Source organism: Thalassovita gelatinovora, from assembly GCF_001458355.1.
Taxonomy (GTDB): Bacteria; Pseudomonadota; Alphaproteobacteria; order Rhodobacterales; family Rhodobacteraceae; genus Thalassobius; species Thalassobius gelatinovorus.
On record NZ_CYSA01000025.1, the window covers coordinates 113,814 to 170,172 of the forward strand.

Sequence of the window (56,359 nt, forward strand, 5' to 3'; positions counted from 1 at the left end):
ATCTGACGTATAAGGAAAAAACGGCAGGATATGCACCCCGGCAATCACGCCTTTAAGATGCCGGTGAAGAAAATCATACAGCAAATCCAGCGGCTTGTGCTGTCCGTCGACAAAACTGTTACCGTAGGTGATCAACAAGCTGTCACGTTCGCTCCATTGCCCGTTTCCGGGGGCCCTACCGCGTTTACGCCGGTGAGTACCTTCGGGGAAAAACGTGTCGATGACCTGCGACGCCATGATACTGGCATCAATCTCGGGATAAATTTCACCGATCAGAGCGGCCAACTTCAGGCTAAAGGATTGATTATTGTCTCGGGTCATTCTTGGTACTGCCTTGCGTTCTTTCTTTTGTCCGCCAGCCAAGCCAGGGCGGCAACCCCGGGGCTAAAAATGAGCGATGCCAACGGCGCTTTATTGGACCTTTGATGAAGCTTTATGCAGTTCACCACAATCCCGGTTTCACAGGCAAAGCCCATCCGGTTCAATCAGATCGGGACCGTCATCGGCAATGCCGAAACGGCGCACCGTATGGGCGCGGAAATTCCACCCGGTTCCAAAGCTATCGCGCACGTCTTCGTCGGAGGCTTCGGCTTTCAACCACGGTATCACCTGATCATCGCGCAACATCACCGGCATTCGGTCATGGATATGGGCGATTTCGGCATCGGCCGGGCGGGTCAACAAGGTGCAGCTGCGCAACTCGTTGGACAGTTTCGACATCAGGCCGGCAAAGAAAAACGCCGGTTCATTGCTCAGCGGTGCGATAAACCAAGGCTGCTTCTGCCCCTTTGGCCCGGTCCATTCGTAGTATCCCTGCGCCGGGATCAGGCACCGCCCGTGCCGCCAAGCGTCGCGGAAGGTCGGTTTTTCCGCTGCCGTTTCGATCTTGGCATTAAAGGTGGTGGCCTTCCAGTCGCGGGCATCGCCCCTATGCCAATAGGGCACAAACCACCAATGCGCCGAAGACGCCACCAGATCGGCACCATCGGCAAAGGCAATCGCAACTTGTTGGGTTGGTTTGACGTTATACCCCTGTGTGGGATCGGGCGCGTCTTCGGTCCGCACCTGCCCGCCCGCATCAAGGAAACCACGTTGGATCGCAAAAAGCTGCGCCCAAGTCATTCCTTCTGCCGCTACGAATCTTCCGCACATAGAATGAGGGTAGCAGTTTGAGCAAGGCCGATGCCAGAATTCGCAACAATCGCGATCAACGCATAACCTGACAAGAGCACAATTCCCGGAACCACAGCACAAAAAGAAAAAGGCGCTCAACCCAAACGGGGAGCGCCTTTTCCAGTAAGCGGCAGTCAACCAAACTTACTAAAAATGGTGGGTGATAAGGGATTTGAACCCCTGACATCTTCGATGTGAACGAAGCGCTCTACCACTGAGCTAATCACCCGGTAGCGCGCCTTTTAAACTCACTCCGCAGCTTCTGCAAGAGGATCATTTTCTTCATTTTTCGTGCGCAAAACCTGACGGACTTTGCAGTTGATCACCCGCGCGTTGGACAGATGTTTCATCCGATTTATCTTGATCTTGCCCAGCGAGTGAAGGTTCATTTCCCGGCCATCGGCCAAGGCTTCACCAAGGATTTCAAGCGCCGCTTCGATCACCGGCTTGGCAAAGCGTTTTTTGACTTCGCTGCGCTCCACCACCATTTCGATCAGTTCGGCTTTGCGCAGCTCCAATTCGTCGGAGACCGGCACGGTTTCGTTGACGACGACGGGATCAGGTGCGGTCTGCGCTGCGGCGACGGGCGCCCGGCGCACCGGTGGTTTGGTGGCGGTTTTCGGTGTTGCTGTACGGCTGCTCGGTTTGGCAGCTACGGTTTTGGTCGGTGTCCGTGCCATGCTAAATATATGCCTCTTTTATTTTTATTATGCTCGATATTGTAGTTGAGTATAGTTTGAAAACCCTGAAAAATCTACCCTGTCGCCAAAAACGTAATGAACCCGTCAAATTTCGGCGCAAAAAAAGGCGCTTTCCCGTGGGAAAGCGCCATTGAATTTTCAGATCGAATGTTACCGGTTCAGTGGGCGACAGCCCCTTCCCCAGTGTTCGTTTTCAGGGCAGCAGCAGCGGCTTCTTCCGCCTCTTCATCCCATTCGATCGGTTCGGGCGTGCCGACCAAGGCCAGCTTAAGAACGTCGCTGACATGGCTGACCGGAATAATTTCCAGCCCTTCCTTCACATTATCAGGAATATCGGCCAGATCTTTTTCGTTCTCTTCCGGGATCAGAACGGTTTTCACCCCGCCCCGAAGAGCTGCCAGAAGCTTTTCCTTCAATCCGCCGATGGCGGTGGCATTGCCGCGCAGGGTGACTTCGCCGGTCATGGCGATATCTTTGCGCACCGGAATGCCCGTCAGGACCGAAACGATGGCCGTCACCATGGCCAAACCGGCGCTTGGACCGTCTTTCGGCGTAGCCCCATCGGGAACGTGAACGTGGATATCCCACTTGTCAAACTTGGTCGGTTTGACCCCGATTTGCGGCGCGATGGACCGGACATAGCTCGACGCGGCGTCGATTGATTCCTTCATCACGTCTCCCAAGGTCCCGGTGGTTTTCATCCGTCCCTTGCCGGGCAGGCGCAACGCTTCGATCGACAACAGATCACCGCCGACGCTGGTATAGGCCAACCCGGTCACAACACCGACCTGATCTTCCTGTTCAGCCAACCCATAGCGGAATTTCTTCACGCCGAGGAATTGGTCGATATTGTCGGCGGTCACATGAACGTCTTCGGCTTCGCCCTTGACGATCTTGGTGATCGCCTTGCGCGCCAATTTGCCGATTTCACGTTCCAAGTTTCGCACCCCGGCTTCGCGGGTGTAACGGCGCACTATTTCGGTCAGTGCATCATCGCTGACGTCAAATTCATCCGCTTTCAGACCGTGGTTCTTAATCTGCTTGGGCAACAGGTGCTGCTTGGCGATTTCGACCTTTTCGTCCTCAGTATAACCAGCCAGCGGAATGATTTCCATCCGGTCCATCAGCGGACCCGGCATGTTGTAGGAATTCGCCGTGGTCAGGAACATCACGTTCGACAGGTCATATTCGACCTCCAGATAGTGATCGACAAAGGTCGAATTCTGTTCAGGATCCAACACTTCCAACATCGCCGACGCCGGATCACCGCGGAAGTCCTGCCCCATCTTGTCGATTTCATCGAGCAAGATCAGCGGATTGGTGGTTTTCGCCTTTTTCAGCGCCTGAATGATCTTGCCGGGCATCGACCCGATATAGGTCCGGCGGTGGCCGCGAATTTCGCTTTCGTCGCGCACGCCGCCCAGTGAAATGCGAATGAATTCGCGCCCCGTGGCGCGAGCCACGGATTTACCCAAGGACGTTTTACCCACACCCGGCGGGCCGACAAGGCACATGATCGGGCCCTTCAGCTTGGCCGACCGTTGCTGCACGGCCAGATATTCGACGATCCGTTCCTTGACCTTTTCCAAGCCATAGTGATCGACGTCCAGCACGCCCTGCGCACGGTTCAAATCCTTTTTTACGCGGGATTTGACACCCCACGGGATCGACAGCATCCAATCGAGATAATTGCGCACGACGGTCGCCTCGGCGCTCATCGGGCTCATCGATTTGAGTTTCTTCAACTCGCCTTCGGCCTTTTCCTTGGCTTCTTTGCTGAGCTTGGTCTTGGCTATCTTTTCTTCAAGCTCGGCAATTTCATTGCCACCCTCTTCGCCGTCACCCAATTCCTTCTGAATGGCCTTCATCTGCTCATTCAGATAGTATTCGCGCTGGGTGCGCTCCATCTGGGATTTGACCCGGGTCTTGATCTTCTTTTCGACCTGCAAAACGCTCATTTCGCCCTGCATCAGGCCATAAACCTTTTCCAGCCGTTCGCTAACGGAAAGGGTTTCCAGCAAATCCTGCTTCTGTTCCACTTCGATGCCCAAATGTCCCGACACCAAGTCGGCCAGCTTGGCTGGCTCAGATGTTTCCGACACCGTCACCAGCGCCTCTTCGGGGATGTTCTTTTTCACCTTGGCATAGCGTTCGAATTCGGCCCCCACAGTGCGCAGCAACGCTTCGATCGTGGCGGCGTCGCCGGGAATTTCACTCAGATATTCTGCGCGCGCTTCGAAGAAATCGTCGTTTTCCAGATAATCGGTGATTTTCACCCGGGCCTGACCTTCAACCAGCACCTTCACGGTACCGTCGGGCAGTTTCAGCAACTGCAGCACATTGGCCAACACGCCGGCGTTGTAAATCCCGTCATTCGAAGGATCATCTTCGGCCGGGTCGATCTGGCTCGACAGCAAAATCTGCTTGTCGTCCTGCATCACCTCTTCCAGCGCACGGACCGATTTTTCGCGTCCGACAAACAACGGCACGATCATGTGGGGGAAAACCACAATATCGCGCAGCGGCAGGACTGGATAGGATGCGTTGAGTGGCTCTTGCATGCGTTTTCCTTGTTCTTGGCAAAAAGGCACCGGTCCCAATGTGGCAACCCCGGCCTTTTCCGTTTCCTGAGGCTTTATCTGGGGTCTGGACCACCAATTTCAACCACGTCCGGCATACCCGGGTGGGCAGAATGCCGCGCCTGCATGCAATGAGCAAGGCGCGATTTCCGAAGATCGCCGTAAAAAGCCCTGTGTCGGGAAAGAGCTGCCCTGTGCTGACACTAATCGGGATGTTCCACCGAATGCAGGATGGTTGCGACGTAGAGTTTGATTTTTTCCAGATGAGCTTCGATTTCATCATGGAACTGATCCAGCCGTGACACGATCGTTTCCAACCCTTTGGCGTGATCGCGCAGCATACCGGCTTCGACTCGGCAGGCGATCCGAACAGTAGACAGCCCAAGGACCATGCGCTGCAGGAAATCTGTCCGCCGCTGGATTGCCATCGCTGATTGCAAACCAAATTCGATGGCCTTTTCCGACTTCAAATCATAGCTACGCCGCAGTTGGTCCAGAAGATGCTTTTCCGCCTCCCAGTCGACACCTTCGGAATGGTGCTTTTCAGAATCAAAAAATTCGCACATTTCCGTCACCAGATGCGACGCGCAAATCATGAAATAGGCACTCAATTCCTTGGGAGCGTCCCATAATCCCCTGTCTACTGGAGGTACGGCCAAGGTTTTCAGATGGTTCTGAATGTCTTTCAGCATCAGATCGTAATTTTTGGCGATCTCGTTGATGGTCGCCCGGCCCACGACCAGCTTGGCAGCGAATATCTTCATGTTGGCGGTCAGGATTTCCGCGTTCTGGAATTCAGCCGTCAGATTGTTCAACTCCTGACGCAGCTTTTCCGACGTCACGGCAAGGGTTTCACTTTGGGTCAAATCCGGAAACGGCGGCAGACCAATGGCAATGCGGCGGGCTTCGAATTCCTGATGCAAGGCATGGGCCTGAAACGCGCCATAAGTCGGGAAGCCCAGATCGGCCAAGCGTTGCGCTATTACCTTGGCGCTTTCTTCTGGTGACAGGTTCTGTTCTTGTTCAAGCTTGCAGATATCTTTGTAAAGCTCTTCTACCAATTTCAACTGTGGACTGGTCGGCTTGATCCGCAACGACAGATAACCGCCGTCTTCAAGCGGTGTGACCAATGCGAACACCCAGTAATAGTGACCATCCTTGCTTTTATTCTTGACGTAGGCCCCCACCGATTGGCCGTGTTGCAACCCGTTCCACAGAACCCAGAACACACCTTTGGGCATGTGACTGTGACGAATGATTTTATGCGGCGCCCCCTTCAACTCCGAGGCCGAGCAACCAGACACCCGAACAAAGACTGAATTATAAGCTTCAATCACACCACGCGTGTCGGTCCGTGAAAAAAATATCTCTTCGACATTGAAGGGTTCTTCCACGTTGACTTCGGACACTGTGCGCGATCGCGCATAATCCTGCACGGGATTTTTGGCGGCTTCGAAGTCATTCACCGTCATTGTGTTCATCGGCTGCTCCAGTCAGACTCTTGTTACTCATTACATGCGTCACCCACAGCCATGCAGCGGATCGCAAATGATCCGCAGCGCTTCAGGCCCATTGGCGTAAGCCGCGATTGATGGTGTCAATCACATCAAGGACAACGACCCCAGAAATTCGAATTTTAGAGAAAGGTAATCTAGCGCATGGCAACCCGATCCGTATTCGAACGGTACAGCCCCTTGCTGGCGAAAGCCCCGGTTTTGTCCGGGCAACCGTAGTTTTTTTTCGCACTGTGCGAAACCAATATGATCGCAGTCAGCCCCGGCTTTCATTCGTCAGCGCCGCGATTTGGCCGCGATGACAGCACCTAATGCTCCGACTTTCCGATACATTGCAAGATGTTGGTGACAAGGTCTTGAATCTTGACCATGCGCGCTTCAATCGTATCGTGAAAACTGTCGAGTCGCCCAATGATCGTGTCCAGCCCTTGGGCGCTTTTGGAAAGGGAACCGGCTTCGACGCGGCAGGCGATGCGGATCGTCGACAACCCCAGCACCATTCGCAGCAGAAAATCGATCCGCCGCCGGACGGTCAGCGCGGATTTCACGCAGTCGTCAACGGCGCTATCCGACTGCGCCTTGTATCCCGAACGCAGCATATCGATTTGGTGCAATTCTTCTGCACCGTGCTGTGCGTTTTCACGTATATAGCCCTGCACCACTTCGTCCAGCAGATGGTAGCCGCATAGCATGAAATTCGCCTTCTTCTCTTCCGGTGACGCCCAAATTCCGCTTGCGCGGGGTGGTGTAAGAAGTGTTTTAAGGTGGTATTGAATGTCGCGTAGCATCAGATCGTAGTTTTTCGCGATTTCATTTATTGTTGCACGTCCTTGATCCAGCTTGGCGGCAAATATTTTCATGTTCGCGGTCAGAATTTCCGCGCTGTCGAATTCCACTGCAAGCGCGTTTAGTTCATGTTGCAAATCAGAAGTCAGCTGCGAAACCTTTTGGGTGTTCACCACGTCTGGCATCGTCGGCAACTTCATCGCGTTCTGCCGGGCTTCGAATTCGGTGCAAAAGGCCGTTGATTGAAACCAGCTATAATTTGGAAAACCCATTTCCGCCAGCCGAAGCAGTAGTCGCCGTGCGCTTTCTTCTGCGGTCAGGTTTTCCGACAACTCCGCAGTTCGGATTTCTTTGTACAGTTCGACGACCTGTAAATACAAATCACTGCTCGGCTTGATCCGAACTGAAAAATAACCGTTTTCAACCGGAGCTGCGAGAGCGAAAACCCAGTAGAACTTGCCATTTTTGGTCTTGTTCTTGACATAGGCACCAACCGGATGGCCGTTTTGCAACCCGTTCCACAACAGCCAAAACACAGCCTGGGGCATATCATGATGGCGCAGAATTTTATGTGGCGCACCGTGCAGTTCTTCTGCACCGAAACCGGAAACACGCAGAAAAACAGAATTGAATGCGTCGATCACACCGCGTTTATCGGTTTTAGAAAAGAACATTTCATCGATACCAAATGGCATTTCCGAATTTGCGCTGGCAACAGATAAAGGTATTTTCGAAGTTGAGCTAAATTCCTCCAATGGCTGCATATTCATCGGGGTTCTCCTGGGTGATATGGTTTGCGTCAAATTACATCTCACCGCACAAAGGCGTGGCGGAAAGATACATCGCTTCGCAAGGCCAAACGAGACCTTGTGACGACCAAACGGTCTTATGAATAGATTTTTTATGAAGTATTTTTGACTGCTGCTAAAATAACGACGACACAGCCAATAGTTTTATAAATTCGATGGAAATAGAACTATAGCCTTAAAGCGGCTCAATATCGCCTTGCGCCCGCTGCGCGTGGAAATCGCTTTGGAATTGATCGAATGTCCCCCCCGCGATTGCGCCGCGCATCCCCTGCATGAGATCCTGATAGTACTGAAGGTTATGCCAGGTCAAAAGCATTCCACTAATCATTTCCTGGGCCCGGAACACGTGATGCAGATAGGCACGGCTGTAATTGCGGCAGGCCGGGCAGGAACAGGATTCGTCGACAGGACGCGGGTCGTCCTGATGGCGGGCATTCTTGATGTTCAAGACCCCGTGGCGGGTAAAGACCTGACCGGTTCGCCCCGACCGAGTTGGCAACACGCAATCCATCATGTCGATGCCACGTGCCACCGCGCCGACGATATCGTCGGGCTTGCCCACCCCCATCAGGTAACGCGGCTTGTCTTCGGGCAGCATGTCGGGGGCATAATCCAGAACCTCGAACATCGTGTCCTGACCTTCCCCCACGGCGAGACCACCCACGGCATAGCCTTCGAATTCGATCGCTTTCAGCAATTCGGCGCTACGTTCGCGCTGATCGCGGTAAATGCTGCCCTGCTGGATGCCGAACAGCGCGTGGCCTGGTCGGTCGCCAAAGGCTTCGCGTGACCGCTGTGCCCAACGCATCGACAGGCGCATAGATTCCATCGACACCTTCGGATCGGCCGGAAACGGCGTACATTCGTCGAAACACATCACGATATCGCTGCCCAGAAGCCGCTGAATTTCCATGCTGCGTTCCGGGGTCAGCGTATGGCGCGACCCGTCGATATGGGATTTGAAGGTGACCCCTTCTTCGCTCATCTTGCGCAGATTTGACAGGCTCATCACCTGAAATCCACCGCTGTCGGTCAGGATCGGTTTGTCCCAGTTCATGAATTTGTGCAAACCACCAAGCCGGTCGATGCGTTCCGCCGTTGGTCGCAACATCAGATGATAGGTATTGCCCAGCAAAATATCCGCGCCGGTCGAAGCCACGCTTTCCGGCATCATCGCCTTGACCGTACCTGCAGTTCCCACCGGCATGAAGGCAGGGGTACGTATCTCGCCGCGCGGCGACCGGATCACCCCCAGTCGCGCTTTTCCATCCTGGCCCAGTTTTTCGAATTCGAAACGGCGTGTCATCCGGCACCTTTTGCTTTTGACGACCTTTAATCCCGAAATCTCTGGAAGTCCAAGACCCCAAAGTTTATCTGAAATCGGTATATTGCAACTGGGAATAAGATTATGGACCAATTTCTTGCAGAAATTCAGCCCGGCACAGTGATCTGGCTGCTTGTCGCAGTCTTTGTCATCTCGATCATTTTTCGCGGCGTCCGCATTGTTCCGCAATCAGACAAACATGTGGTTGAACGGTTTGGGCGCCTGCATTCGGTCTTGGGGCCGGGGATCAATTTCGTGGTGCCTTTTCTGGACAAGGTGAAACACCAGATTTCGATTTTGGAACGGCAGTTACCCACCGCCAGCCAGGACGCCATCACCAAGGATAACGTTCTGGTGCAAGTCGATACGTCGGTTTTCTATCGCATAATCGAGCCGGAAAAGACCGTTTATCGTATCCGAGATGTCGATGCCGCTATCGCCACCACCGTTGCCGGGATTGTGCGTGCGGAAATCGGCAAAATGGATCTGGACGATGTGCAGGCCAACCGGTCCCAGTTGATCGATACAATTAAGGGATCGGTCGAAGACGCGGTCGACGATTGGGGGATCGAAGTCACCCGGGCCGAAATCCTCGACGTCAATCTGGATCAGGCGACCCGCGAAGCGATGCTGCAACAACTAAATGCCGAACGCGCCCGCCGAGCCCAGGTAACCGAAGCCGAAGGACAGAAACGCGCGGTGGAATTGCAGGCCGATGCGCAGCTTTATTCGGCCGAACAAATCGCCAAAGCCCGCCGGATTCAGGCCGAGGCCGAAGCCTATGCCACCGCCGTCGTCGCCAAGGCGATCACCGAACACGGCATCGAGGCGGCGCAATATCAGGTCGCGTTGAAACAGGTCGAGGCCTTGAATACCTTGGGCGCAGGCAGTGGCAGTCAGACCATCGTGGTCCCCGCCAGCGCTTTGGAAGCCTTTGGCGATGCCTTCAAGATGCTGAAAGGAAACAAGTAATGACTGGCATTTTGGAAATCTGGTGGGTCTGGCTGGCCTTGGCGCTGGTATTGGCGGTGGCGGAAATCTTCGCCCCGGGTTTCATCTTCCTTGGATTTGCGGTTGGCGCGGCCCTGACCGCGCTGGTGGTGGCATTCTCGACATTTGGCTTTCCGGTTTTGTGTGCCCTTTTTGCCATTTTGTCGCTTGTGTCCTGGTTGGTCATGCGACGGCTATTCAAACTGCCAAATGAAAAACGCAAAGTTTTCGACACCGATATCAACGATAACTGACCCCTCGTTGACAACCATACCCGCCCGGGCCCGTGCCAAACAGGGAATGAATGGTTGATTTGTCTGCGGAAACTTTGTCATTGGCCGTGAGATCCCGCCACGACTTGTGCGATTCCCTTTCCCGGTTCAGGAACCACGGCCATGACGACAACACCTTCTCCACAACAATTGCAATTCGGTTGGGAAGAATGGCTTTCCCTGCCTGATCTGGGTCTTCCTGCGATCAAGGCCAAAGTGGATACAGGCGCGCGTACGTCGGCGCTGCATGCCACCGATATCGAAAGTTTCGGATCGTCAGATGCACCTCAGGTTCGCTTCATGGTGCATCCGATTCCCGGACGCGAAGATCTGGTGATCCCCTGCTCGGCACCGATTATCGATCGCCGCGAAGTGACGTCGTCCAATGGCGAGGCCGAAATGCGCTTTGTCATCGCCACCACCATGGCGGTGAACGGTCAAAGCTGGCCGGTCGAACTGACCCTGACTGACCGTCGTGGCATGGCATCGCATATGCTTTTGGGCCGGCAGGCTTTGCTGGATCACATCACCATCATGGCCACCGACCGTTTTTTGCAACCACAGCTCAGCTATGATGTTTATCACAGCAAAGCGATGCGCGAAGCCGCCCCCAAGCGCGCACTCAGAATCGCGGTGCTGAGTCGGGAAAACAACTATTCCACCCGACGTCTGGTCGAAGAAGGCGAAGCCCGCGGCCATACCGTTGAAGTGATCGACACAACCCGCTGTTATATTGCCATCAATGCGCTGATGCCCGAAGTGCATTACGATGGCAAACGCCTGCCACGCTATGATGCGGTGATCCCGCGTATCGGCGCATCGATTACGCAATATGGTGCTGCCGTGGTACGGCAATTCGAAACCATTGGCACGTTTTGCGTCAATGGCAGCAGCGGCATCATCGCCAGCCGCGACAAACTGCATGCGCATCAGGTTCTGGCGCGACACAAGATCGGCATGCCGGCGACCGCCTTCGCGTCATCGCCCAAGGATACCGGCAACCTGATTCAATTGGTCGGCAACGCGCCTTTGATCGTGAAACTGTTGGAAAGCACCCAAGGCAAGGGCGTGGTTCTGGCCGAAACCCGTAAAGCGGCAGAATCGGTGATTTCCGCCTTTCGCGGACTCAAGGCCAATTTCCTGGTGCAGCATTTCGTCAAGGAGGCCGCCGGTGAAGATATCCGCTGCCTGGTGATCGGGTCGAAAGTGGTGGCCGCGATGAAGCGTAGCGGAGCCGATGGCGATTTCCGCTCCAACCTGCATCAGGGCGGTTCTGCTTCCAAGGTTAGGATTTCAAAAGAAGAACGCGAAACCGCCCAGCGTGCCGCCAAGGCGCTTGGGCTGAACATGGCGGGTGTGGATCTGCTGCGTTCAGAAAACGGCCCCAAGGTGCTGGAGGTCAATTCGTCGCCGGGCTTTGAAGGGATCGAAACGATTTCAGGCAAGAATATCGCAGAGTTGCTTTATCAAGAAATCGAACGCCGCGCCCGCCCCGCCCCGGTCCGTCGCCGCAGGACCGCGAAATCCGAATCCGATAGTTAAGCCCCTGCATTCGGGAATTTGAATTCTCTGCCTGTGCTGCCATAGTCAGCCCGGGAGGAAAAATCATGAATAAAATCGACACGACCCTGATTGCGACGCGGGATGAACACAAGGTGCGGGTTCTCAGCTTGGGTGCGGCACCGGCACATCCGCTGTCCCGGACAATGATCTGTGCCTTGCATGAACAGATTCAACTGGCCACTGAAGATAGTAAAATCAACGTTATCGTCCTTGAAGGCCCCGGCCATATTTTCTGTGCCGGCCATGATCTTAAGGAAATCGGACGCCACCGCGCCGATTCCGATCTTGGTCGAAACTATCTGCAACAGTTGTTCACCGAATGCAGCGCCTTGATGCAGGACATCACGCTGTCGCCGAAACCGACCATCGCCATGGTCGATGGAATTGCCACCGCAGGCGGCCTGCAATTGGCTGCAGCCTGCGATCTGATCTTTGCCTCGACACGGGCCACATTCTGCCTTCCGGGGGTGAAGAATGGCGGTTTCTGCACTACGCCCGCCGTCGCGGTGTCGCGCAACCTGTCGCGCAAACATATGATGGAATTGGCCCTGTCCGGCGACGCGTTCGACGTAGAGTGGGCATTGGCCGCCGGTCTGATCAATCGGGTTTTCCCCTCCGACCAACTGACGGCCGCCACGATGGAATTCGCCCAGCAGATTGCCGGATACCATCCCACCGCTATCGCCGATGGCAAACGCATGCTGCACGCCCAATTGGAAATGCCGCTGGACCGGGCCTATGCCGAAGCAACCGAGGTGATGATTGGTCATTTCATGGATCCGGTGCGGATCGCAGAGGAAAAGAACCGCTGAACGGTCGATTTTGCCAACCCACTGGACCTTTCCCGACCTAAACCCTATATCTTCGGTCAGGAAATAACGGACTGGCCACATGAACGAAAATGCTGAACCGCTCGAAGGGGAACCGCTGATCGCACCCTCCAGCATCGACCATCCCTTGTATGAACAGGTGGTCGAAGCGTGCCGGACGGTCTATGATCCCGAAATCCCTGTTAATATCTACGATCTTGGCCTGATCTATACGGTCAAGATTACCCCCGAAAACAAGGTCAGCATCATCATGACCCTGACCGCACCGGGGTGCCCGGTCGCGGGTGATATGCCCGGCTGGGTGGTCGACGCGGTCGAACCGCTGGACGGCGTCCAGCATGTCGAAGTCGATCTGACTTGGGATCCGCCCTGGGGCATGGAAATGATGAGCGACGAAGCGCGGTTGGAACTGGGCTTCATGTAATACGGCATTGAAACGCACCCTATTTAAGGTGCGTTTCTTTTTTCGCACCCCCAAAAGGGTGCCACTTGCTTAATGCACCCTATTTTAATTGCAAAACACAAATCGCAACCTATAATGGATGCGCATGACATCTACTGTATCACATATCGTCGTTTTGACGGGCGACCTTGTCGGGTCAACGGCAATGACACCGGCGCAGGTCGCGCGGGCCATTGATGCATTGTCTGATTGCGCCGCGATGCAGTCCGACTGGCACGGTGCGCCGCTGCATTTCACCCGACATCGGGGGGATGGATGGCAGGCTGTGCTGGCCCGCCCGGCGCTTGCGCTGCGTTCCGCGCTTGCTTTCCGCGCAGCCCTGCGCAGCGAAGGCAGTGAATTCGACAGTTATATGTCACTCGCCGAAGGACCAGTAACCGGTTCGGTCGGTCCAGACCTCAACGCAGAAACGGCCGACGTCTTCGTGGCATCGGGGGACGGGCTCGACATGTTAAAACTGCTAAGCCTTTCGGAACGCATGGTTTATAGCAGATCCGGCAAAGGGGGCGCGCTCAACGCGGTCACCGTGCTGGCCGATCATATCTCACAGCACTGGACCCCCGCCCAGGCCGCTGCGATTCAGCCGTTTCTCGCCCCCGGCGATGATCCCTCCTATACCGAGGTCGCGCGCACCTTGGGAAAATCCCGCCAGGCGGTAACCAAGGCGCTGGATGCCGCCGCTTACCCGGCGCTGAAAATCGCGCTTCAAAGCATCGAGGAGACCGCCAATGGTTGAGACCCTCATCGCCCTTCTTTTCGCCCATACGGTGGCCGATTTCGTACTGCAACCCAATTGGATGGTCACCCGCAAACGACACCCCGGCGTCCTGCTGCTACACGGCTCGCTGGTATTGCTGACCGCACAGATCACCACCGGCCAATTCGCCGCTCTTCCGCTGCTAACCCTCGCCCTGCTGCATCTGATGATCGATAGCGTGAAGACCTATGGCGGGTTCACCGGGCTGACGGGTTTCCTGATCGATCAGGCAACGCATTTGGTCGTGTTGGCTGGAGTCGCCCTTTGGTCCCCGTCGCTTTGGGACACCGGGCTGTGGACGGCGCGCCTGCCTGACCCTATGGGGGCCGCCCTGCCCCATCTGTTCACCGTCGGCGCGGGCGCAATCCTGGCGATCCGCGCCGGAGGTTTTGCCATTCAGTTGCTGATGCAGGGTCACGCCTTGTCGGACAAACCCGAAGACAACGGCCTGCCTGGCGGCGGTGCGACAATCGGCCATTTGGAACGGGCGTTGATCTTTCTGTTGGTCTTGGCCGGACAGATCGCCGGAATCGGGTTTCTGGTGGCTGCAAAATCTATCCTTCGCTTCGGCACCATATCGGGTGATCGCAAGGCAACGGAATATGTCATCATCGGCACTTTGTTCAGCTTCGGCTGGGCTTTGCTGATCGCGCTGGGCACGCAATCCTTGCTGGCTACCCTGCCACCGCTTGAGATTACCGCCCAGTGGCCCTAGATTAGATACGAACAGCAGACAGGACACCCCATGTTCGGTATTCCCGGCAAACAGGCGGTCACTATGACCGCGCGCGCAGCAACGCAGATTTCCAAGCTCATGACCCAGAAGGGCCATAAGGGGCTCAGGATCGGTGTGAAGAAAGGCGGCTGCGCCGGCATGGAATACACCATGGACTATGCCGACGACATCGATCCGCATGACGAAATGGTCGAACAGGACGGTGCCCGGGTGATGATCGCACCAATGGCACAGATGTTCCTGTTCGGGACCGAGATCGATTACGAAGTTTCGCTGCTGGAATCGGGGTTCAAGTTCAACAATCCAAACGTGACCGAAGCCTGCGGCTGCGGCGAATCGATCAAGTTCAAGGATGTCGAGGAATTGAGCGCCGAACAGACCGCAAACGGCGCGCCCAAGCTCATCTGATCCCCCTCCATAATACCGATGGCAGCCGCCCCCTTGACCTGAGGGCGCTTCTGGCAATGATGCGGCAACGAAAAAACAACTGGCAAGGAATGAATGATGCGTCGCAAGCTGGCAGCGGGAAACTGGAAGATGAATGGCCTGAAGGCCGAACTGGACCAGATCGACGCGCTGACAGAAAGACATGCCGATAGCCCTATCGACCTGCTAATCTGCCCGCCTGCGACCCTGATCGCTGCAGCGGTGTCACGGGTGGCCAACGATGCGATGATGATCGGCGGTCAGGATTGCCACAGCGAAGTCAGCGGCGCGTTTACCGGCGACATCTCGGCCGCGATGCTGGCCGATGCCGGGGCCGGGGCGGTGATCTTGGGGCATTCGGAACGGCGCGAGTTGCATCAGGAAAGCGACGAGTTGATCCGTGCCAAGGCCGTCATGGCGCATCAATCCGGCCTGATCACGGTGGTCTGCGTCGGCGAATCTCTGGCGCAGCGCGAAGCGGCCAGCACGCTCGACATCATCGCCGCTCAACTGGCGGCCTCGGTACCGGACGGCGCGACCGGGGAAAACATGGTGATCGCCTATGAACCGATCTGGGCCATCGGCACTGGCAAGGTGCCGACGCTGAACCAGATCGGAGAAGTGCATGATTTCATCCGCGCCCGGCTGGAACAGCGCTTCGGCACGGCTGCGGGGCAATCGATCCGGTTGCTCTATGGCGGTTCGGTCAAACCCGACAACGCCGCCGGTATCTTCACCGTCCCAAATGTTGATGGTGCTCTTGTCGGTGGCGCTAGCCTGACAGCCGCAGATTTTTCTCCGATCATCGAAGCGTTGAAAGCCGCCGTCAGCTGACCGCGTTTCATCTTGGTCAAAAACACCCGCGCCAGAGGCCAGAGAAATTATAAACTTTCCCGCCCCGGCATATCGCTAACCATGAAAAACGGCACCCTATGGGTGCCGTTTTCCTAACTTTAACCGGATCACTTGGTGATGATTTCGGGCCCCATGATCGCGGTCGGTAAATAGGTGCTGATCCAGGGTATATAGGTCACCATGATCAGGAAAACGAACAATACCGCCAGAAACGGCAACGCTGCCTTCACCACCCGCATCATCGGCATCCCCGCCACACCCGAGGTGACGAACAGGTTCAGCCCGACCGGCGGGGTGATCATGCCGATTTCCATATTGACCACCATGATGATCCCCAGATGAATCGGGTCGATACCCAGCTCGATGGCGATGGGAAAAACCAACGGTGCCACGATCACGATCAACCCCGAAGGTTCCATGAACTGTCCGCCGATCAGCAAGATCACGTTGACGATTATCAGAAACACGATCGCGCCGAAACCTGCGTCCAGCATCGCCCCTGCGATCCGTTGCGGGATCTGTTCGTCGGTCAGCACATGTTTGAGGATCAACGCATTGGCAATGATGAACATCAGCGTCACCGTCAACTTGCCCGCCTCGAACAGCGTGTCGCGGGTATCGCGGTGGAAGAACGCGGTGATCAGCGCCAGCGGCTTGTCCAGCAGTGTCAGGTTACGTTCGCCCTCGGGGCGGTTCAACGGCCCCATGTCGCGATAAACGAAGCTGGCGATCAAGAACGCATAAACCGCTGCCACCGCCGCCGCTTCGGTCGGGGTAAAGATGCCGCCATAAATACCGCCGAGGATGATCACGATCAGGAACAGGCCCCAACCGGCATCGCGTCCAGCTGCGAACACTTCGCCCCAACCCAACCATTCGCCCTTGGGCAGGTTGCGCATCCGCGCGATGATATAGATCGTGGTCATCAGCATCGTGCCCGCCATCAACCCCGGAATAACACCCGCAAGAAACATCCGCCCAACCGACACATCGGTCGCGCTGGCATAGACCACCATCACGATCGAGGGTGGGATCAGAATACCCAGCGTGCCCGCATTTGCGATCACGCCAGCGGCGAAATCCTTGGTATATCCGACCTGGCGCATCCCGGCGATCACGATTGATCCGATAGCGACAACGGTGGCCGGGCTTGAACCCGACAACGCGGCGAACATCATGCAGGCAAACACGCCCGCAATCGCCAACCCGCCATGGAAATGGCCCACAATGGCAATGGAAAACCGGATGATCCGCCGTGCCACCCCGCCGGTGGACATGAAGGATGAAGCCAAGATGAAAAACGGGATCGCCAGCAGCGTATAATGGCCTGCCATCGCCTGAAAGAAGCTTTGCGCCACCGAGGCGAGCGAAGTGTCGCTGAGCACCAGCAGAAACAGGATCGAAGACAGGCCGAGGCTCACCGCGATCGGCACGCCAAGCAACATCAAGCCGACGACCATAGCAAAGAGAGTTGCAACTTCCATCCGCTTACTCCTCGGCGTTCAAACTGCGGACGTCCTCGACGGCATCCTCGGCTTCGTGGCTGACGATCAAACCTTCAGAGGCCCCCGTCAGGATGCGAAAGGTCGCCTGCAGGAACCGGAATAGAAGCAACCCGGCCCCAATAGGCAACATCGCATAGGGAATGAATCGCGGGATCTTTTCATAGGCTTCGCCTTCGTTGATCAGCGGTTCGATCCAGCCCAACCACCCCGGAAACGGGATATCGATCACCTCGTACCAAGACCGGTAAGAAGACCGTTTCATTTCTTCGAAACCAAGTGGAAACCAGCGCCCTTCTGTCTGCGGCAGGTTGGCGAAATTCGCCCAGTAATCCCAGGCCCCTTTGAAAAGCAGGAACGCATAGACCACGCATAAAAGCCCTGCGATCACGGCCAACACCCGACGCACAGGTTTATCAAACAGGCTGATCACCGCGTCCACGCCCAGATGCGCGGTGACCTTGACGGCATAGCTGACCCCGAACAGTACCAACCATGCAAACAGGAAGGAGGTCATTTCAAGCCCCCAGATCAACCCGGTATTGAAGCCATAGCGCAGTACGACATTGATGAAGGTAATCACGGTCATCAGCCCAAGGATAAGCGCGATCGCGGTTTCCTCGAATTCGTTGACCACACGGCCCAAGGCCGATTTAGGTTCATAACGATGAGACATGCAGGTCCCCTTCCCCGCAAGAGGATATGAAAATCCCGGCCCCCTAACATGAGGGCCGGGATCTTTGGCCAGTCAGCCGGTTCAGTGTTTGGCGTTAATCGCCTGAGCGGCAGCGATGTTGCCTTCGCCAACGTCGCCCTTGAACTCTTCCCAGACCGGTTTCATCGTAGCAACCCATGCCTCACGCTGTTCCGGGCTCAGCTGGCGCACAACACCGCCCGCATCAATGACCGCTTGTTTGGCTTCCTGGTTCACCTTGAAGGATTCCGAATTTCGCGCGGTGGTGACTTCGTCGATGATCGTGGCCAACTGGTCGCGCACGTCATCGGGCAGGCTGTCCCAAAAATCGGTCGAGGTGACCAGAAGATAGTCGATGATGCCGTGGTTGGTTTCGGTGACGCCATCCTGCACTTCGAAGAATTTCTGGCCATAGATATTGGACCAGGTATTTTCCTGTCCGTCGACAACGCCGGTCTGCAGCGCACCATAGACTTCCGAAAACGCCATCGGTTGCGGGCTGCCGCCCAGTGCCGCCATCTGCGCCTTCAACACGTCGGAGCTTTGAACCCGGAACTTCAGCCCGTTTGCGTCAGTCGGTGCATTCAGCGCCTTGTTGGCCGACATCTGCTTCATACCGTTGTGCCAGAAGGCCAGGCCCAGCAGACCGCGGCGGGTCATCGATTCCTTCATCGCTTGGCCGGTTTCGGAGTTCTGGAACTCATCGACCGCGTCGATGTTCTTGAACATGAAGGGCAGGTCGAAAATGCGGAACTGCTTGGTGAACTGTTCAAACTTAGACAGCGACGGCGCGGCCAGCTGCACGTCGCCCTGCAGCATCGCTTCCAGCACCTGGTTGTCGTTATACAGCGTCGAGTTCGGGAAAACCTCCATGCAGACCTTGCCGTCCATTTCCTCGTTCACGCGCTTTTCCAGCAGCGTGGCGGCGATCCCTTTGGGATGTTTGTCGGTGTTGGTCACATGCGCGAATTTGATGACGATTTCACCATCGTCACAAGCGCCAGCGGCCAGAACGGCCGAAGCCGAAACACTCAGCGCCAGCGCGGCAGCGGCTGTGGTTAGGAATTTCATGTCTGTCTCCTCCCGAGAGATCTGTTGACGTTTCCTTGCGCCCTCCCCGGGGCGCGGCACCCAGACCTTTCCCAATTCACGCCGGGTGCTCAAGAAAAACTGATCACTTTGTGATAAATCAAGAAATATATATATATTTCATAATACTAGATGACTGTTTCAATATTGAACGACATGCTGCAAGACAGCATTGTGCGATAAGCCGCACAATCGAACGCTGGAACTGTGCGAAAAACCGCACATCCTTGTTTTAACGACGGTTGGCTCGGCTTACCCGAACTGGGTTTTACACAACCGAAATCCGGCACGAATTTCGGGCATTTAGCCTTAGCGGAATTCTTCGGGTCTGATGCCACAGCGCGCAAGCTTGTCATAAAATGTTTTGCGCGGAAGCTTCAGCGCCTTGGCCGCCACGCTGGCCCGGCCTTCGGCCTTGCGCAACGCGGAGATCAGCAAGCTGCGTTCGACCTGCGCCAACTGTTCGGCAAGCCCCAGTTCCTGCGCCGCGACATCGGTATCGCTCAACCTCAGAACAAAGCGCATCGCCGCGCTCATCAGGGCGCGGGCATTGCCGGGCCAATCCTGCGCCATCAGACGCGAAACCACTTCCGGTCTCACTTCGGGCGCGTCCAGCCCTGCCTGTTCAGCCGCTTGCGCCACATAGTGCCGAAACAGAACCGGGATGTCTTCGGGCCGTTCAGACAGTGAAGGGATGCGTACCATCATCACCTCGACCCGGTAATAGAGATCAGCCTGCAAACGGCCCTCTTCCACTGCTCGCGACAGGTCCTGGGTGGTGCCCGCAATCAACCGGAATCCACCCTCTTCCAGCGCGTCGATCAGCGCCATCTGTGCATCCGCCGACAATCCTCCGATATCGTCGATAAACAGTGTCCCGCCCTGCGCCGCCGCAACCACTTCGACCATTTCAGCCCTGCCCAACGCGGGAGCCGCGCGTTTGACGAAGGGCCCTTTTGCATTCGGGGAACACAAATGCACCACCTCTGCCACCTTGTAGATGCCCGATCCCGGTGCGCCGATGATCAGAACATCGGTCCCCGCTCGCGCTGCCGCGCGGACCCGATCGCGCAGCGCCTCGGCCAACTTCGACTGACCAAACAACATCCGCGCCGCCGGATCGCCGGTTTCCAGTTGCGCCTTCAGCCGACGATTTTCCAGCACCATGGAACGGGTTTTTATGGCCCGTTCGATCACCGCCAAAAGATCCCCTGGCGGACAGGGTTTTTCCAGAAATCCGAATGCCCCCTGCCCCATCGCCTTGACCGCCATCGGAATGTCACCTTCACCTGTCAGTAACACCACCGGCAATTCGACATCCACGGTCTGGGTATGATCAAGCAGATGAAACCCGTCCCGTCCGGGCATTCGGATATCGGACAGAATGACGCCTTCGAAATTTTCGGAAATGTGATCCTTGGCTTCGATGAAAGATCCCACCGCAATCGGATGGTGGTCGGCCAATTCCAAGGTCTGGGCCAGCGCCTCGCGCACCGCCACATCGTCATCGACCAGCAAAACTTTCCCGATCATACGGTGTCGTCCTCTTTCCAGTATTCCAGTTCTACCGTGAACTTCGCTCCGGTCGCGGCATTGGTTCCGCGGATATTGCCGCCAAAGCTTTGCACCAGACCATAGGAAATTGACAAACCCAGCCCCATCCCTTCGGAACTGCCCACTGTTTTGGTCGAATAGAAAGGTTCAAACACTTTGTCGGGCTCCCTGATCCCCGGACCGAAATCGCGGACAGTTACGGATAGGTTTCGACCGGTATCGATACTGATATGGATAGAACGATCATCCTGGTCCAGCATTGCATCGGCAGCGTTGTTGATCAGATTTACAAAAACCTGGGTCAACCGAACGTCGCCGCCACGGGCATAAACCGCACCGCCACCGGCGGACGGATCCCAGTTCAGCGTGACCTGATCCGCTTTCAACCGGGCTGCGGTCAGTTCCACCGCCGTTTCGATCACCTGTATCAAATCGACCTTACCCACCGGTTCGCTTTCATTGCGGGCAAAGGCGCGCAGGTTCTTGATGATCCGCGCCATCCGCGCTGCCATTTCCGAAATGCGGTGCAAGTTCTCCGCAGCCCGCGCGATCTTGCCTTTGCCGATAAAGGCCGATCCGTTTTCGGCATATTGCTGAATCGCCATCAGCGGCTGATTCAATTCGTGGCTGATCCCGGCGCTCATCTGCCCCAACGCACTGAGCTTGCCAGCCTGAACCAGATCGGCCTGCGCCTTTTTCAACGCGGTTTCGGCGCTTGTGCGTTCGACGACTTCGTGGCGTAGCGCGATATTGGTCGCTGACAATTCCTTGGTACGCTCCTGTACCCTGCTTTCCAGCCTTGCATTGGCTTCTGCCAAGGTGCGCCGGCGTTCCGTGGCCAGAAACAAAAAGGCCCCAAAGGCCAGAAACACCGCCGCCACGACCGCCGCCTGCAACGCCGCCAACCGCCGCGCCGGGTCGACATCAATCAACGCCTCGGCCCGCATGCCGATGATCGGCAGATCCTGACGCAGGTGTAAGGCACGGCCTGGCACATAGGGTGACCAATCCGTCAGCCACAATTCATAGCCACTGATATTGCGACTGGAAAACCCCGGTTCCGGTCCTGTGGGCGGGGCCAGCCGGCCATCCTCCCCCTGCTGCCAAAACAACAACTCGGAACGGTTGGATATGAAAACCTCATTCCGGTCATCGCTAAAAAACACCGCCGGACGGGCACCGCGCCAGTCGGATTCGACCCGGTCGATATTGGTCATAACCACCAGAACGCCGGCAACCTGCCCCTTTGTTCCAAAGCTGGGGGCCGCAAAATAATAAACACGGGTTCCGGTGTCCTGGAGGGTCCCGTGACCTTCTCCTAACGCGCCTTGTAGCGCCCGGGAAAAATAGTCGGACGCGCCGATATCGACGGGACCGGATTGGTTGGCCGAAGCCAGTATTCGACCATCGGTAGCGGCCAGAAACACATCCATCGCGGCCGTCTTATCCGCCGATTTTTGCAGCAGATCCAACAATTCGTCGCCCGGTTCGCTTGTCAATGCCGCCTGCACTGCCGGATGATCTGCCGTCAGAACCGCCAATTGCTGATAAAGCTGCAATTGACCGGTCAGACGGTCCGTGGCCAGACTAAGATCCGCCTTGCCGCGCTGCGCCAGCTGCGCCAGCGCTTGAACATAACCATAGCGCCAGACACCGCCGGAAATGGCGATCACGGCCAAAAGAAACAGAACGACGATGATCAGGTGCCGCAACAGCGAAGGTTTCATGATCTCAATCTATCGCCGCCGCGTCCAAAAAGACCAGAACCCAAAGCGATTCATCCTCTGATCTGGAAGTTTGATCGAAAACCATCAATTGCCTGCCCATCGGCCAGTAGCCATGGGGCCGAGTGCTTCTATAACGGCAATTCCGTGGTCGATTTGATTTCCTCCATCGACAGAAGCGCGGTGATGTTGTTCACCTTCACCTCGGAAATCAGCGCCTGATAAAACGCGTCATAGGCACGCGCATTCTTCACCCGCACTTTCAGGATATAATCGATATCACCCGCCAGCCGGTGCGCTTCCATCACTTCGGGGCGATTGCGCAAGGCTTGCAGGAATTTGACCTGCCAATCCGCTTCATGTTCGGAGGTGCGGATCAGCACGAAGAAACAGGCTTCAAAACCCAGCTTTTCAGCATCCAGAACCACTGTTTGCGGCCCCATGATCCCGGCGTCTCGCATTTTGCGGATACGATTCCAGACCGGGGTCTTAGACGACCCTACCTTGCGGGCGATTTCATCCAGCGACTGACCGGCATCCCGCTGCAACTCCATCAGGATTTTCCGATCCGTCTGATCCATTCGAACCGACATTACACCCCCTTCACCCATTTTGGAACATTATCATCATTTTCGCACGTATCACCCGAAGAAATTCCTTTTTCGTTCCGGCGGATGGCGCAATGGGGGGAATATTTTCTATATTCTACACCAAGTCAACCAGAGGAAAAGATCCTGCCATGGCACGTCCCTTTACGCCCAAAGTCATCACCGCCAATGCCCTGCTGGAAGGCGATGTCGTTTACTTTACCGAAAACGATGACTGGTCGCCAATGCTGTGCGACGCCGAGGTGATCGAGGACGAAGCCCATGCGCAGATGCGGATGCTGGATGCCGAGCGGCAGCAGGCGCGGATCGTGGGGGCCTATCTGGCCGATGTGACCAAGGGAACGGATGGTCCCGAACCGACCCATTTCCGCGAGGATTTCCGACGCACCGGTCCCTCGAACTATTTCCACGGCAAACAGGCGGAGTTGAGCTGATGTATCGCTACAATGATTTCGACGACGCCTTTCTGGCCACACGCAACGCCCAATTCCGCGCTCAGGTGGAACGCCGCATTTCAGGCGCTTTGACCGAAGATGAATTTCGCCCGCTGCGGCTGATGAACGGGTTGTATCTACAACTGCACGCTTACATGCTGCGGGTCGCCATTCCCTATGGCACACTCAGCGCCGACCAGATGCGCCAACTGGCCCTAATCGCGGACAAGTTCGACAAGGGATACGGTCATTTCACCACACGCCAGAATATTCAGTATAATTGGCCGAAACTGACCGACGTTCCCGATATCCTTGACACACTGGCCGATGTAAACCTCCACGCGATTCAGACCAGCGGCAACACGATCCGCAACGTCACCGCAGATCATTTCGCCGGCGCCGCGGCGGATGAAATCGCCGATCCGCGTCCGGTCGCTGAATTGATCCGGCAATGGTCCACCGACCATCCGGAATTCCAGTTCCTGCCGCGCAAGTTCAAGTTCGCCGTAACCGGATCCCCCAATGACCGCGCCGTGACCCGGGCCCATGATATCGGTCTGCGCATGGTCGAACGGGATGGCGAAGCCGGGTTCGAAGTGATCATCGGCGGCGGTCTGGGCCGCACGCCAGTGATCGGCAAAGTGATCCGCGATTTCCTGCCTCAGGCCGATCTGCTGCCCTATATCGAAGCGATCGTATCGGTTTATAACACGCTGGGCCGACGCGATAACAAATACAAGGCGCGGATCAAGATCACCGTCAACGAAAACGGTCTGGATGACGTCCGCGACCGCGTCGAAAAACGCTTTGCCAAACTGCGACCGCTGTTTGACGGCGTCGATCAGCACCTGCTGGCGCAGATCGAGTCGCATTTCGCCGCGCCGGATTTCGTGCAGCGCAACCAAGCGCCTTACGAACTGACCTATGCCAATGACCCGGTGTTCCGCGCTTGGGCCGATACCAACCTCGCCGCCCACAAGGCGGCCGGATACGCCATTGTATCGATTTCGATCAAGGCGCATGGTCAGACCCCGGGCGATGCGACCAGCGACCAGATGCGGTTGATGGCCGATCTGGCTGACAAATACAGCCATGGCGAATTGCGCATTAGTCACGAACAGAACGTGATCCTACCGCATGTCCATAAATCCGACCTGCCCGCCCTGCATGCGGCACTCAAGCCCCAAGGGCTTGCTACCGCCAATATCGGGCTTGTCAGCGATATCATCGCCTGCCCCGGCATGGATTACTGCGCCTTGGCTACCGCCCGGTCGATCCCGGTGGCGACCCAGATTGCGGAACGGTTTGATATGCTGAAGTTGGAACATGAAATTGGCCCGCTGAAGATCAAGATATCGGGCTGCATCAATGCCTGCGGCCATCACCATGTCGGCCATATCGGCATTCTGGGACTGGACCGCGCTGGGGTTGAAAACTACCAGATCACCCTTGGCGGTGATGGCACCGAAGACGCGGTAATTGGTCAACGCACCGGCCCCGGTTTCGCCTATGACGAAATTACCGATGCGATCGAACGGATCATCCGCACCTATCTGGATCTACGTGACACCCCCGGGGAAACTTTCCTCGATGCCTATCGCCGGTTGGGTTCGGCCCCGTTCAAAGCCGCGCTATATCCGGAGGCTGTGAAAAAGAATGCCGCTTGAAGCCCCATTGAGTCCGGTCGCCGAACGGGTCACGCATCTGAATGCGCGCTACCGGCACCACGCCGCCAGCGCGGTGTTGAAACGCGCGATGAGCGATCCACAAGTCGGTCGCATCGCCATGGTCAGTTCCTTCGGAGCCGAAAGCGTCGCGCTGCTGCATATGGTGGCGATGGTGGATCGCGCGACGCCTGTGCTGTTCATCGACACCCAATTGCTGTTTGCCGAAACGCTGGATTATCAGCATGAAATCGCGGAATTCCTTGGCCTGACCGATCTGCGCATCATCCGCCTCGACAAGGTCACACTGGATGCCGAAGACCCCTATGGCGCGTTGCACCTGCGCGACACCGATGCCTGCTGCGATCTGCGCAAAACCCGACCATTGGAAAAAGCGTTGAAAGGGTTCGATGCCTGGATCACCGGGCGCAAACGGTTTCAGGGTTCCAGCCGCGCCGCGCTCGATTTCTTCGAAAATGAAGACGACAAGCGGATCAAGGTCAACCCTCTGGCCCATTGGAACAAGCAAGATGTGCAGGATTACATGATCAACAATCGGCTACCCCGTCATCCGCTGATATCAAAGGGATATCCGTCGATCGGGTGCCGCCCCTGCACGTCGCCGGTGAAAGCCGGTGAAGACGAACGCGCGGGGCGCTGGCGCGGCAGCGCCAAAGAAGAATGCGGCATCCATTTGATGAATGGCAAGATGGTCAGCATAGGAGCGATGTAATGAGTGTGATCGTAACCGATACCGGTTTTCAAGCCGATGATTTCACCGGTGAATTTGTTGCCTTTTCAGATGTGAATGATGCCACCGATGCCATTGACCTTGGTCCCGATGCCGATCCCCATGACTTGGCAGACAGATTGCCCGCCCTGCAGATGATCCGTGTCGATTTTCCCAGCTTCGCGGATGGTCGCGGCTTTACCATCGCCCGGCAACTGCGGTTGATGGGCTATCGTGGGCGTCTGCGCGCCACCGGCCACGTGATTTCCGATCAATACACCATGGCCCGCCGGTCGGGATTTGACGAGGTCGAAATCAGCGACGATCAGGCCGCCCGTCAACCCGAAACGGAATGGACGTTCCGCGCAAATTGGCACAGTCACGACTATCAGACCCGGCTGCGCGCCGGGTAAAATCGGAAACCGCCTTTCATCTGACATGGATCAAAGCTAACTGAGGAAGGCCGGTTTACTGACCGGGCAATGACATTATGACCGAGATGATCAACGTGACCGACACTGCGGCCTCTGCGCCAAAACTTCCCACCCTGCCTGATGCCCAGACCGTGACTGAGGTCAAGCATTGGACGGATCGTCTGTTTTCCTTCCGTTGCACCCGTCCCGCATCATTGCGGTTTCGGTCCGGTGAATTCGTGATGATCGGGTTGATGGGCGACCCCGACCCCAAGACGGGCAAACAAAAACTGCTGTTGCGGGCCTATTCCATTGCTTCACCCTCTTGGGACGAAGAACTGGAATTCTATTCGATCAAGGTGCAGGATGGACCGCTGACCTCGCGGCTGCAACATATCCAACCGGGCGATCAGATCATCCTGCGCCCCAAACCGGTCGGTACATTGGTGCATGACGCCTTGCTGCCGGGCAAACGGATCTGGTTCTTTGCTACCGGCACCGGGTTTGCGCCTTTTGCTTCGCTGTTGCGCGAACCGCAAACCTATGAAGATTATGACGAGGTCATCATCACCCATACCTGCCGCGAAGTGGGCGAATTGCAGTATGGTCATGACCTGATCGAGGCGCTCAAAAGCGATGAGCTGCTCAACGATGTGATCGGTGAAGGGTTCTGGAAAAAGATCAAATATTACCCCACCACCACCCGAGAAGAGAGCCCGAAAATGGGCCGTATCACCGACTTGATGCGCAAGGGCGAAGCGTTCGAGGATTTGGGTGTCGCGCCGATCAACCCGCAAGACGACCGCGCGATGGTTTGCGGCAATTTGGCCTTCAACCTTGAAATCAAGGAGATGCTGGAAGGCTATGGGCTGGAAGAAGGCGCCAATTCGAAACCGGCACAATATGTGGTGGAAAAGGCGTTTCTGGACTGACCCGGCGCGGTGCGCCTCGCGAGATTTGATCTAGCCCCTGCAACAAAAAACGCCGCACTAAATATAGCGCGGCGTTTTGCTGTTACTCGACTGACCGGGATTACAGCCCCAGCTTCGCCCGCGCCGCTTGCAGCGCCGCCTTCAGCAACTCGGGGTTATCCTTGGCTTTTTCGATCGCTGTCTTGGTGGCCATTTTGGTCACCGCGTTCAAATCGGACGCATCAACATATTCCAGCGCCTTATCCAACACGAACCCGTCCACGGTAAACAAATCCGCAGGATCGGTGGCTTCTGCGGTGTCGGCGACGTCTGCGGTGGCAGCAGCCTCGGGCACCTCGGGGGTAGCGGTTTCGGTCATCGCATCACTGGCCGCTTCAACCGCATCACCTGCTGCGTCAGTCGCAGCCCCAACCGCATCACCCGCCGCTTCGGTGGTGGCTTCCATCGCCGCATTGGCGGCATCGCTGGCCGCATCAACGGCAGCACCTGCCGCATCGCTGGCGGCTTCGGCCACGCTTGCGCCGCCATCGATCACCGACTGAACCGCATCACCGGCGGCTTCTGTGGCCCCCTGAACTGCGTCTTCCACCGCCTGTTCGGCGGTTTCAGTGGCATTTTCGACTGCGGTTTCAACAGCTTCCTGTGCAGTCTCAGCCGCGTCTTCCACTGGTGCGGGGGGGGCGACCTCTGCTGCCGGGGTTTCTGCCACCGGAACAGGTTCGCTTTCCATAGTTGGTTTGAGGAATACAAAATATGCCGCAGCAACCACAATCGCTGCCAACACTATCCAAATCGCATTTTTCATGACAATTCACCTTTTTCTCCGGAACCGATTTGCGGACCGTTCTATTCATGTCCACGACATGCCCCCCAATGATGCTCGCAACAAGGGGGAAAGTGCCGCAATTAAACGCATAAGCGAGGATTTGCCGCTTGAAGTAATCTGGCAAAATCGTTACCTTGGGGCCTCGAATTTGCTAACAATTGAAGGAAGAAAACCATAGCCCGCAGACCTCATAACGCGCCCCCGACGCGCGACACCGGCCCCCGTTTCAACGATCGCATTCGTGCTACGGAAATCCGCCTGATCGGCGCTGACGGTGAAAATGTCGGTGTTGTCACCCCTGCTCGTGCGATGGCCATGGCAGAAGAGGCAGGGCTGGATCTGGTGGAAATTTCGCCCAATGCCACGCCGCCTGTGTGCAAGATCATGGATTTCGGCAAGTTCAAATACGAAACGCAGAAGCGTGAAGCCGAGGCGCGGAAAAAGCAAAAGATCATCGAAGTTAAAGAGGTCAAATTCCGCCCCAACACAGATACGCATGACTATGAGGTCAAGATGCGTAATGTGATGAAATTCCTGGAAAATGGCGACAAGGTTAAAATCACCTTGCGGTTCCGAGGCCGGGAAATGGCGCACCAGAATCTGGGTCGTGAACTTCTGGAACGTGTGGCCAAGGACATTACCGAAATCGGCAAGGTTGAAAACATGCCGAAGATGGAAGGCCGCCAGATGATCATGATGATCGGGCCGCTGCCCAAATAATTTACGATACCAAACCATTGAAACGCCCCCGGGTAGGCTTACCTCTGGGGGCGTTTGTATTTGCAAGGGCATCTTATGTGGGAAAAACGGTTTGCTGCGACTGATGACTATGTTTTCGGCACGGAACCGGCGCAGTTCCTGACCGAACATACCGACTATCTGGTTGCCGATGCCACGGCCCTGTCGGTCGCCGATGGTGAAGGCCGAAATTCGGTCTGGATGGCACAGCAGGGTCTACGGGTCACTGCGCTGGAATTCGCGCCGTCGGCCATCGCCAAGGCGCAGAATCTGGCCGAGGCACGAAATGTGTCGGTGGATTTTCGCCGCACCGATGTGCTGCGCTATGACTGGCCCCAGACCTATGATCTGGTTTTCGGCATCTTCATTCAATTCGTGGGCCCCGATGAACGGCACAAACTGTTCGAAGGGATAAAACAGGCGGTCAAACCCGGCGGCTTGGTCTTGCTGCACGGCTATACGCCGAAACAGCTGGAACACGGCACCGGCGGCCCACCCTTTGCCGAAAACATGTATACCGATGCCATCCTGCGCGCCGCCTTCGCCGGTTGGGGCATTCTGGAATGCCGCGCATACGAACGCGAAGTGCAAGAAGGTCGCGGTCATTCCGGTCAATCGGCACTGATAGATTTCGTTGCGCGCAAACCCGAATAGACGCCGAACTCTCAACGACCAAATCTGGCAGGCTCTGGCATTTGAGTATTTTTCAGAACGATGAAAGCAAGAGGATTCTGATCTTTCACTGCTCTTAACATACTCAATGACCAACCTACCAAAGGTTACGGCGCGCCTGGTCAAGGCGCGCCGTTTCAATCTTGTCAGTCGCACAATCAGGCAGCGGTAACCGCCCGTTTGGTCAGTGTCTTGATCAGGCTGGCGCGATAGGCCGGAGTACCGTGCAGATCGCCGATCAACCCGTCAGCCGAGGCGCTGAGACCTTCGATTGCGCCCGGCGCGAAATTTGCCGACAACGCCGCTTCCGCCTCGGTCCAACGGAACACGCCCTCTTCCGATGCGCCGGTCACGGCGACACGCACACCATCGGCGGTTTTGGCAACGAACACACCGACCAACGCAAATCGCGATGCAGGTTGTTCGAACTTCTGGTAATTGGCCTTTTCCGGGATCGGGAATTTGACCGCGGTGATAATTTCACCTTCTTCCAGCGCCGTGGTGAACATGCCCTGAAAATAGTCGTCAATCGCGATCTCGCGCGTATTGGTCACAACCGTCGCACCCGACCCCAGCGCCGCCGCTGGATAACAGGCCGCCGGGTCGTTATTGGCCAAAGATCCGCCAATGGTGCCGCGATTGCGCACCGCCGGATCGCCGATCCCGCCTGCCAAAGCGGCCAGCGCCGGATAGGCCCCGGCTTCGGCTGCCACAGTGGCATGGGTGGTGCCAGCCCCAATGGTCAAAACACCGCCCGCCTCAGAAACGCCTTTCAACGAATCGATCCCGATCAGGCTGACCAGTGTCGACGGCGCATTTAGCCGCTGTTTCATTGTCGGGATCAGGGTCTGACCACCGCTCAGCGGCTGGGCATCTTCCGCCTGCAGGGCTGCCACGGCCTCATCGACGGTGGCCGGTTTTACGAACTCGAAATTATACATCTTGTTTCCTCCCCTAAGGGTCTGGGGGCAAGGCCCCCGTTCCCAAGGTTGATATCACTTCATCGATTGGATCGCTTCCCAGACGCGCGACGGGCTCAGCGGCATGTTGATATGTTCAACAGGATACCCGCCCCGATGCAATGCATCGATCACCCCATTGACCAATGCTGGTGGCGATCCGATCGCGCCTGCCTCGCCACAGCCCTTCACCCCAAGCGGGTTATGGGTACAGGGGGTCTGACAGGAATGATCGACGTCGAAACTGGGAAGATCGGATGCCCTCGGCATCGCGTAATCCATGTAGGATCCGCTCAGCAACTGCCCATTATCATCATAGGAACAGTTTTCCAGAAGCGCCTGACCGATACCTTGCGCCACCCCGCCATGAACCTGACCTTCAACGATCATCGGGTTGATCACAGTGCCGAAATCATCCGCTGCGGTAAAGCCGAGGACATCGACCTCGCCGGTTTCCGGGTCTACTTCCACTTCGCAGAAATAGGCCCCTGAAGGATAGGTGAAGTTCGACGGATCATAGAACGCCGTTTCTTCCAGACCCGGCTCGATATCTTCCAGCGGATAATTATGCGGGACATAGGCGGCCAGGGTGACATCGCCCCAAGCGACCGATTTATCGGTGCCCGCGACGGTGAATTGACCGTCGGCCAGTTCGATATCTGCCTCTGACGCCTCCATCAGGTGGGCGGCGATCTTCTTGGCCTTGTTGATCACCTTTTCCGCAGCTCGGACCATGGCCGACCCGCCGACCGCGATCGACCGCGACCCGTAGGTACCCATGCCCATCGGCGTTTTCGAAGTGTCGCCATGGACGATATCAATCTGGCTTTCATCGATGCCAATCATTTCCGCAATAACCTGCGGGAAGGTGGTTTCATGACCCTGCCCGTGACTGTGCGACCCGGTCAGAACGCTGATCGATCCGGTGGCATTGACCCGCACGGTGGCGCTTTCATACAGCCCCGCACGTGCCCCAAGTTGCCCCACCAGATTCGACGGCGCGATGCCGCAGGCTTCGATGAAATGGGCAACGCCTAGCCCACGCAGCTTGCCACGCGATTTGCTTTCGGCCACGCGCTTGTCGAAATTGGCGTAATCGCTCATCTCCAACGCCTTATCCAGCGTCGCGTGATAGTTGCCGGTGTCATAGGTCACTGCCACCGGCGTGTCATAGGGGAACTGGTCCGGCTTGATAAAGTTTTGCCGCCGCAGTTCCGTCGGATCGACGCCCAACTCGCGCGCCGCCTTGTCGACCACCCGCTCCAGCTGGAAAGTCGCCTCGGGCCGACCTGCGCCACGATAAGCATCAACTGGAACCGTGTTGGTAAACACCGCCTTCACATTGGTATAAACCAATGGCGTCGTGTAATTGCCCGCCAACAGCGTCCCATGCAACCAGGTCGGGACTGAGGGCGCGAAAGTCGACAGATAGGCCCCCATATTGGCATAGGTTTCACAACGCAAGGCGGTGAAATTGTTATCCTTATCCAGCGCCAGTTCGATCTTGGTCACATGATCGCGGCCATGGGCGTCGGAAATGAACGCCTCGGACCGCGATGAAGTCCATTTCACCGGACGGTTCACTGCCTTGGCGGCGAAGGTCACGAAGGCTTCTTCAGCATAATGGAAGATTTTGGTGCCAAAGCCACCGCCCACGTCGGGGGCCACAACACGCAGCTTGTGTTCCGGAATGCCCAGCACGAAGGCGCCCATCAGCAGCCGGATCACGTGTGGATTTTGCGAGGTGGTGTAAAGCGTATAATCATCTGTACCGCGGCTGTAATCGCCGATCGCCACGCGCGGTTCCATCGGATTGGCGACCAGACGGTTATTGACCAGTTCCAACGTGGTGACATGTGCGGCATTGGCGATTGCGTCGTCCACTGCCGCCTTGTTTTCTTCAACAAAACCCCAGTCATAGCAAAGGTTAGAGGTCAGATCGTCATGCACCTTGGTGGCGCCGTCGGTCAGCGCGGCTTTCATGTCCACCACGGCCGGCAATTCGTCGATATCGACCACGATCGCCTCGGCCGCATCGCGGGCCAATTCCGGTGTTTCGGCCACAACGGCGGCAATCGGATCGCCGACATAGCGCACCTTGCCTTCGGCCAGAACCGGATGCTTGGGTTCCTGCATCGGTTCACCGAACTTGTCGGTCACCTGCCACCCGCAGGGAATGCCGCCCACGGCTTCGAAATCTTTCGCGGTGAAGACCCTGAGCACGCCGTCCATCGCTTCGGCGGCAGAACTGTCGATGTTGGTGATGGTGCCATGAGCCACATCAGAGCGCAGGAAATGGACATAGGTCTGCCCCGCGATATTGATGTCGTCGGTATAATTGCCTTCCCCGGTCAAGAACCTTACGTCTTCGCGCCGCTTTGAGCTGGCGCCGATACCATGATCCTTCGGCATAGTGAATCCTCCCTAGATCGGAACAGGTTTGCCCTGCCCCTTCCCTGTTCTGAAAATACTCAAATACCGCGCGTTAATCGCGCGGCGTCCGGTCACTCGGCCGCGACTGCGGGCACATCCTGACCACTGGCAGCCATGATTGCGCGGACAATATTGTGATAGCCGGTGCAGCGGCAGATATTGCCTTCCAGATAATCCCGGATCTCGGCTTCACTCGGTTTGGGATTTTCCTTCAACAGCGCCGCTGCCGACATCACCATGCCCGGGGTGCAAAACCCGCATTGCAGACCGTGGTAATCCTGAAATGCCTGCTGAATCACGTTCAACGTCCCGTCCGGTGCCGCTTGACCTTCGATCGTCGCCACATCGGCACCCTCAGCGTCGAGTGCGAACATCGTGCAGGATTTTACCGCTGCGCCGTCAACATGCACCACGCAGGCCCCACATTGCGACGTGTCGCAGCCCACATGGGTGCCGGTCAGTCCAAGGTTTTCGCGCAGAAATGCTGACAGAAGCGTGCGCCCCTCGACATTCCCCGACACCTTGCGGCCGTTCACTACCATACTCACTTCTGTCATCATGCCCTCCCAAGCCGATAAAATTTGGTATATATCTTGGATGATCGTATTGGATTAAGAACTGAAAACTTTTTTCAGCCAACCTTTTTTATCGCCATCTTCACCTTCGACGGCGTCTTCGCCCACCTCAGCCGGACCTTCCACGACCTGCTGAAAGCGTTCAAAAAACTGATCCGCCATTTTCTTGGCAAAACCATCGATGATGCGGCTGCCCAGCTGCGCCAGCTTGCCGCCGACCTTGGCTTCGACATCATAGATAAGTTTGGTTCCGCCCTCGGGCAAATCTTCGAGCGATACTTTCGCCCCCCCCTTGGCAAAGCCCGCCGCGCCGCCCTTGCCTTCGCCGGTCAAGGTCAGACTGTCACCTTCGACGACATCGGACACTTTGACGGCGCCCTTGAACGTTGCTTTGACCGGGCCGACTTTCTGCACCACGGTCGCTTCGAAACCGTCTTCGGGTGATCCGGTCATTTCCTGACAGCCGGGGACGCATTCCTTGAGCACATCTGCGGAAAGCAGTGCCGCCCAGACGGTTTGACGGTCCGCGCTGATTTCGCGGGAATCAGTCAGATGCATAGATGTGTCCTCCTTGTTGTGGACGAGCTAATCCCAAACGCGGCATGTTGGCTATGCTACTAAGGGCGTATGGCCCTGACGGAAACGGCTTTGGGATACGACCTTTGACCAGTTTGCGGTAACGATCAGGATTGATATTGTGAAGGATAACGTTCCGTTTTGGTATAAGGCAAGGTGATGACACATAATGCAGCTTCGCCCAGTCCGACCAAGATCGAATCGGCGCTTGTTGTCGATGACCACCCGCTATTTTGCGACGCGCTGGCCATGACATTGCAGGCCGTGACCGGCACCGCGACGATCCGTGCCACCGCCAATCTTGAAGCTGCCCTGACCGAAATTCGCCAAAATGGCAGCCCTGACATCGTGGTTCTGGATTTGAATCTGCCGGATGTGAAGGGTTTCGACGGATTGATCCGACTGAAAACAGTGACCCAAGTGCCGATCATCGTCGTCTCGTCGATGAGCGATAATCGGGTGATCACATCGGCGATCAAATCGGGGGCTGCCGGATTTGTACCCAAGCACAGCCAACGCGATGTGTTTGCCGCCGCGTTCGATGCGATCCGTCGCGGCGAAGTGTTCATTCCCGACGGCTATGACCTGATCAATGATGCATCCGATCTGGACAGCAATGACGCCGTCGCCCGTTTGGCTACCCTGACCAATCAGCAGGCGCGCATTTTGCAACTGATCTGCGAAGGCAAGCTGAACAAACAAATCGCCTTTGATCTGTCGATCGCGGAAACCACGGTTAAGGCACATGTCACCGCCATCATGCGCAAACTGGGGGTACAAAGCCGCACCCAGGCGGTTCTGATCGCCAACGAAACGAGCTTTGGCACCATCTTGCAAGACAGCAGGTAAACCGCAACTATCGCGGAGAGGAAAAATGGGAGGAGAGCGGATCGACCCGTTCGCGGATTCGTCACAGGCGGTTCGCTGTGCGCCTGAAATCGTGCGCACGGCCAATGTCGTCTGTACCGTTGCCGATCCTGTACAGGATCTGTCACACGCCCTTGGCGATATCGATTTCGAACTCGTGCTTTTATTCGTGTCGCCTCAAGCCGATATCGAACACGTCGCCGCCCGGTCGATTGAGCTGTTCAACGACAGCCTAGTTCTGGGCTGCACCACGGCGGGCGAATTGAATTGTGACGGCTATTCTGATGGCAGCATTGTCGCGGTGGGGTTTCCACGCGATCAGTTCCGCGCTCGCATGTTGCAAGTGGATGACCTTGGCGATTACGATGCGCAGACCTTGATCGACCGGATGATTCAGGGTCGCAACGCCTTGATGCGGGACGTGCCCGACTGGGAATATGAATTCAATTTCCTGATGATCGACGGATTGTCGCGCTGTGAGGACAGACTAACCGCCGATCTGGCGCTCGGGCTGGGTCCGGTGCCGCTCTTCGGTGGCTCGGCCGGTGACGGGGAAACCTTTGAAACGACATTCCTGATTGCCAATGGCAAGGTCCTGCGCAACGCCGCCATCGTGGCCCAGATACGCACGATTTGTCCGATCAAGGTGTTCAAAAGCGACCACCTTGTTCCAACCGATCAGCGCATGGTGGTGACCGGAGCCTTTCCCGAACAGCGGCTTGTTTATGAAATCAACGCCGAACCAGCGGCGCGGGAATATGCGCGCGTGTTGGGTATAGATCCCGAACAGCTCGACACGTTCACCTTTGCCGCCCACCCGGTGGTGGTGCGAATCGGTGATCAACATCATGTCCGGTCGATTCAAAAGGTCGCCGACAACGGTGATTTGTGTTTCTTTTCAGCGATTGACGAAGGTCTGGTGCTGACCTTGGCCGAACCTTTGGACATGGTTGGACATCTGGAACAGGAAATGCAGGCGCTTTCCGTCGGCGGTGCCCCGGATACCATCCTCGCTTGTGACTGTCTGTTACGCAAAGTTGAGGCAGAACAGAAACAACTCAAGGGCAAGATATCCGATGTTCTGGCAAGAAATCGGGTTGTGGGCTTTTCCACCTATGGCGAACAGTTAAATTCAATGCACGTGAACCAGACGCTGACCGGCGTCGCCATTTACCCGCCCGCGCATTCTTCGAAATCAGGCTGAAACCATGGGCCATTCCCTGATTGATCCGCGCGACTCCGCAGAACGGCAGAACGAAAAGCTGATCAAGATCACTGAATCTCTGATGCGGCGGGTGGAACGGGGCGGTGACGATTCGGGTGCGGCCTATGCCCAGTTTCAGCGCGCAGTCATTCTGGAAGAAGAGGTCCGCGCCCGCACCCGCGATCTGGCCCGCGCGCTGGAGCTTCTAAACGAATCCAACGCCAAGCTGGCGCAGGCCAACCGCGAAACCGAAGCCGCCCAGAGCAACCTGACCAACGCCATTGAAACCGTGCAGGAAGGCTTTGCGCTGTTCAATTCCGACGAAAAGCTGGTCATGTGCAACAGTCGTTTCGGAATGCACCTGCCCGATATCCGCGACAAGATGGTACCGGGGCTGAGTTTTGAAGACTATGTGCGCCTCGTCAGCCATTCGCAGTTCATTTCACTGGGGCAGACCGAAACGCCCATCCAATGGGCGGCACGGCGGATGGAACGGCACAAAGACAATCATGTCATCTTTAACGCGCGGATGGTGTGGAACCGCTGGGTTCAGGTCAGCGAACACCGCACCCCCGATGGCGGCACGGTCATCTTGCAGACCGATGTCACCGACATCATGCGATTGGAACGGCGCGAACGCGACCGGATGCTGGACGATCAGGCCAAACTGATTCATGCCACGCTGGACCATCTGGATCAGGGGGTCTGCATCTTCGACAGTCAAGCGCGGCTGGTCGGCTGGAACCAACGCGCCAGCGAATTGCTGTCGATTCCGCTGGGCCGGTTTCGCATGGGTATCAATTTCCTTTTGTTGTTCGAACGATTCCGCGACGAAGTCAGTTTCGAGGAAGGAAAGTCGGCCCAAAAGGTCGAAGACTGGGTTAGAACGGAAACAGAGCGTCCGCCACTTTCCTTCGAATTGCAGCATAGCAATTCCAAGATCCTGACCGTTTTCGCCCAAGAAATGCCCGACAAGGGATTCGTATTTTCCTTTACCGATGTCAGCGCGGAACGTTCGGCTGTTCAGGCGGTTTATACCGCCAACGAAATGCTGGAACAGCGAGTGATCGAACGGACGCTGGAACTGGAAGATGCGCTGACCGACGCAGAACGGGCGAATGCGTCGAAATCACGCTTCGTTGCCGCTGCCAGCCACGACCTGCTGCAACCGCTTTCGGCAGCCAAGCTTTATGTCGGGTCGGTCGCCGCAGATCATCCCGATTCCGCAGTCCGTTCGGTGCTTGACCGCGCCAGTAACGCGCTTGTCAGCGTCGAAAGCATCCTCGGGGCGCTGCTTGATATTTCGAAACTGGATTCGGGCCGGGCTTCGGTTCATGTCGGACAGGTGCCCTTGATGCGGATCATGACCCAGTTGCAGGACGAACTGGCTCCGATGGCGCTGCATAAAGGGTTGGATTTGCGGATGGTGCCGTCATCGGCCGTAGTCAGCAGTGATGCCACCTATCTGCGCCGCATTTTGCAAAATCTGATGGCAAACGCGGTCCGCTATACCCAAATTGGCCGGGTTCTGGTCGGGGCCAGGCGCCTGAAAAACGCGGTCCGCATCGAAGTGCATGACACCGGCCCCGGCATCCCAGAAGACCAACAGGACTTGATCTTTCGCGAATTCCATCGGGTCGACAACCTCAGTAGTGCTTCTGAAGGGTTGGGGCTGGGGCTGGCCATCGTCGAACGGGCCTGTGCATTGCTGCATCACCCACTGCAAATCCGTTCGACCCCCGGGTTGGGCACGATGTTTTCGATCGAGGTCCCGCTGGCACAGCGCGAAAGCGAATCGACGCGACAAACATCGACTCTAGGGGCAGTGCCCAGCGACAGCCTGGAAAACATGATCGTGCTTCTGGTGGAAAACGATGCGGAACTGCGCAATGCCCTGACCATCGCAATGGAACGATGGGGCGTGACCGTTCTGGCCTGCACAACCGAACCCGAAGCGCGCGCCCTAATCGACGAATTTGGTGTCATCCCGGATGCAATTGTTGCCGATTATCAACTCGACGATGGCGCACTTGGCACCGCCCTGATCGAAGCCTTGCGTGCGGGTCTCGGTCCGGTCCCCAGTTGCCTAGCCACCGCCAACCGCTCGGTCGAAGTAAGCCAGATCAGCCAAAAGAACGGGTTTCACCTTATGCACAAACCGATCGCCCCAGCCGAATTGCGCGCCTTTCTGCTAAGCGCTTTCCGGCAATCGATGGGAAAATAACCAATCCGAGCAAAGCGACGACATATACTTAGGTCACCCCTATACCCTGCCAAAACAGGTATCCCATCCTTTTGAAGGGAAAGACTTAATTCCTCAGAATTGCTAGGCTTTGGTATAAGGTTCGGGCTGTCTATTCCAAGTGCCACCTGCCATTTCATCACACCTTGCCATCGGGGCAGGTGTAAACGGGCACACGGAACACGGACAGGCATTCAATCAGAAGGCGTCATGCGCCCAATTCAGTAACTTAGCCCTTGGTATCGTTTAACAGTGCCCGACTCATCATTTTATTCTTCTCGCACGGAACGCTCGACACAGCGTATCGCTCTGAATAGGGTGGCACGGCGTGCGGCGCACGAGATCGAGAAAAATGACGAATTGGGTGTCGATGAGGCTGGGCGAGGCATGCGAAGTTCCAGAGTACTGATGGTGATCGCAGCCGTCAGCTTCTTGCTGGTGGTCTTTCAAACCTTTGATGTTGTACGGAAAGTTCAGCAATTGCGCGGCGCGTACAGCGAAAACGTGCAATGGTCGCTCAGCCAAGCCGAAGTCGAATTCCTGACCTATCGCAACAGCATTCATCAGGCCAATCCGGATGACGCTGAAAGCCTGAAACTGGTGCGCCAGAATTTCAACATTTTCTACAGCCGCATCGATGTTTTTCAGGAAGCTCCCTCGTTTGACGATCTGCGGGGTTTGGAAGACTTTGATATCTCGCTCACCGTGATCCGTGATTTCCTGTCCCGTACGGTGCCGGTGATTGATGGTGGGGACGCTACCCTTGCGGCGGGATTGACCGACTTGGATCAGCGCGCGGCTGATCTTGCCCCTCAGGTGCGGCGTTTGGCCAGTTCGGGGCTGATGCTCTATGCAGAAAAGCGCAAGACACAACGCAATCAAATATCCTCGACCCTGATGATCTTGGCGGCGACATCCACCCTACTGATGGGAACGTTGCTGCTGTTGGCCTATTATTACAATACGCTCAATCGCAGGTCGGATGAACGCCGACGCCAGGTTCTCGAGGCCAGCCAACGAACCCGCGCGGTGATTTCGACCGCGCTTGATGCAGTGATTGTCTCTGATGATCATGGTGTCATCGAAGAATTCAACAACGCGGCAGTGGAAATTTTCGGCTATACCCGGGAAGAAGCGATTGGCTGCGACGTTGCGGATTTGATCGTTCCAGACCATTTTCGCGACGCACATGAACAGTCGATGGACCGCATTCGCAAGGGCGGTCCATTCCACGTTGTCAACAAGGGGCGGGTGCGGCTGGACGCAAAACGCAGCAATGGCGAACTGTTCCCGATCGAACTCGCGTTGCAAAAAAGCGAAGTGAACGGCCGACGGTTCTATATTGCCTTCATGCGCGATATTTCCTACCGGATCCGGTCCGAACAAGACCTGATCGAAGCGCGCGATCAGGCATTGGCCGGAGAAAAGGCGAAATCGCGTTTCCTAGCGGTGATGAGCCACGAAATCCGCACGCCTTTGAACGGTTTGCTGGGCAATCTGTCCCTGATGCAGGAAACCCCGCTGAACCAAAGTCAGAAAACCTATGTTGAAAACATGGCCACATCTGGCAAGCTGCTGATGGACCATATCAACGATGTTCTGGATATCGCCCGCTTCGAAGCGGGCAAACCGATCCTGCGCAAACGCCCGACCGATTTGAAAAACCTGGTTAAAGCGGTTTTGGCAAGCCTCGAGGATCAGGCCAACAGCCGTGGCAACCAGCTTAACACCGTCTGGATTGGTCCCCAGCGGGAATGGCTTCAGACCGACCCGGGCCGCATTCAGCAAATCCTGATCAACATCGTCAGCAACGCGATCAAATTTACCAAAGATGGTGATATCACCGTCGAAATTCATACCGATCCCGCATCCGATATGGTGGAATTCCGTGTTGTCGATACCGGTATGGGCATTTCCGACGAAGACATGCAGCACGTGTTCGACGATTTCGTCACCAGCGACAGCGCCTATAACCGCGAAGCAGGCGGCACCGGTTTGGGTCTGGGAATTGTCAAGCGCATCACCGCGATTCTGAACGGCGAAGTTGGTGCCGAAAGCGTACTTGAGCAAGGATCGACTTTCTGGATCCGCATTCCGATGGAGGACGCCGAAGCCCCACCCGCAGCACAGGCACCCGGCCCCGATCAACCGGATGGTGACCGCGCACCGTCAGGCGGCAAGCATGCCGAAGACATCCGAACCATCATCCCAGAAGAACAGACAAATACGTCCGGACTCGACATTCTGGTGGTCGAAGATAACGAAATCAATCGCAGCGTCGTGCGCGAAATGCTGAAACGCGACGGGCACAAGATCGAAGAAGCCTATAATGGCCAATTCGGTGTCGAAAAGGCAGCTGAAAAAGCCTTCGACCTAATCCTAATGGATATTTCCATGCCGGTTCTCGATGGACGTCAAGCCACCCGAAACATCCGGGCGGGCGATGGCCCGTCATCCGACACCCCGATTGTGGCGCTGACCGCGCATGTGCTGCCTGAAAACGTGGCCGAATTTTTGCAAGACGGCATGCAAGACGTCTTGGCCAAACCGTTGATGCGGCAGGATCTGGAACGGATCATCCGCACCTACACGAAAAATACGCATCAAGATGTGACACCACCGTCACCGAAGTCACACGCCCCTGTCCCGGCTCGGCAACTGATCAATCGGGATACCAACGCCGCCTTACGTGAAAGCGTCGAAGATGCTTATCCGGTGCTGTTGACCCAATTGACCGAAGAACTGACGGAACTGGTGGAATGGCTGCAAGGCGAAGTTCAAGACTTGTCTGAAATCGCGGATCGCTGTCATAAATTCGCCTCCAGTGCAGCCCTGTTCGGGGCCGAACAGTTGCGGCAGGCGCTGGTCGATATCGAATTGGCGGGTAAAAACGGCGACTGCGCCACCGTTGCATTGCGGCGCGAAATACTGCCTGTATTGTTGCGTGACACGCTCGACGCGCTGAATAAAATCTGAACCGGACCGGTCAGAACGCCTTGAACGTCAGCGTCGTCAGCGACCGTTCGATACCCTCGATATGCAGCAGATTTTCGTTGATGTATTTGCCGATATCTTCGCCTTCGGGGATATACAGCTTGATCATCAGGTCATATTCGCCGCTGGTCGAATACAGTTCGGAATGAATTTCGCGCAACGCGATATCTTCGGCCACGTCATAGGTGGTGCCGGGTTTGCAGCGGATCTGGATGAAAACGCAGGTGCTCATGGGGTTCGGTCCTCTTTGCGCCAAGCTGGCACGTCCGCGCTGGCGCTGCAACGGTGATTTGCATTCCAGATCGGGACCATATTGCAGTCTTGGAAATACCCCTGCCCCGGCCTATAAACCCGCGACAGCAACAGGAGCCCCGACATGCGGACGGCCAAGATCACACGCAAGACCGCGGAAACCGATATCTCGGTCGAGATCAATCTCGACGGGACCGGGTCCTATGACAATCAGACAGGTGTCGGTTTCTTCGATCATATGCTGGATCAGTTGGCGCGCCATTCGCTGATCGACATGACCATCCGCGCCAAGGGTGATTACCATATCGATGACCATCACACCGTCGAAGATACCGGCATCGCCTTAGGGCAGGCATTGACCGAAGCCTTGGGTGACAAGAAGGGTATCCGGCGCTATGGCGAATGCCACCTGCCAATGGACGACGCCCAGGTGCGCTGTGCGCTCGACCTGTCGGCGCGGCCCTATCTGATCTGGAATGTCGCATTCGACGCGGCTAAAATTGGCACCTTCGATACCGAATTGGTGCGCGAATTTTTTCAGGCGCTCAGCACTCATGGCGGCATCACATTGCATGTGGACCAAATCCACGGCTTCAACGCCCACCACATCGCCGAAGCCGGTTTCAAAGCGGTGGCACGGGCGCTGCGGCTGGCGGTGGAAACCGATCCCCGCAAAGCCGATGCGATTCCTTCGACCAAAGGGGCGCTGTAAGCACCGCGGTCATACGAGGCCCAATGCGAAGCGGAATGGGGGCCCTGCCCCCGAACCCCTCGGAGTATTTCGCGAACAGTGAATGAGGTTTCAACGTTCCATAAATACTCGCGTCAGCGGAAAATACCAGAATGAATTTGGCGAAGACAAATTCGCGAGATATTCTGCGCGTGCCTTGGCACACACAATCAGGTCCGGTGCGCATCTGATCCCGGCCCTTGACCCTGCGCGATTTTCGTTTCAGGTGAGGGGCGGAACGACAAAGGACACCGGCCCATGCTGACAGCGATTGTGGATTACGAAAGCGGCAACCTGCATTCGGCGGAAAAGGCGTTTCAGCGCATGGCGGTGGAAACCGATGCGGGTGAGGTCGTAGTCACTTCGGACCCTGATCTGATCCGCACCGCCGATCGTATTTTGCTACCGGGCGACGGTGCATTTCCGGCCTGCCGCGCGGCGCTGTTCGACCATCGCGGCGTGTTCGAGGCGATGGAGGAAGTCGTGATCAGGGGCGGCAAGCCATTCCTCGGTATCTGTATCGGCATGCAGATGATGGCCACCCGTGGGCTGGAATATACAGAAACCCCCGGTTTCGACTGGATCGGCGGCGATGTTGTCAAGATCACCCCCTCTGATCCCGCGCTTAAAGTGCCACATATGGGTTGGAACGATCTGGTAATCGATCAGCCGCACCCGGTTTTCGACGGGATCGAAACCGGCAATCACGCCTATTTCGTGCATTCCTTTCACATGCAGGTGGCCGACCCTGCGCATCTGTTGGCACATGTGGATTACGGCGGCCCGATCACCGCCATCGTTGGGCGCGACAACCTGCTGGGCATGCAGTTCCACCCGGAAAAGAGCCAGAAAACCGGGCTGCGGCTGATCGCCAATTTCCTTAGCTGGAAACCCTGACACGGCGCCAAGTCTGCGATTGGCAGACAAATGCGATACAGCCCTGTACCACCATACGGTCGCCCTTGACCTTCATGTTGCCCTGAAACGTGGCATTTTGCAGCGGTAGCCAGCCAGTTCCCTGATATACGCCGGGGGACACTTGCTTCATGTCCCAGAAAAGCTGCTTTCCCAGGTTCGGGGTCGAGACCCGATTACCGGTCTTGTCATAGGTCCGCACGATCTGACCACAAAGCGCGTCACCGCATTGCCGGGCCTCGACATGGGCGACCTGTCCCTTTCTGTCGGGTTCGGTCATCCAGGTTCCCAATGCCGAATTGGCCAGTGCCAGCGCAGGAGCGCCCCCCATCAGGCCGGCACAGAACAGTATACTGCGAAACATGCTATTCCTCCGTCGGGTCATTCCACCCACAGGAAATAGCATGTTTCACGACATTTTCCGCCAATGATCGTTAGCTTTCGGCAAGATAGGCCAATACCGGCCTATTCCACACGGTTCCAAGTCTGCTTCTTGCAAATCGGGCCAACACAGCCCGACACATTCAAAACATTGCCTTTCAGCGACATTTTCGAGCTGTAGATCTTGTCGGTCGAGGGTTGCCAAATCTTGCCCTTCTTGTAGCTGCCGTTGCCTTGGGGTTTCATATCCCAAACCAGCTTCTTGCCGACATTGGCGGATTTATATTCACCGCTGGCGTTGAACGTACGCGAAATCACACCGCAATAGCTGTCGCCGCAGGTCGACATGGTGATATGGGCGTAGGAACCGTCATCGACTTGGGTTTTCCAGATGCCTTCGACCGGATCGGCCAGTGCCGCACCGGCCCCCGCCAAGCTCAGCACTGCGGCCAGAACCAATTTTTTCATGAATTCACCTCCCTGTGATGGCACGATCCTGACCCGGAGCGGCGATTCCGATCAAGCCTGACATCGGGGCAAGTTGCAATTTCGGCGGCTCCGTGCAAAAGACCGCCCAACCGACGAAGCGAAAGGCTGTTTCATGATCCTCTATCCCGCAATCGACCTCAAAGACGGCAACGCCGTGCGGCTTTACAAAGGCGAAATGGATCAAGCCACGGTGTTCAATGACAACCCCGCCGCGCAAGCGATGGAATTCGTCAACGCCGGCTGCGAATGGCTGCATCTGGTCGATCTCAACGGTGCTTTTGCCGGTGAACCGGTGAACGCAGCCCCGGTCGAAGAAATCCTGGCCCAAACCAAGGTCCCTGCCCAGCTGGGCGGCGGAATCCGCGATATGGCGACCATCGAACGCTGGCTGTCCAAGGGGTTGGCCCGGGTCATTCTAGGTACCGTGGCGGTGGAAAACCCCGATCTGGTACGGCAGGCGGCCCGCGCATTCCCCGGCAAGGTCGCGGTCGGCATCGATGCGCGCAATGGCCGGGTGGCGACCAAGGGATGGGCGGAAGAAACCAATGTGATGGTGACCGATCTGGCCCGGTCGTTCGAAGACGCAGGCGTCGCCGCGATCATCTATACCGACATCAACCGCGATGGTGCGATGCAGGGGCCAAATGTTGACGCGACTGCTGCGCTTGCCAATGCCGTGTCGATCCCGGTGATTGCCTCGGGCGGCGTCAGTTCTCTGGACGATCTGCGAGCCCTGAAAAACTGCGGCGCGCAACTTGATGGTGCCATTTCGGGCCGGGCGCTTTACGATGGTGCCATTGATCTGAAAGAGGCATTGGCCCTGTTACGCGACTGATACAGGCATCGCGTGATTGCATCGCCTTCCGGCGGGGATTATGGAAAGGGCGTCAATCAAAGGACGCGACATGCTGAAAACCCGCATCATCCCCTGTCTCGACGTGGCCGATGGCCGTGTCGTCAAAGGTGTGAATTTCGTCGATCTGGTCGATGCCGGCGATCCGGTGGAATCGGCCCGCGCCTATGATGCTGCCGGGGCGGATGAATTGTGCTTCCTCGACATCCACGCGACCCACGAAAACCGGGGCACCATGTTCGATGTGGTGCAACGCACCGCTGAACAGTGCTATATCCCGCTGACCGTGGGCGGTGGCGTCCGAACGGTTCAGGATGTGCGCAATCTGCTGCTGGCCGGGGCTGACAAGGTCAGTTTCAATTCGGCCGCGGTGGCCAACCCCGACGTGGTGGCCGAAGCGGCCGATCAATTCGGCAGCCAATGTATCGTGGTGGCAATCGACGCCAAAACCGTGTCCCCGGGAAAGTGGGAAATCTTCACCCATGGTGGCCGCAAATCCACCGGCATCGACGCGGTGGAATTTGCCAAGCTGGTGGCTGCCAAAGGTGCCGGTGAAATCCTTCTGACCAGCATGGACCGTGACGGAACTCGCGCCGGTTTCAACCTGCCGCTGACCAAGGCAATTTCCGATGCGGTCGATATTCCGGTCATCGCTTCGGGCGGTGTCGGCACGCTGGATCATTTGGTCGAAGGCGTTACCAAGGGCGGCGCCAGCGCCGTTCTGGCCGCCTCGATCTTCCATTTCGGTGATTACACCATCCGCGAAGCCAAGGACCACATGGCGCAAGCGGGCATTCCGATGAGGATCGAATGACACTCGACGATCTCGCCAAAACCATCGCCACCCGCGCTAATGCCGATCCAGACAGCAGCTGGACCGCCAAACTGTTGGCCAAAGGCCCGGAAAAATGCGCCGAAAAATTCGGTGAAGAAGCCGTCGAGGCAATCATCGAGGCCGTCAAGGGCGACCGCGAAAGATTGACATCGGAAGCCGCCGATGTGCTGTTTCACCTGCTGGTGATGTTGCAATCGCGCGATGTGCCGCTGTCAGATGTATTGGCCGAACTGGCCCGCCGTCAGGGCACGTCTGGCATCGCCGAAAAAGCATCCCGCAAAGGCTGAGCGAGACTCAGTTTCTGCCTTATGCAGCAAGATAGGCGTCGCGGATTTCGGGATGCGCACCAAGGTCTTGCAAAGTGCCGAAATAAACCTGCGCCCCGCCTTCTATGATCACCGCCAGATCAGCGACCGCTTGGGCGAAATGCAGGTTCTGTTCCGACAACAGAATGGTCAACCCTTCTGACTTCAACTGCTTGATCACCTGCGCCATCTGTTCCACGATCACCGGCGCGACACCTTCGCTGGGTTCGTCCAGCAGGACAAAACGCGGATTGCCCATCAGCGTGCGGGCAATCGTCAGCATCTGCTGTTCGCCCCCCGACAGGGCCTTGCCCCGGTTGTTGCGGCGTTCGGCCAGGTTGGGAAACAGATCAAACAGCATGTCCTGGGTCCATGTCACCGCCCCGTCGCGCGGCGGTTGCAGCCCGACCATCAGGTTTTCCGACACTGTCAGGTCGGTGAATATCCGCCGTTCTTCAGGCACATAGCCCAAGCCCAGTTTGGCGATTTTATGGGGTGGCAATCCGATCATCTGCTGACCTTGGAACAGAACGCTGCCCGAAGCCGGGCGTACCAACTGAATGATGGATTTCATCGTAGTGGATTTACCCGCACCATTGCGGCCCAGCAACGCGACCACCTTGCCATGCGGCACGGAAAAACTGAGATCGCGCAATACATGCGCCTTGCCGTAGAAACTGTTGATCTTTTCAACCTCAAACATCACTGCGCTCCTTCCGAGGCAAAAACGGTGCCGCCACCAAGATAGACGTCCTGAACCATCGGGTTGTTGCGGATCTGTTCGGCATTGCCTTCGGCGATCAGTTCACCACGGTTCAGCACCATGATCCGGTGTGAATGGGCAAAAACCACGTCCATGTCATGTTCGGTGAACAGAACGCTCACCCCACGATCCCGCACGATGTCAGCGGTCAGTTGCATCAATGCGACCCGTTCTTTCGGGGCCATGCCCGCTGTGGGTTCATCCATCAGCAAGAGTTTTGGAGTATGGGCCAGCGCTATCGCCAGTTCCATCCGTTTCAGATCGCCATAGGCCAGTACCGCCGAATGGCGTTCCGCCTGATTGGCCATCCCGACCATATCCAGAAGCGCCAGTGCCTCGTCCCGGTGCATCCGGGTTGCAAACGGCAAGAAGCGCAGGATTTCGCCATGATGGGACATCAACGCCATCTGCACGTTTTCGATCACCGTCATCGAAGCGTAGGTGGCAGTGATCTGGAAGGTGCGCCCGACCCCTTTGCGCCAGATCTGTCGCGGTGTCAGCCCGGTGATCCTTTCCCCTTCCAGATACACATCGCCCGACGTCACCGGCAATTGCCCCATCAACATGTTGAAACAAGTGCTTTTGCCGGCTCCATTCGGACCGATCAGGGCCAGCAATTCGCCCTTGTGCAGTTGGAACGACACATCCTTGACGGCAACAACCCCGCCAAAAACCTTGGTCAGGCCTCGGGTTTCCAAAATAGCGGTCATTCTTCACCTCCTGCTTTCAGGCCCCCAACCCGCCGGGCCGCTTTGCGCAGCGATCCGACGATTCCGTCCGGGGCAAGAATGACTACGAAAATGATCAACAGCCCCATGATCAACCGCCAATATTCAAACCGGGTCAGCACATCTTCGATCGCTTTGAACACACCGGCCCCAACCACGCCACCGGACAGGGTTTTCACCCCGCCAAGAAAGACCACGATCAGCGCGTCGAAACTGCGCGCAATTTCCAACTCATTGGGAAACACGCTGCCCTTGGAAAACACGAACAACGCCCCGGCCAGCCCACCCATCATCCCGGCAAAGCCAAAAGCCAGCAACTGAACCTGTTTTGTGTTGATACCGGTGGCTTCGGCTTGGCGTTCGCTGTCCCGCGCGGCGCGCAACGCATAGCCAAAGGGTGAATGTGCCACATGCCGCATCACCAAAATACCGCCAACCGCAAAGAACAGGGCGAAATAGAAATAGATCGTGGTGTCCTTCAGCCACTCCGCAGGCCAGATATTGATCAACCCGTCATCGCCGCCGGTCACGGTGCCCCATTGGAAAACGAGGCTCCATAACAGCTGAGCAAAGGCCAAGGTCAACATGGCAAAATAGACCCCTGTCAACCGCAGACAGACCCAACCAATGACCAATGCGGCCAGCCCCGCCCCAAGCGGCGCAAGGATGAAGGCCAGCTCCATCGGGCTACCGGCATGAGTCACCAACAAAGCCGCCACATAGGCCCCCCCACCGTAATAGGCGGCATGGCCGAAACTGACCATTCCGCCCAATCCCAAAAGGAAATGCAACGACGCGGCAAACAGGCAGAAAATAAGGATATCGGTGGTCAGAACCTGTGCAAAGGACGACCCGTAAAGCGGCAACAGCGCCAAGATCACGATCCCGGCGGTCACCAACAGTCGGATCTTGTCCGACGCGGGTTTGATCGGGCGTTCTGGTTCCCCGGCTTGGCCATGTTCCCCGGCAACTTCTTCGCGGCCAAACAATCCGTAGGGCCGGATCATCAGAACCACGATCATCACCACGAACATCAGCACCAGCGTCGATTGCGGCATATAGGCGACGCCGAAAACGTTCAGCACAGAAATGATGATCGCCGCCAGATACGCACCAGGCAGCGATCCCATGCCACCAACGACGACCACGACGAAAAGCGGCGGCAGAATGTTGAAATCCATCATAAGGTCAGCGCCACCTTTGGGCAATTGCAACGCCCCGCCCAACCCGGCCAGCGCCGAACCCAACGCAAAGACGCCAGTGAACAACCAAGCTTGATTGACCCCCAAAGCGCCGACCATTTCACGGTCTTGCGTTGCCGCACGGACCAGAACCCCGACCCGGGTGCGGGTGATCAGATACCACAGCGCCACCGCGACAAGTGGGGTAATCACCAATAGGGCGATGTCGTATTTCGGGATCGGTTCGCCCATGATACGGACCACCCCGCGCAACCCCGGCGCGCGCGGCCCCAACAGGTCCTCAGGCCCCCAAATGATCAGCGCCAGATCCTGAATCACCAGAATAACGCCGAAGGTCGCGACCAGCTGGAACAATTCCGGAGCACGATAGACCGGACGTAGAACCAGCATTTCGATTGCGACCCCGATCACGCCGACGATCACACCGGCCAACAAAATGGCCCCCCAAAACCCGATCATTCCGGGCAAGACCTGCATCAGGGAATAACCGATATAGGCCCCCAGCATATACAGGCTACCATGGGCGAAATTCACAATTCGCGTGACTCCAAAGATCAGCGACAAGCCGCAAGCCACAAGAAACAGCGAACTTGCATTGGCCAGACCGGTCAGGATCTGGGCGACAAAAAATTCCATCAGTGCATCCTAAGTCTAGACGATACCGCCCCCCGGACCCGCAATCCGGGGGACTGAGATCGGATCAGTCAGCCGGGCGCAGTTTGCTGACTTCTTCATCCGAAGGCAGATAATCCGCACCGTCTTTATAGGCCCAATCGACCATGACGCCTTTGCCATCCCGCAACGCAGTGGTACCAACATAGGCCCCGGCCGTGGATTGGTTGTCGATCGACCGGAACGTGATGCCCCCCAGCGGGGTCGCAACCTGCAGATCTTCGAACGCCGCTTGGATCGCGTCGCTTTCAGTCGATCCGGCCTTGGTCAGGGCTGCGGCAATGGATTGCACCGTCATATAGCCAACCAGTGACCCGACCCGCGGATAGTCATCCCAACGGGCCTGATAGGCGGCAACGAAATCCCCACCGGGACCATCCTGCAGATCGTACCAAGGATAGCCGGTCACGATCCAACCTTCGGGGGCTTCATCCCCGAGCGGGTCGATATATTCCGGTTCGCCCGACAGCAGACCAAAAACCTGACGTCCTTCGAACAGACCCCGATCGGTGCCCTGTCGCACAAGCTTGGCCAAATCTGGCCCAAAGGTCACATTATAGATCGCGTCGGGTTTGGCCCGTTCCAACGCCTGCACCTCGGCCCCGGCGTCGATCTTGAACACACCCGGCCACTGTTCGGCAACGAATTCGACATCCGGTTTCAGCCGCAGCAAATTTTCCTTGAACGCGGCAACCGCGTCTTTGCCATAGGCATAGTTCGGCGCGATAGTGGCGAATGTCTTGGCATCCGTATTGGCCGCAGCTTCGGCCAGCATCGCGGCCTGCATATAGGTCGAGGCGCGCAGGCGGAATGTGTATTTATTGCCAGCCCCCCAGACCAGACTGTCGGCCAGCGGTTCCGAGGCCAGATAGACATAGCCCTTTTCACCCGCAAAGGACGAAATCGCCAAACCGACATTGGACAGGATCGTCCCGGTCAGCATCACCGCCCCTTCCCGGGTCATCAGTTCCTCGGCGATCTTGATCGCTTCGCCCGGTTCGCCCTGATCATCGCGGAAGATGAATTCCAACGGTTTGCCCAGCACGCCGCCGGCTGCGTTGACTTCGTCTATAGCCAGTTCGATACCCTGTTTATAGGGTCCGGCAAAGGCGGCCATGCGCTTGTAGTGGTTGATTTCGCCGATTTTGATCGTGTCTTGCGCAACAGCGCACACAGGCATTGCCGCCAATGTGGCAGTAGCGATCATCGCCTTGAGAAAAGTTGAACGTTTCATGTCTTCCTCTCTGTTGACCGGACTGTTTTTGTTTATTTTTCTATAAAGACCGGGCGGACCGGATCGCCAAGATCTTCTGTCGTTTCTGCCGCGACCAAATCGCGAATGCGTTTGCGATACACGTTTGGTCCCTTGTCGATGGCAATTCTGATCGGGCGGCGGCGCTGCGGACGCTTTTCTGCTTCATGTACCGCTTCCAGAATTTCCTTGTCTTCCGCAAAAGCCATATTGAACATCGCGTCCATCTGTTCCGACGCAGCTTGATCCCCCTGCGCCGTGTTCCGCAGGTGCATCCAGTGGTCAATGGTGTAATCTTCACTGACCGGTGTCACGAAGTGAATTGCAAAAATGCGGACACCGCGATCACGTTCCTCTTCGGGACAATTCAGGTCTGTGTCGATGCTACCGAAATCAATCACAGCCGTCGATGGCAGATGCAGATCGTAATAATGCCAGCGATCGACATTGCCTTTGAACCCGCCAAATTTCTGAAAGAACCCGATGGGAGGACCATTGCGAATCCACCGCCAAGCCCGGATCACGTCGCCCGAGGTGGACACATGCACAGGCACGTCTTCTGACGCTGAATTTCCCAATGTCGTCGGATGCACGAAACTGACATGCGCCGGATCAACCAGGTTTTCCGCCACGTTCAGGTAATGCGACTTGATATGCAGATGACCGCCGTGATGAGTGTGCCAATTAGAATCGCTGAATTCCGGCAGATCAAAGATAAGCGACCGGTCTGCCCGATCCGGGGCCCCCATCCAGACCCAGACAATGCCATGACGTTCTTCAACCTCAAAGGCATCGACGTTTGCGCTTTGCGGGGTGTTGTCCTGCCCCGGCACCCGGACACAGGTGCCGCGTCCATCAAAGGTCATGCCGTGATAGCCGCACTGTATCGTGTCGCCGATCCGTTTGCCCTTGGACAGCGGTAGCAGACGATGCGGACAACGATCTTCTAATGCTTTGATCGCCCCCGCGCTGTCGCGAAACAGAACCAGACTCTGCCCGATGATTTCCAACGCATGTAAATCGTCCCCAAATTCAGACGACCATCCTGCGACATACCAAGCGTTACGGACAAAGCTCATGATTTTCCCTCCCGAGAAAACGGATACGTTGATCAATCTGAGTGCAAAAAGTCATTAGCTGTCAAATGATTTTTCGTTTGTATGCAAACGTATTTTGAAATCGCGGGCCTGCGAAAACTGCACTGCTTTTAATTTGGGCAATCAATCGATGCGCGACGAAAGCGGCGCCATCCCAATCGCCACATTGCGCCATTGCCCCCCGGAAAGCATCCGGGGGGCAGGATAAACTGCCACTATTCAAAACACTTAGTCAACGAAGGCACGTTCGACCACAAAGGTCGCGGGCTTATTGTTCGCCCCTTCTTGCAAACCGAATCCTTCCAGCACCGCCTTGGTATCCGCCAGCATCGCTTTGGACCCGCAGATCATACCGCGGTCGATTTCCGGGGTGATCGGTGGCACACCCAGATCGTCAAATAGCTTGCCTGATCGCATCAAATCGGTGATGCGCCCGGTATGGTCATGGTCTTGGCGTGTGACCGACCCATAATACCGCAAAGCGTGCGCCATTTCACCAACCAGCGGGTCCGCTTTCAATGCCTGTACCAGATCCTGACCGTATTTCAGCTCTGCCACTTCGCGGCAGGTATGGGTCACGATGATGTCGTCAAATTTTTCATAGGTTTCGGGATCGCGCATCACGGATGCAAACGGCGCGATGCCCGTGCCGGTCGAAAACATCCAAAGCCGCCTGCCCGGCAGCAACGCGTCATTAACCAATGTTCCGGTCGGTTTCTTGCGCATCAGAACGGTGTCGCCCGGTTGGATTTTTTGCAGATGTTGCGTCAGCGGACCGTCCGGCACCTTGATCGAATAGAATTCCAATTCCTCGTCCCAAGACGGCGAAGCAATGGAATAGGCCCGGAATATAGGCTTTTCCGCATTGGGCAGTCCGATCATCACAAATTCGCCGGACCGGAACCGAAACGAAGCTGGCCGAGTGATACGAAATTTGAACAAGCGGTCCGTGTAATGTTCGATTGACGTGACAGTTTCAGCAAAGACCCCCGTCGGAATGGCAAAATCAGGTTGGTTCGACGCATCAAGCGACATGGGTTGTCCTTCCAGCAAGATGGCATCTGATTTCCCGGTCCACGCGGGATCAGATCCAATTTTCATTCGTATACGAACGATATGAAGGGGCTTCCTTTGTGTCAAGTCATATGTATACTAACGAAAAACAACAGCGCCGTCCTGTCGTCGTCATGACCGGATCACGCCTTCAAACCCGGAATAAGGAATTGCAGCATGGGCGATAAACTTGTCATTAGAAACATCGGCATGATCCTGTCAGGCAAGATCGAAGACCCGATCTTCGACGGCGATTGCATGATCGCCGAAGACGGCAAGATCACCGTTTGGGGGGCTGAAAAAGATCTCGATACCGAAGGGGCCGCAACGGTTATCGATGCCAAGGGCGTCACCCTTGCACCGGGATTGATCGACAGCCATATCCACCCGGTTGTCGGGGATTACACCCCGCGCCAGCAACAATTACACTGGATCGATAGCACCCTGCATGGTGGCGTGACCACATTGATTTCCGCCGGCGAAGTCCACATGCCCGGTCGTCCGAAGGACGTCGTCGGATTGAAGGCAATGGCGATTGCATCGCAGCGCTGGTACGAAAATTTCCGCCCTTCCGGCGTCAAGGTCCATGCCGGGGCCCCGGTGATCGAACACGGGATGGAAGAACAGGATTTCAAGGATCTGGCCGATGCGGGCGTCACCCTGCTGGGCGAAGTTGGGTTGGGCAGCGTCAAAGACGGTAAAACCGCCCGGCAAATGGTCGATTGGGCGCGCAAATACGGCATCCAAAGCACGATCCATACCGGCGGCCCTTCGATTCCGGGATCGGGCCTGATCGACGCGGACATGGTTCTGGAAACCGGAACGGATGTGATCGGCCATATCAATGGCGGTCATTCGGCCCTGCCCGACGATCAGATCATCTGCGTGTGCGAAAACTGCAAGGTGGCGCTGGAAATCGTCCATAACGGCAATGAACGAGCGGCGTTGTTGACCCTGAACACCGCGCGCGAACTGGGTAAGTTGGACCAGATCATTCTGGGCACCGATGGCCCAGCCGGATCCGGGGTGCAGCCTTTGGGCATTCTGCGCATGGTCGCGATGCTGTCTTCGCTGGGCGATGTGGCGGCCGAAACCGCGTTCTGCTTTGCCACCGGTAACACCGCGCGGCGGCGCAAACTGAATACCGGCTTGATCGAAGCCGGGTATGCCGCCGATTTCGTGTTGATGGATCAGGCCCAACATGCGCCGGGTAAGAATCTGCTGGAATCGGTGCAATTGGGCAATCTGCCTGGTGTCGGCATGACGGTGATCGATGGTGAAGTCCGCACCACGCGCAGCCGCAACACCCCCCCCGCGGATCGTTTGCCGGAACTGGTTTGACCGTCGCGCGGGCGACGGTCAGCCCAATTTGCGCAGCAGCTTGATAAAATTGCGCTGTTCCGCAGGGCTGAGCGGGGCCAGAGTTTCATCGGTGATGGCCTCCCCCGCATGGTAAAGATCCTGCACCAAATCCTGACCCGCCGGGGTCAGCGATACCAGGCTGCGGCGTCTGTCTTGTTGTGACGCTTCGGTCTGGACCAATCCCTTGCCACGCAGACGGTCCACGACCCCCTTGATGGTGGCAATATCCATCGCGGCATAGCGGCCCAGTTGATTTTGCGAACATTTGCCATGTTCGGCCAGCCGCACCAGCGCGGTAAACTGCGTTGGAGTCAGGCCATCCACCGCATGGGTCTGAAAAATCGTCGCGTGCCGCTGATTTGCCAGTCGCAGCAAATAGCCCACCTGTTCATCCAGAACATACGCGGTCGATGGCTTTAAAGTCCCGTCGTCGGTCATTGTCACCTTACCAATGGGCCCCGTCTTAGCGCAGCCCGTCCTTGCCCTCGGCCTCATCCGCAGTCAGCCCCCCAACGCGGGGCAGTGGGCGACTGCTATCAGTGACGGCCACTGCCACCATGATTTCATTGGCCCGTGGCGCATCGTTTAACCGAACTTCGATCCCATCGAAATGGCTTCTGACATAAGCGGCGTCCTTATGTCCCAGAGGGACGTCCAAAACCTGTCCCGGGCTACCCATCTTTTTCGAAGACGGCACCAGGGCCGCGCCTTTTTCCACCGCGTGGCGCAGTGGTGCGCCCAGTTTGGGATGCAGGATCGCGGCGGCATGTTCCAATTCGCCATTTTCACCCACCATCGCCGATTTGCCATAGCTTTCCGCCTGTTCGGGCGAAATGCCCAGCGCAGCCACGCATTTTTCCCCCAGCAACGCCCCCAGCTCGGCACCGATATCCATCAAGTCGGACAAATCTTCCTGATAGCGACCGGCAAAGGGGTTTTCGATCACCGCGACGGCTACTGCCTTGCGCGTCGGCGGCGCGATGGCGCGACCCATTTCCACAAGAGTTTCTTCGACATTTACGGCGATTTTTCGGATTTTGGCGCTCATCTCAGCCCGTCCTTTCCTTCAATCTGATCGGCTTCCAAACCGCCAGAGCGGTTGTGAATACGCGGTCCGGTGGTCATCACCAAAGCCAACGCCATTTCATCGGCGCGCGGCGCATCGTTGCAGCCGACTTCCATCGAATCGAAATGGCTGCGCACATAAGAAGCATTGATATGGGTCACAGGCACATCCAGCCGCGTACCCACTCCGCCGACTTTCTTGGTCGAAGGCACGATGGCATTCGCCTCGCCCAGCAGGTCGCGCATGGCATAGCCGCCCGGCGCATGCCAAAGCGCACCATGTTCCAATTCCCCGGCCGCGCCAATGATCGCGCCCTTGCCATAGCCTTCGATCCGGTCTGCCCCCCCCAACAGCGCCGCCAACCGGCGCGCCATATCAAGCCCCAGCGGTTTGAGATCTTCCATAAAAGGTTGGATATCCGGTTCGTAGCGTCCCGCGAACGGGTTTTCGATGATCGCCAGAACCGACCCCCGCAGCAATGGCTGGTCGGTGACCGGACCACCTTCGTGGAAAATCTCTTCGCGCGACAACACGACTTTGCGCAAACGAATCTTAGGCATGGGCAAGGCTCCTTAATAACGGATTGGGCGGTTTTGACGGCACGACACCTTTACCGTCGCACCATACATCACCGTTCAGAAAAAGCGACGCTGCCAGGATTTGGCCGCCGCGCATCATTTTACCGGCCACCACCGCGCCTGCCTCAAGCGCCGCTGCGGTTTCCGAACCATTCAACGGCCCGCAACCGGTGACAACCGGTAGGGTGCCCAGATCGCTATCGGGGTCGATATCAACCGCTGCGCAGCGGCGGATCGCGGCATGCCCCGGCAGGTCCACCGCATTCGCGATCAGCGTCGCAGCGGCATCCGCTGCGGCGGCGGTGCGGGCCAGAACGGTCACGCTGTCGGCAATCCCCAGCGACAGGCTACGGCCATGCCGACCCGACGTTGCGACGCCGCCCACATCCTGGTCAGGGCAAAGGTTGATCCGCCCCAGATCCCGGCCGGAATGGTCCTGCATGGCAAGGGTGAAATGCGCGTCCGACGCTAGGTGCAGCGCGATGTCACCACCATTATTCACATAAGCCCTCGTCAACGCTACCGTTTGGCACATCGTCTGTAACACCGTGTCGGCCACGGCCCCCGCCACAGCGGCCATCGGGGTGACAAAAACCTGATCGGCAAAGCCCCGCACAG

57 protein-coding genes and 1 tRNA gene (2 of these 58 only partly in view) are annotated in these 56,359 nt (G+C 56.8%); 26 read left to right on the plus strand and 32 right to left on the minus strand.

Annotation, left to right across the window (positions count from 1 at the left end):
- The 8 genes from TG4357_RS12805 to tgt form a co-directional block, all read right to left on the minus strand.
- Window positions 1-321: the 5' portion of a sugar phosphorylase gene (locus TG4357_RS12805; RefSeq protein ID WP_058263294.1), read on the minus strand. The gene continues 1,428 nt to the left of window position 1, outside the view; only the first 321 of its 1,749 coding nucleotides appear in the window; it begins with the start codon at window positions 319-321; the stop codon falls past the left edge of the window.
- 138 nt (window positions 322-459) lie between these two features.
- On the minus strand, window positions 460-1,152 hold the full coding sequence (locus TG4357_RS12810; protein WP_058263295.1) for an SOS response-associated peptidase: 693 nt from the start codon (window positions 1,150-1,152) through the stop codon (window positions 460-462).
- Window positions 1,153-1,327: 175 nt separating this feature from the next.
- A tRNA-Val gene (locus tag TG4357_RS12815) sits at window positions 1,328-1,402 on the minus strand.
- A 19-nt stretch (window positions 1,403-1,421) separates the two neighbouring features.
- Window positions 1,422-1,853, minus strand: a complete 432-nt coding sequence (locus tag TG4357_RS12820) for an HU family DNA-binding protein (RefSeq protein ID WP_082644142.1) — start codon at window positions 1,851-1,853, stop codon at window positions 1,422-1,424.
- Window positions 1,854-2,032: 179 nt separating this feature from the next.
- Entirely contained in the window at window positions 2,033-4,435 is a 2,403-nt protein-coding gene (gene lon, locus TG4357_RS12825) for an endopeptidase La (protein ID WP_058263296.1), read from the minus strand.
- A 221-nt stretch (window positions 4,436-4,656) separates the two neighbouring features.
- Complete coding sequence (locus tag TG4357_RS12830; protein WP_058263297.1) at window positions 4,657-5,934, minus strand: PAS domain-containing protein; 1,278 nt, start codon at window positions 5,932-5,934, stop codon at window positions 4,657-4,659.
- A 341-nt stretch (window positions 5,935-6,275) separates the two neighbouring features.
- The gene (locus TG4357_RS12835; RefSeq protein ID WP_082644143.1) at window positions 6,276-7,523 is read right to left on the minus strand and encodes a PAS domain-containing protein; all 1,248 of its coding nucleotides are present in this window, start codon (window positions 7,521-7,523) and stop codon (window positions 6,276-6,278) included.
- Between the two features lie 214 nt (window positions 7,524-7,737).
- Window positions 7,738-8,868, minus strand: coding sequence for a tRNA guanosine(34) transglycosylase Tgt (gene tgt / locus TG4357_RS12840; protein ID WP_058263299.1), 1,131 nt, complete (start codon window positions 8,866-8,868; stop codon window positions 7,738-7,740).
- A 102-nt stretch (window positions 8,869-8,970) separates the two neighbouring features.
- On the opposite strand from tgt, the gene TG4357_RS12845 reads away from it, so the two are divergent.
- The 9 genes from TG4357_RS12845 to tpiA all read left to right on the plus strand — a co-directional run bounded on the left by TG4357_RS12845 (window position 8,971) and on the right by tpiA (window position 15,757).
- Window positions 8,971-9,858, plus strand: a complete 888-nt coding sequence (locus TG4357_RS12845) for an SPFH domain-containing protein (RefSeq protein ID WP_058263300.1) — start codon at window positions 8,971-8,973, stop codon at window positions 9,856-9,858.
- Entirely contained in the window at window positions 9,858-10,130 is a 273-nt protein-coding gene (locus TG4357_RS12850; RefSeq protein WP_058263301.1) for an NfeD family protein, read from the plus strand. Before TG4357_RS12845 ends, TG4357_RS12850 begins: the two co-directional genes overlap by 1 nt.
- A 141-nt stretch (window positions 10,131-10,271) precedes the next feature.
- Window positions 10,272-11,690 carry a 30S ribosomal protein S6--L-glutamate ligase gene (gene rimK / locus TG4357_RS12855; protein WP_058263302.1) on the plus strand — a complete coding sequence of 473 codons (1,419 nt, stop codon included), beginning with the start codon at window positions 10,272-10,274 and terminating at the stop codon, window positions 11,688-11,690.
- Window positions 11,691-11,755: 65 nt separating this feature from the next.
- Entirely contained in the window at window positions 11,756-12,523 is a 768-nt protein-coding gene (locus tag TG4357_RS12860; RefSeq protein WP_058263303.1) for an enoyl-CoA hydratase-related protein, read from the plus strand.
- A 79-nt stretch (window positions 12,524-12,602) separates the two neighbouring features.
- A complete protein-coding gene (locus tag TG4357_RS12865; RefSeq protein ID WP_058263304.1) occupies window positions 12,603-12,965 on the plus strand; it encodes an SUF system Fe-S cluster assembly protein in 363 nt (120 codons plus the stop codon).
- 124 nt (window positions 12,966-13,089) lie between these two features.
- Window positions 13,090-13,740 (plus strand): hypothetical protein, encoded by a 651-nt coding sequence (locus TG4357_RS12870; protein ID WP_074646907.1) that lies wholly within the window; start codon window positions 13,090-13,092, stop codon window positions 13,738-13,740.
- Window positions 13,733-14,476 (plus strand): DUF3307 domain-containing protein, encoded by a 744-nt coding sequence (locus TG4357_RS12875; protein WP_058263306.1) that lies wholly within the window; start codon window positions 13,733-13,735, stop codon window positions 14,474-14,476. The genes TG4357_RS12870 and TG4357_RS12875 overlap by 8 nt, the downstream gene beginning before the upstream one ends.
- Before the next feature lie 30 nt (window positions 14,477-14,506).
- Window positions 14,507-14,905 carry a HesB/IscA family protein gene (locus tag TG4357_RS12880; RefSeq protein WP_058263307.1) on the plus strand — a complete coding sequence of 133 codons (399 nt, stop codon included), beginning with the start codon at window positions 14,507-14,509 and terminating at the stop codon, window positions 14,903-14,905.
- A gap of 96 nt (window positions 14,906-15,001) precedes the next feature.
- Window positions 15,002-15,757 (plus strand): triose-phosphate isomerase, encoded by a 756-nt coding sequence (tpiA, locus tag TG4357_RS12885; RefSeq protein ID WP_058263492.1) that lies wholly within the window; start codon window positions 15,002-15,004, stop codon window positions 15,755-15,757.
- A 128-nt stretch (window positions 15,758-15,885) separates the two neighbouring features.
- Here tpiA and TG4357_RS12890 read toward each other — a convergent pair whose 3' ends face one another.
- The 6 genes from TG4357_RS12890 to TG4357_RS12915 form a co-directional block, all read right to left on the minus strand.
- A complete protein-coding gene (locus tag TG4357_RS12890) occupies window positions 15,886-17,262 on the minus strand; it encodes a TRAP transporter large permease (RefSeq protein ID WP_058263308.1) in 1,377 nt (458 codons plus the stop codon).
- Window positions 17,263-17,266: 4 nt separating this feature from the next.
- Window positions 17,267-17,956 (minus strand): TRAP transporter small permease, encoded by a 690-nt coding sequence (locus tag TG4357_RS12895; RefSeq protein WP_058263309.1) that lies wholly within the window; start codon window positions 17,954-17,956, stop codon window positions 17,267-17,269.
- An 81-nt stretch (window positions 17,957-18,037) separates the two neighbouring features.
- Window positions 18,038-19,045 carry a DctP family TRAP transporter solute-binding subunit gene (locus TG4357_RS12900; protein WP_058263310.1) on the minus strand — a complete coding sequence of 336 codons (1,008 nt, stop codon included), beginning with the start codon at window positions 19,043-19,045 and terminating at the stop codon, window positions 18,038-18,040.
- A 327-nt stretch (window positions 19,046-19,372) separates the two neighbouring features.
- On the minus strand, window positions 19,373-20,596 hold the full coding sequence (locus TG4357_RS12905; protein WP_058263311.1) for a sigma-54-dependent transcriptional regulator: 1,224 nt from the start codon (window positions 20,594-20,596) through the stop codon (window positions 19,373-19,375).
- A complete protein-coding gene (locus TG4357_RS12910; protein ID WP_058263312.1) occupies window positions 20,593-22,344 on the minus strand; it encodes a sensor histidine kinase in 1,752 nt (583 codons plus the stop codon). The genes TG4357_RS12905 and TG4357_RS12910 overlap by 4 nt, the downstream gene beginning before the upstream one ends.
- A 128-nt stretch (window positions 22,345-22,472) precedes the next feature.
- Entirely contained in the window at window positions 22,473-22,934 is a 462-nt protein-coding gene (locus TG4357_RS12915) for an Lrp/AsnC family transcriptional regulator (protein ID WP_058263493.1), read from the minus strand.
- Window positions 22,935-23,080: 146 nt separating this feature from the next.
- On the opposite strand from TG4357_RS12915, the gene TG4357_RS12920 reads away from it, so the two are divergent.
- From TG4357_RS12920 to TG4357_RS12940, 5 genes are all read left to right on the plus strand, one after another.
- Complete coding sequence (locus TG4357_RS12920) at window positions 23,081-23,383, plus strand: DUF2849 domain-containing protein (RefSeq protein WP_058263313.1); 303 nt, start codon at window positions 23,081-23,083, stop codon at window positions 23,381-23,383.
- Window positions 23,383-25,050, plus strand: a complete 1,668-nt coding sequence (locus TG4357_RS12925) for a nitrite/sulfite reductase (RefSeq protein WP_058263314.1) — start codon at window positions 23,383-23,385, stop codon at window positions 25,048-25,050. Before TG4357_RS12920 ends, TG4357_RS12925 begins: the two co-directional genes overlap by 1 nt.
- A complete protein-coding gene (locus TG4357_RS12930; protein ID WP_058263315.1) occupies window positions 25,040-25,780 on the plus strand; it encodes a phosphoadenylyl-sulfate reductase in 741 nt (246 codons plus the stop codon). Before TG4357_RS12925 ends, TG4357_RS12930 begins: the two co-directional genes overlap by 11 nt.
- Window positions 25,780-26,190: a DUF934 domain-containing protein gene (locus tag TG4357_RS12935; RefSeq protein ID WP_058263316.1), complete on the plus strand. Its 411-nt coding sequence runs from the start codon at window positions 25,780-25,782 to the stop codon at window positions 26,188-26,190. The genes TG4357_RS12930 and TG4357_RS12935 overlap by 1 nt, the downstream gene beginning before the upstream one ends.
- A 77-nt stretch (window positions 26,191-26,267) precedes the next feature.
- Window positions 26,268-27,122, plus strand: a complete 855-nt coding sequence (locus TG4357_RS12940; protein ID WP_058263317.1) for a ferredoxin--NADP reductase — start codon at window positions 26,268-26,270, stop codon at window positions 27,120-27,122.
- 100 nt (window positions 27,123-27,222) lie between these two features.
- Here TG4357_RS12940 and TG4357_RS12945 read toward each other — a convergent pair whose 3' ends face one another.
- Window positions 27,223-27,927 (minus strand): hypothetical protein, encoded by a 705-nt coding sequence (locus TG4357_RS12945; protein ID WP_058263318.1) that lies wholly within the window; start codon window positions 27,925-27,927, stop codon window positions 27,223-27,225.
- Window positions 27,928-28,122: 195 nt separating this feature from the next.
- On the opposite strand from TG4357_RS12945, the gene infC reads away from it, so the two are divergent.
- Window positions 28,123-28,668, plus strand: a complete 546-nt coding sequence (gene infC / locus TG4357_RS12950) for a translation initiation factor IF-3 (RefSeq protein ID WP_058263319.1) — start codon at window positions 28,123-28,125, stop codon at window positions 28,666-28,668.
- A 75-nt stretch (window positions 28,669-28,743) separates the two neighbouring features.
- Window positions 28,744-29,340 (plus strand): SAM-dependent methyltransferase, encoded by a 597-nt coding sequence (locus tag TG4357_RS12955; protein ID WP_058263320.1) that lies wholly within the window; start codon window positions 28,744-28,746, stop codon window positions 29,338-29,340.
- A gap of 176 nt (window positions 29,341-29,516) precedes the next feature.
- Here TG4357_RS12955 and TG4357_RS12960 read toward each other — a convergent pair whose 3' ends face one another.
- The 4 genes from TG4357_RS12960 to TG4357_RS12975 all read right to left on the minus strand — a co-directional run bounded on the left by TG4357_RS12960 (window position 29,517) and on the right by TG4357_RS12975 (window position 33,883).
- Window positions 29,517-30,299, minus strand: coding sequence for an FAD binding domain-containing protein (locus tag TG4357_RS12960; RefSeq protein WP_058263321.1), 783 nt, complete (start codon window positions 30,297-30,299; stop codon window positions 29,517-29,519).
- Window positions 30,300-30,353: 54 nt separating this feature from the next.
- The gene (locus TG4357_RS12965; protein ID WP_058263322.1) at window positions 30,354-32,729 is read right to left on the minus strand and encodes a xanthine dehydrogenase family protein molybdopterin-binding subunit; all 2,376 of its coding nucleotides are present in this window, start codon (window positions 32,727-32,729) and stop codon (window positions 30,354-30,356) included.
- Between the two features lie 92 nt (window positions 32,730-32,821).
- The gene (locus TG4357_RS12970; RefSeq protein WP_058263494.1) at window positions 32,822-33,307 is read right to left on the minus strand and encodes a (2Fe-2S)-binding protein; all 486 of its coding nucleotides are present in this window, start codon (window positions 33,305-33,307) and stop codon (window positions 32,822-32,824) included.
- Between the two features lie 54 nt (window positions 33,308-33,361).
- Window positions 33,362-33,883: an SRPBCC family protein gene (locus tag TG4357_RS12975; protein ID WP_058263323.1), complete on the minus strand. Its 522-nt coding sequence runs from the start codon at window positions 33,881-33,883 to the stop codon at window positions 33,362-33,364.
- Window positions 33,884-34,060: 177 nt separating this feature from the next.
- On the opposite strand from TG4357_RS12975, the gene TG4357_RS12980 reads away from it, so the two are divergent.
- The 4 genes from TG4357_RS12980 (at window position 34,061) to TG4357_RS12995 (ending at window position 41,190) form a co-directional block, all read left to right on the plus strand.
- A complete protein-coding gene (locus TG4357_RS12980) occupies window positions 34,061-34,750 on the plus strand; it encodes a response regulator (protein WP_058263324.1) in 690 nt (229 codons plus the stop codon).
- Between the two features lie 25 nt (window positions 34,751-34,775).
- On the plus strand, window positions 34,776-35,972 hold the full coding sequence (locus TG4357_RS12985; protein WP_082644144.1) for an FIST N-terminal domain-containing protein: 1,197 nt from the start codon (window positions 34,776-34,778) through the stop codon (window positions 35,970-35,972).
- Between the two features lie 4 nt (window positions 35,973-35,976).
- Complete coding sequence (locus TG4357_RS12990) at window positions 35,977-38,196, plus strand: hybrid sensor histidine kinase/response regulator (RefSeq protein ID WP_058263325.1); 2,220 nt, start codon at window positions 35,977-35,979, stop codon at window positions 38,194-38,196.
- Between the two features lie 405 nt (window positions 38,197-38,601).
- Window positions 38,602-41,190, plus strand: coding sequence for a hybrid sensor histidine kinase/response regulator (locus TG4357_RS12995; protein WP_074646909.1), 2,589 nt, complete (start codon window positions 38,602-38,604; stop codon window positions 41,188-41,190).
- A gap of 10 nt (window positions 41,191-41,200) precedes the next feature.
- Here the strand turns inward: TG4357_RS12995 and TG4357_RS13000 are convergent, their stop codons facing one another.
- Entirely contained in the window at window positions 41,201-41,440 is a 240-nt protein-coding gene (locus tag TG4357_RS13000; RefSeq protein WP_058263327.1) for an Lrp/AsnC ligand binding domain-containing protein, read from the minus strand.
- A gap of 144 nt (window positions 41,441-41,584) precedes the next feature.
- Here TG4357_RS13000 and hisB point away from each other — a divergent pair, with 144 nt between their 5' ends.
- A complete protein-coding gene (hisB, locus tag TG4357_RS13005; RefSeq protein ID WP_058263328.1) occupies window positions 41,585-42,172 on the plus strand; it encodes an imidazoleglycerol-phosphate dehydratase HisB in 588 nt (195 codons plus the stop codon).
- A 276-nt stretch (window positions 42,173-42,448) separates the two neighbouring features.
- Complete coding sequence (gene hisH, locus TG4357_RS13010) at window positions 42,449-43,087, plus strand: imidazole glycerol phosphate synthase subunit HisH (protein WP_058263329.1); 639 nt, start codon at window positions 42,449-42,451, stop codon at window positions 43,085-43,087.
- On the opposite strand, the gene TG4357_RS13015 is transcribed toward hisH, so the two are convergent.
- Both TG4357_RS13015 and TG4357_RS13020 read right to left on the minus strand, forming a co-directional pair.
- Window positions 43,071-43,469: a DUF2147 domain-containing protein gene (locus TG4357_RS13015; RefSeq protein ID WP_058263330.1), complete on the minus strand. Its 399-nt coding sequence runs from the start codon at window positions 43,467-43,469 to the stop codon at window positions 43,071-43,073. The genes hisH and TG4357_RS13015 overlap by 17 nt on opposite strands.
- Window positions 43,470-43,570: 101 nt before the next feature.
- Window positions 43,571-43,954 (minus strand): DUF2147 domain-containing protein, encoded by a 384-nt coding sequence (locus TG4357_RS13020; protein ID WP_058263331.1) that lies wholly within the window; start codon window positions 43,952-43,954, stop codon window positions 43,571-43,573.
- 133 nt (window positions 43,955-44,087) lie between these two features.
- Between TG4357_RS13020 and hisA the strand changes: the two genes are divergently transcribed.
- From hisA to TG4357_RS13035, 3 genes are all read left to right on the plus strand, one after another.
- Complete coding sequence (gene hisA / locus TG4357_RS13025; protein WP_058263496.1) at window positions 44,088-44,810, plus strand: 1-(5-phosphoribosyl)-5-[(5-phosphoribosylamino)methylideneamino]imidazole-4-carboxamide isomerase; 723 nt, start codon at window positions 44,088-44,090, stop codon at window positions 44,808-44,810.
- A gap of 70 nt (window positions 44,811-44,880) precedes the next feature.
- Window positions 44,881-45,642: an imidazole glycerol phosphate synthase subunit HisF gene (hisF, locus tag TG4357_RS13030; RefSeq protein ID WP_058263332.1), complete on the plus strand. Its 762-nt coding sequence runs from the start codon at window positions 44,881-44,883 to the stop codon at window positions 45,640-45,642.
- Window positions 45,639-45,950 carry a phosphoribosyl-ATP diphosphatase gene (locus TG4357_RS13035; protein WP_058263333.1) on the plus strand — a complete coding sequence of 104 codons (312 nt, stop codon included), beginning with the start codon at window positions 45,639-45,641 and terminating at the stop codon, window positions 45,948-45,950. Before hisF ends, TG4357_RS13035 begins: the two co-directional genes overlap by 4 nt.
- A gap of 19 nt (window positions 45,951-45,969) precedes the next feature.
- Here TG4357_RS13035 and TG4357_RS13040 read toward each other — a convergent pair whose 3' ends face one another.
- The 6 genes from TG4357_RS13040 to TG4357_RS13065 all read right to left on the minus strand — a co-directional run bounded on the left by TG4357_RS13040 (window position 45,970) and on the right by TG4357_RS13065 (window position 52,717).
- Window positions 45,970-46,671 carry an ABC transporter ATP-binding protein gene (locus TG4357_RS13040; RefSeq protein ID WP_058263334.1) on the minus strand — a complete coding sequence of 234 codons (702 nt, stop codon included), beginning with the start codon at window positions 46,669-46,671 and terminating at the stop codon, window positions 45,970-45,972.
- Entirely contained in the window at window positions 46,671-47,441 is a 771-nt protein-coding gene (locus TG4357_RS13045) for an ABC transporter ATP-binding protein (RefSeq protein WP_058263335.1), read from the minus strand. The genes TG4357_RS13040 and TG4357_RS13045 overlap by 1 nt, the downstream gene beginning before the upstream one ends.
- Window positions 47,438-49,297 carry an ABC transporter permease gene (locus TG4357_RS13050; protein WP_058263336.1) on the minus strand — a complete coding sequence of 620 codons (1,860 nt, stop codon included), beginning with the start codon at window positions 49,295-49,297 and terminating at the stop codon, window positions 47,438-47,440. Before TG4357_RS13050 ends, TG4357_RS13045 begins: the two co-directional genes overlap by 4 nt.
- Window positions 49,298-49,361: 64 nt before the next feature.
- Window positions 49,362-50,567 (minus strand): ABC transporter substrate-binding protein, encoded by a 1,206-nt coding sequence (locus TG4357_RS13055; RefSeq protein ID WP_058263337.1) that lies wholly within the window; start codon window positions 50,565-50,567, stop codon window positions 49,362-49,364.
- 32 nt (window positions 50,568-50,599) lie between these two features.
- Entirely contained in the window at window positions 50,600-51,664 is a 1,065-nt protein-coding gene (locus tag TG4357_RS13060) for an aromatic ring-hydroxylating dioxygenase subunit alpha (RefSeq protein ID WP_058263338.1), read from the minus strand.
- Between the two features lie 246 nt (window positions 51,665-51,910).
- Complete coding sequence (locus TG4357_RS13065; protein ID WP_058263497.1) at window positions 51,911-52,717, minus strand: ferredoxin--NADP reductase; 807 nt, start codon at window positions 52,715-52,717, stop codon at window positions 51,911-51,913.
- A gap of 195 nt (window positions 52,718-52,912) precedes the next feature.
- Between TG4357_RS13065 and TG4357_RS13070 the strand changes: the two genes are divergently transcribed.
- Window positions 52,913-54,076 (plus strand): amidohydrolase family protein, encoded by a 1,164-nt coding sequence (locus tag TG4357_RS13070; RefSeq protein WP_058263339.1) that lies wholly within the window; start codon window positions 52,913-52,915, stop codon window positions 54,074-54,076.
- Window positions 54,077-54,094: 18 nt separating this feature from the next.
- Here the strand turns inward: TG4357_RS13070 and TG4357_RS13075 are convergent, their stop codons facing one another.
- The 4 genes in view from TG4357_RS13075 to TG4357_RS13090 are tightly spaced (at most 25 nt apart) and all read right to left on the minus strand, a layout consistent with a single transcriptional unit that may run on beyond the window.
- Complete coding sequence (locus TG4357_RS13075) at window positions 54,095-54,535, minus strand: MarR family winged helix-turn-helix transcriptional regulator (protein ID WP_058263340.1); 441 nt, start codon at window positions 54,533-54,535, stop codon at window positions 54,095-54,097.
- 25 nt (window positions 54,536-54,560) lie between these two features.
- Window positions 54,561-55,145 (minus strand): amino acid synthesis family protein, encoded by a 585-nt coding sequence (locus TG4357_RS13080; RefSeq protein ID WP_058263341.1) that lies wholly within the window; start codon window positions 55,143-55,145, stop codon window positions 54,561-54,563.
- Window positions 55,142-55,723: an amino acid synthesis family protein gene (locus tag TG4357_RS13085; RefSeq protein WP_058263342.1), complete on the minus strand. Its 582-nt coding sequence runs from the start codon at window positions 55,721-55,723 to the stop codon at window positions 55,142-55,144. Before TG4357_RS13085 ends, TG4357_RS13080 begins: the two co-directional genes overlap by 4 nt.
- Window positions 55,716-56,359 carry the 3' portion of a UPF0280 family protein gene (locus TG4357_RS13090; protein ID WP_058263343.1) on the minus strand. The gene runs 238 nt beyond the window's last position, so 644 of the gene's 882 nt are visible here — the last part of the coding sequence; its start codon lies off the right edge, out of view; its stop codon occupies window positions 55,716-55,718. The genes TG4357_RS13085 and TG4357_RS13090 overlap by 8 nt, the downstream gene beginning before the upstream one ends.

Bases quoted from the DNA above. Each gene is read 5' to 3' on its own strand.
- TG4357_RS12810 (WP_058263295.1), bottom strand. From the start codon at position 1,152: ATGTGCGGAAGATTCGTAGCGGCAGAAGGAATGACTTGGGCGCAGCTT.
- TG4357_RS12820 (WP_082644142.1), bottom strand. From the start codon at position 1,853: ATGGCACGGACACCGACCAAAACCGTAGCTGCCAAACCGAGCAGCCGT.
- lon (WP_058263296.1), bottom strand. From the start codon at position 4,435: ATGCAAGAGCCACTCAACGCATCCTATCCAGTCCTGCCGCTGCGCGAT.
- TG4357_RS12830 (WP_058263297.1), bottom strand. From the start codon at position 5,934: ATGAACACAATGACGGTGAATGACTTCGAAGCCGCCAAAAATCCCGTG.
- TG4357_RS12835 (WP_082644143.1), bottom strand. From the start codon at position 7,523: ATGAATATGCAGCCATTGGAGGAATTTAGCTCAACTTCGAAAATACCT.
- tgt (WP_058263299.1), bottom strand. From the start codon at position 8,868: ATGACACGCCGTTTCGAATTCGAAAAACTGGGCCAGGATGGAAAAGCG.
- TG4357_RS12845 (WP_058263300.1), top strand. From the start codon at position 8,971: ATGGACCAATTTCTTGCAGAAATTCAGCCCGGCACAGTGATCTGGCTG.
- TG4357_RS12850 (WP_058263301.1), top strand. From the start codon at position 9,858: ATGACTGGCATTTTGGAAATCTGGTGGGTCTGGCTGGCCTTGGCGCTG.
- rimK (WP_058263302.1), top strand. From the start codon at position 10,272: ATGACGACAACACCTTCTCCACAACAATTGCAATTCGGTTGGGAAGAA.
- TG4357_RS12860 (WP_058263303.1), top strand. From the start codon at position 11,756: ATGAATAAAATCGACACGACCCTGATTGCGACGCGGGATGAACACAAG.
- TG4357_RS12865 (WP_058263304.1), top strand. From the start codon at position 12,603: ATGAACGAAAATGCTGAACCGCTCGAAGGGGAACCGCTGATCGCACCC.
- TG4357_RS12870 (WP_074646907.1), top strand. From the start codon at position 13,090: ATGACATCTACTGTATCACATATCGTCGTTTTGACGGGCGACCTTGTC.
- TG4357_RS12875 (WP_058263306.1), top strand. From the start codon at position 13,733: ATGGTTGAGACCCTCATCGCCCTTCTTTTCGCCCATACGGTGGCCGAT.
- TG4357_RS12880 (WP_058263307.1), top strand. From the start codon at position 14,507: ATGTTCGGTATTCCCGGCAAACAGGCGGTCACTATGACCGCGCGCGCA.
- tpiA (WP_058263492.1), top strand. From the start codon at position 15,002: ATGCGTCGCAAGCTGGCAGCGGGAAACTGGAAGATGAATGGCCTGAAG.
- TG4357_RS12890 (WP_058263308.1), bottom strand. From the start codon at position 17,262: ATGGAAGTTGCAACTCTCTTTGCTATGGTCGTCGGCTTGATGTTGCTT.
- TG4357_RS12895 (WP_058263309.1), bottom strand. From the start codon at position 17,956: ATGTCTCATCGTTATGAACCTAAATCGGCCTTGGGCCGTGTGGTCAAC.
- TG4357_RS12900 (WP_058263310.1), bottom strand. From the start codon at position 19,045: ATGAAATTCCTAACCACAGCCGCTGCCGCGCTGGCGCTGAGTGTTTCG.
- TG4357_RS12905 (WP_058263311.1), bottom strand. From the start codon at position 20,596: ATGATCGGGAAAGTTTTGCTGGTCGATGACGATGTGGCGGTGCGCGAG.
- TG4357_RS12910 (WP_058263312.1), bottom strand. From the start codon at position 22,344: ATGAAACCTTCGCTGTTGCGGCACCTGATCATCGTCGTTCTGTTTCTT.
- TG4357_RS12915 (WP_058263493.1), bottom strand. From the start codon at position 22,934: ATGTCGGTTCGAATGGATCAGACGGATCGGAAAATCCTGATGGAGTTG.
- TG4357_RS12920 (WP_058263313.1), top strand. From the start codon at position 23,081: ATGGCACGTCCCTTTACGCCCAAAGTCATCACCGCCAATGCCCTGCTG.
- TG4357_RS12925 (WP_058263314.1), top strand. From the start codon at position 23,383: ATGTATCGCTACAATGATTTCGACGACGCCTTTCTGGCCACACGCAAC.
- TG4357_RS12930 (WP_058263315.1), top strand. From the start codon at position 25,040: ATGCCGCTTGAAGCCCCATTGAGTCCGGTCGCCGAACGGGTCACGCAT.
- TG4357_RS12935 (WP_058263316.1), top strand. From the start codon at position 25,780: ATGAGTGTGATCGTAACCGATACCGGTTTTCAAGCCGATGATTTCACC.
- TG4357_RS12940 (WP_058263317.1), top strand. From the start codon at position 26,268: ATGACCGAGATGATCAACGTGACCGACACTGCGGCCTCTGCGCCAAAA.
- TG4357_RS12945 (WP_058263318.1), bottom strand. From the start codon at position 27,927: ATGAAAAATGCGATTTGGATAGTGTTGGCAGCGATTGTGGTTGCTGCG.
- TG4357_RS12955 (WP_058263320.1), top strand. From the start codon at position 28,744: ATGTGGGAAAAACGGTTTGCTGCGACTGATGACTATGTTTTCGGCACG.
- TG4357_RS12960 (WP_058263321.1), bottom strand. From the start codon at position 30,299: ATGTATAATTTCGAGTTCGTAAAACCGGCCACCGTCGATGAGGCCGTG.
- TG4357_RS12965 (WP_058263322.1), bottom strand. From the start codon at position 32,729: ATGCCGAAGGATCATGGTATCGGCGCCAGCTCAAAGCGGCGCGAAGAC.
- TG4357_RS12970 (WP_058263494.1), bottom strand. From the start codon at position 33,307: ATGACAGAAGTGAGTATGGTAGTGAACGGCCGCAAGGTGTCGGGGAAT.
- TG4357_RS12975 (WP_058263323.1), bottom strand. From the start codon at position 33,883: ATGCATCTGACTGATTCCCGCGAAATCAGCGCGGACCGTCAAACCGTC.
- TG4357_RS12980 (WP_058263324.1), top strand. From the start codon at position 34,061: ATGACACATAATGCAGCTTCGCCCAGTCCGACCAAGATCGAATCGGCG.
- TG4357_RS12985 (WP_082644144.1), top strand. From the start codon at position 34,776: ATGGGAGGAGAGCGGATCGACCCGTTCGCGGATTCGTCACAGGCGGTT.
- TG4357_RS12990 (WP_058263325.1), top strand. From the start codon at position 35,977: ATGGGCCATTCCCTGATTGATCCGCGCGACTCCGCAGAACGGCAGAAC.
- TG4357_RS12995 (WP_074646909.1), top strand. From the start codon at position 38,602: ATGCGAAGTTCCAGAGTACTGATGGTGATCGCAGCCGTCAGCTTCTTG.
- TG4357_RS13000 (WP_058263327.1), bottom strand. From the start codon at position 41,440: ATGAGCACCTGCGTTTTCATCCAGATCCGCTGCAAACCCGGCACCACC.
- hisB (WP_058263328.1), top strand. From the start codon at position 41,585: ATGCGGACGGCCAAGATCACACGCAAGACCGCGGAAACCGATATCTCG.
- hisH (WP_058263329.1), top strand. From the start codon at position 42,449: ATGCTGACAGCGATTGTGGATTACGAAAGCGGCAACCTGCATTCGGCG.
- TG4357_RS13015 (WP_058263330.1), bottom strand. From the start codon at position 43,469: ATGTTTCGCAGTATACTGTTCTGTGCCGGCCTGATGGGGGGCGCTCCT.
- TG4357_RS13020 (WP_058263331.1), bottom strand. From the start codon at position 43,954: ATGAAAAAATTGGTTCTGGCCGCAGTGCTGAGCTTGGCGGGGGCCGGT.
- hisA (WP_058263496.1), top strand. From the start codon at position 44,088: ATGATCCTCTATCCCGCAATCGACCTCAAAGACGGCAACGCCGTGCGG.
- hisF (WP_058263332.1), top strand. From the start codon at position 44,881: ATGCTGAAAACCCGCATCATCCCCTGTCTCGACGTGGCCGATGGCCGT.
- TG4357_RS13035 (WP_058263333.1), top strand. From the start codon at position 45,639: ATGACACTCGACGATCTCGCCAAAACCATCGCCACCCGCGCTAATGCC.
- TG4357_RS13040 (WP_058263334.1), bottom strand. From the start codon at position 46,671: ATGTTTGAGGTTGAAAAGATCAACAGTTTCTACGGCAAGGCGCATGTA.
- TG4357_RS13045 (WP_058263335.1), bottom strand. From the start codon at position 47,441: ATGACCGCTATTTTGGAAACCCGAGGCCTGACCAAGGTTTTTGGCGGG.
- TG4357_RS13050 (WP_058263336.1), bottom strand. From the start codon at position 49,297: ATGGAATTTTTTGTCGCCCAGATCCTGACCGGTCTGGCCAATGCAAGT.
- TG4357_RS13055 (WP_058263337.1), bottom strand. From the start codon at position 50,567: ATGAAACGTTCAACTTTTCTCAAGGCGATGATCGCTACTGCCACATTG.
- TG4357_RS13060 (WP_058263338.1), bottom strand. From the start codon at position 51,664: ATGAGCTTTGTCCGTAACGCTTGGTATGTCGCAGGATGGTCGTCTGAA.
- TG4357_RS13065 (WP_058263497.1), bottom strand. From the start codon at position 52,717: ATGTCGCTTGATGCGTCGAACCAACCTGATTTTGCCATTCCGACGGGG.
- TG4357_RS13070 (WP_058263339.1), top strand. From the start codon at position 52,913: ATGGGCGATAAACTTGTCATTAGAAACATCGGCATGATCCTGTCAGGC.
- TG4357_RS13075 (WP_058263340.1), bottom strand. From the start codon at position 54,535: ATGACCGACGACGGGACTTTAAAGCCATCGACCGCGTATGTTCTGGAT.
- TG4357_RS13080 (WP_058263341.1), bottom strand. From the start codon at position 55,145: ATGAGCGCCAAAATCCGAAAAATCGCCGTAAATGTCGAAGAAACTCTT.
- TG4357_RS13085 (WP_058263342.1), bottom strand. From the start codon at position 55,723: ATGCCTAAGATTCGTTTGCGCAAAGTCGTGTTGTCGCGCGAAGAGATT.